This window comes from Mariprofundus sp. NF, assembly GCF_013387455.1.
Taxonomy (GTDB): Bacteria; Pseudomonadota; Zetaproteobacteria; order Mariprofundales; family Mariprofundaceae; genus Mariprofundus.
In genome coordinates this window covers 115,344-173,014 of record NZ_VWNC01000005.1, presented here as the reverse complement: position 1 = coordinate 173,014, position 57,671 = coordinate 115,344, and the positions used below count along the sequence as shown (strand labels likewise).

Sequence of the window (57,671 nt, the reverse complement as noted above, 5' to 3'; positions counted from 1 at the left end):
TTGGGGCAGCCGCTCCGCCTCAGGCACCACAAATGAGAGCCCCAGCGCTTCAAGGCCTGCCTTCAGTGCATTGTGATGCAGGCGATGTCTGGTCCATGAGTTCTCCAGCCCCTCCTCCTGCAGAATCACCAGCGACTCATGCAGTGCATAGAGGGTATTAACCGGGGCGGTATGGTGGTAAGCGCGCTTGGCACCCTGCCCCCAGTAACCCATCACCAGATTCAGATCGAGGAACCAGCTCTGCACCGGCGATTTACGCCCTTTGATCACCTCAATAGCGCGCTCATTAAACGAAACAGGCGACAGGCCCGGAACACAGGACAGACACTTCTGGGTGCCGGAGTAGATCGCATCCACGCCCCACGCATCGACACGCAGCTCGGTACCGCCGAGCGAGGTGACCGTATCAACGATGGTCAGGCAGTCATATTGATGTGCCAGCTCCACGAGTGTTTTCACATCCGAGGATGCGCCGGTTGAAGTTTCAGCATGTACGAAGGCAACCACCTTCGCCTCCGGATGTCCTTTAAGTGCATCTTCAAGTTTGTTGGCATCGACCGCCCTGCCCCACTCATCCTGTACCATCACAGCAGTAGCACCACAGCGTTCGACATTCTCTTTCATGCGACCACCAAAAACACCGTTCTGGCAGACAATCACTGTATCACCGGGTTCGACTAGATTGACGAAGCAGGTCTCCATGCCGGCAGAACCGGGTGCGGAGACTGGAATGGTCAACTGATTCTCAGTCTGGAAGGCGTACTGCAGCAACTCCTTCATCTCATCCATCATAGCAACAAACATCGGATCGAGATGGCCGATGGTTGGCCTCGCCATCGCCTGGGATATTCGCGGATTTACATCCGAAGGGCCGGGCCCCATCAGCGTGCGTTGTGGTGGATAAAATGATGTTGTCATGTTCTACCTCTCTATTTGGCTGGCTACAGACTAGAAAAAATATTCGCCTGCATCACCCTCTATCTGTTTGTGGTTTTTCGTACAACTCAGCCAGCAACTCAATCCAGTGTACCACCGGAATCTCGCTGCCAGCCTCTATCTGTTTCATGCAGCCGATATTGGCCGTGGCAATGCGAGCTGGTTGCCCTGCCTCAAGTGACTCTATTTTATTCATACTCAGCGCCTCGCCAATCTCAGGTTGCAGTAGCGTATAGGTTCCAGCTGCACCGCAGCAGAGGTGGCTGTTATTGACAGCTACAAGCTCATAGCCTGCTTTGCTAAGGATCGCCTCGACAACACCGCTCAGCTTCTGGCCATGCTGTAGCGTACATGACGCGTGGAAAGCGATTTTCTCACCATCACCATTTGTTGCAGGCAGTTCCTGCCTGGCTATCAATTCAGAAATATCAGCAGTTAGTGCTGAAATCTGCTTTGCCTTCTCTGCATATGCCGGATCGTTACGCAGCAGGTAGCCATACTCTTTAAGCTGCAGGGCACAGGCACTTGCAGTAGAAATGATCGCCTCTACACCTGCTTCAAGATAAGGCCACCAGTGGTCGATATTGCTACGCATACGTTTATGTGCGGCATCGGTTGCATTCAGATGATGCTCCAGCGCCCCGCAACACTGGGCCATGCCTGTGCGCTGCACCGAAATCCCTGCCCGATCCAGGACAATAGCCGCAGCACGGTCGATGCCCGCATCAAGCACCGGCTGCACACACCCCTCGATCAACAACACCTTGCGCTCATGCCTGAGCTGCGGCCAATTCAGCGGGGTCTGAGAAACAGATGGAAGCGAAGCTTTCAACCGCTTTGGCAGCAGTGGTTTAATAAGAGATGCCCCCTTAAGCAACAATGAAAAACGAGCCCGATTGGGAAGCAGGGCCACCATAGCTTTACGGTGAAGCCGCTCACCCATTGGTCGCTCAGTTCCCGCCTCACACAGTTCACGACCAATATCGAGAAGATGGGCATATTCAACACCGGATGGACAGGTCGATTCACAGCTGCGACAGGTGAGACAACGATCAAGATGGTCACGTGTCTTGTCGGTAACGCTACCGCTCTCCAGCATCTCCTTGATCAGGTAGATGCGCCCGCGTGGCCCGTCCAACTCATCGCCAAGCAGCTGGTAGGTCGGGCATGTTGCGGTGCAGAATCCACAGTGCACGCAGGAGCGCAGAATACGATCTGCCTCTCTACCTGCTTCACTGGCCAGTTTCTCAGCTGGAATCTTCGTCTGCATCCTAGGACCTGCTCACTATATTTCCCTGTACATACGGCCGGGATTGAGGATCGCCTTAGGATCAAACGCCGCTTTCAGTCGCTTTTGCAGAAGCATCTGACCGCCACTCAGTGGTGCAAACACTTGCCCGCTTCGATCACCGCCACGAAATAGCGTGGCATGGCCACCGGCTGCAGAGGCAGCTGCAAAGATCTGCTCAGCAGGAAGATCTGAGATCAACCAGCGCTGTGCTCCACCCCAACCGATAAACCAGTCTGCATCTTTTGCGTCAGCAAGCAGCGGATGTTCAGCATCTGACGGCACGGAGAGACGCCATAGTGGTCGCGGACCGTCGAAAAAAGGTAGTTGATGCTCGCGAATATCTTTCCAGAGCTGCAGGCCATCCTCGTAAATCTCTCCACCGATCAGACCAGCTGATTTTCTAACTGCCGATTCAGTGCCACAGATTCGGAAATAGATCCGCTCACCATCTGCAGCCATGGCCGTGACCGGCAGTGGCGTGCCTGCCCAGCGGTTCATCAGACCGATTGCACGCTGATAGTCAGCTTCGATCGCCAGGGTCTGTTCAGCCTGCCTGTGCGGCAACACCTTCAGCGAAACCTCAAGCAACACGCCGAGTGTACCAAGGCTACCGGCCATCACCCTTGAGAGATCAAATCCGGCGACATTCTTCATCACCTCGCCACCAAAGCGCATCTCCTCACCCTTACCATTGACCATGCGGCAACCGAGTACAAAATCGCGGCATGCCCCTGCATAAGGCCTGCGCGGCCCTGAGAAACCGCAGGCAATCGTGCCGCCGAGGGTTGCATCATCACCAAAGTATGGTGGATCGAATGGCAGCCGTTGGCGATGCCCATCCAGAGCATCAGCAATCTCGGCAAGCTTTGTGCCTGCGCCTGCGGTAATCACCAACTCTGTCGGCTGGTAGGAGACAATGCCGCTATTACCGGAAACATTCAGCGCTTCACCTACAGCTTCGCGGCCGTACCAGGACTTTGTTCCGCCACCAATAATATTGAGTGGAGAACAATCGTTATAGGCTTGTTCGATCTGCTGCCGGACCTCAATAGCATTCATCAGAAACGCTCCAGCTCCGGATGCGGTAGCTCTCCGTTGTGGACATGCATGCGGCCAAGTTCGGCGCAGCGATGCAGTGTTGGTACCGCCTTACCGGGATTAAGCAGACGATCGGGATCGAAGGCATCTTTGACAGCAAAGAACTGGGCAAGCTCCAGCGCACCAAACTGCACGCACATCGAATCAAGCTTCTCCATGCCTACACCGTGTTCACCGGTGATGCTGCCGCCCGAGACCACGCAGAGTTCCAGAATCTTTGCACCAAACTCTTCAGTGCGCTCAAGCTCTCCCGGCTTGTTGGCATCATAGAGGATTAACGGATGCATATTGCCGTCACCTGCATGGAATACGTTGGCAACCGGCAAATTGTACTCCTCAGACCACTCGGCGATGCGGCGCAACACATTCGCCAGTGCCGATTTAGGAATGGTGCCGTCCATACAGTAGTAGTCAGGAGCAAGTCTTCCCACCGCCGGGAACGCCGCCTTGCGCCCTGCCCATAACTGCAGCCGTTCCGCCTCATTGGCGCTGGTTTTCATCGCTGTGGCTCCAGCTTCACGCAAAACCTGCTGCACAGCAGCAATATGATCGCCCACCCCCTCAAGTGTGCCATCAAGTTCACAGAGCAGGATCGCTTCAGCATCGGTGGGATAACCTGCATGGGCAAAGGCCTCAGCCGCCGAAATCGCAAGGCGATCCATCATCTCCAGTCCTGCCGGCACGATGCCAGCCGCAATGATATCGGCAACGCCCTGCCCAGCCTTTTCGATATCGTCAAAGGCGGCCATCACCACCTGTGCAACTTCAGGCTTGGGTAACAATTTTACAGTCACCTCAACAATCACCCCGAGCAGCCCTTCCGAGCCGTGCATCAGGGCGAGAAAATCATAACCCGGTGTATCGAGTGCTGCGCCGCCAAGTTCGATCAGTTCACCTTCCATGCTAAGCATCTTCAGCCCCTGCACATTATGTACAGTCAGCCCATATTTAAGGCAGTGCACCCCGCCAGAGTTCTCGGCTACATTACCACCAATGGTACATGCAATCTGGGAACTTGGATCAGGAGCGTAGTAGAAACCGAGATGATCAACCGCCTGCGAGATTGCCAGGTTACGCACACCGGGCTGTACGACAGCGGTCCGGTTATCCGAATTAATCGAGAGAATCTGATTGAATTTGGCCAGCGAAAGCACCACTGCATCGGCAAGTGGCATGGCACCACCTGATAAACCTGTGCCTGCACCCCGGGCCACCACTTCGACCTTTTCTGCATGGCAGAGCTTGAGTGTTGCAGCGACCTGTTCAACCGTCTCTGGCAGTACAACCAGTGCAGGCAGTTGGCGATAGACAGAGAGCCCGTCACACTCATAAGGGCCGAGCTCTTCACGGCTGGCAAGAATAGAAGTTGCAGGCAAAAAACCAGCCAGCCGCTCTATTAAGTTATCTTTTTTCTCCCCGTCCATAACCCAATATCATGAAACAGAGTCGATCATTCGTCCACCCCACATTATGAACGGTTAATTATAAGTCAGATGCTGTTAACGCTAATTTCTGAAATAGACAACCACCAGATGATAGCCGAACTTTGTTTTGATCGGTCCGTGCACTTTCAGCAGAGCCTGTTTGAAGATGACACTCTCTATCGTTTTAACCAGCTGCCCCGGATAGATCTCACCGAGATCACCATCCCTCTTCTTTGACGGGCAGGTGGAATACTTTCGTGCCAGCTTGCCGAAATCTTCACCCCTGGCCAGCCGCTGTTTCAGCTTTTCAGCTTCATCCTTTGTTTTGACCAGAATATGTTTCGCCATTGCACTTTTCATGCACGTCCCCTAGCCATCTACCCGATGATATTTGAAAATCATCACCAGTATCAGCAGGCAACACGTTGTACCGAAAACCGATACAGCCACCATCAGCCATTGATCCAGATGCGAGTAGTATGCGGTGAAAGTGGCCGATGCGGCAGCAAACACCATCCACTGCAGTCGGGAGAGTCCATCCACATCACGCGTTTTATAGGTGATGCGAAGCTGATCCACAAAACCGAGGGTAAAAGCCAGTGCTGCCAGTGAGCCCATCATTTGCCACAGATCAATATCCACTTACTACCTCTTCTATCTTTAACACGTCAGCTTCATCACTATTGATGAGAAGCGCGCACCCTTCTGTGAATCTCAAATTAACGCAACAATCCGACGATACAGATCAGAACCAAAGCTCCGCCAATGGCCTGCTTGAAGGTGGCGGCATCTCCAGCCATCAGGTGGTCGTGCATTTTCAGGCCGATGACATGGCCAATAGCTGCGCACGGCAGCAGCCAGAGATGGTGTAACCACCAGAAGTCGACATCTGCCCAGAGCAGCACGGAGAGTTTAATCACCACCAGCATAAACCAGAGCACAAACAGCGTATTACGCAGCTGATCCTTAGCCACATGCTGGGTGAATACCGCCACAATCAATGGGGCACCGATCAGTGAGACACCTGCAGCATAAGCGCCACTGATCAGCAGTGAGAAATCCACCCAGGGTTTATGACTGCTGATCTCAAATTTAAAGAGATAACATAAGGCATAAAAAAGTGTAGTGAGATAGACAAACACCACCACCCACTTCGAAGGCAGTGTCAGCAGCCCGAACACCCCGATCAGCATCGGTATAATCATGATGGCAAAGGCTTTTTTCAGATAGTGCCAGTTCACATGATTGAAACGGGAGCTAAGGGTAATGGATGAGAAGAAGAGCAGGTGCACACCGATCAACGGCAGCCAGATAAGCGCATCATCAACCACCAGAAGAAGCAGTGGCAGACCAAGGGCTGCACCGCCAAAGCCGAGGCCGGAGCGCACAAATCCGGTCCAGACAAATATCAGTGCCGTAGCAACATATTGCCAGCTTTGCAGCTCATCCATGTTAAAACTCAGTTAATCCGAAAAGCTATTGGAGTGGTTCAGTTTGATGCGATGCAAGACGTTTTGAGCGCAGTGTGCTACAAGCACATAAGCGAAAAACAACACCGCAGCGCGCAAACTGAGACACTCCGGCACCTAACTGATCTGTTTAGGAACAGGCAGCGACAGCCCTGTCGAGTTGCGCATCAAAAGCTGTTTAATTGCTCCGGAATTACCCATCAGGCGCATACCCAGTCCCCGCACCTCTTTCAGCCCGGGAATGGTGCCGGTAAAAATCTGATGTAAGCCTTCCATCGACCCCATCACCGAGAGCACATCAGGCATGCGCTGCTTCATGTAACGCTCCAACACATCCATCTCTCCCCAATCCTCATCAAAGCGTTTGGCATCGGAGATCTCCTGCGCCAACACCATCGCATCACGCAGACCCAGATTCACACCAAGACCAGCCAGTGGATGAATACAGTGTGCCGCATCGCCAACCAGTGCCACACGCTCACGCACAAAGTGTTTGGCCAGTCGGCCAATCAGCGGAAATGCTGCCCGCTCACCCACTTCAGTGATGCGACCCAAAACCGGACCGAATGTGAGATTGAGTGCATCAAGGAATGCGGTCTCATCCATAGCCATCAGCCGATCCGCTTCAGAGAGCTCAGCGCTCCAGACAATCGAGCAGAGACCGTCGGTCATCGGCAGCATCGCCAGTGGCCCAGTGGGCAGAAAACGCTGATAGGCAATGCCGTTGTGACCGCGTTCAGGACGCACTGTAGCGACAATACCCTTCTGTTTGTAATCACGTTCCCAGACACCGATCCCAGCCTGCTGACGCACCCATGAACGCCCGCCATCAGCACCGACAACCAACGGCGTGGTCAACAGCCGGCCATCGGCCAGTTTAACTTCGACATGTTCTTCCAGCCATTCAATATTGGCTATCTCAGCCGGAGAACAGAACTCAACATGATCGCTCTCCAGCAGCGCTTTATGCATCGCCCGTTGCGTGGCCGAGTTCTCAATCAGATAACCGAGCACCTCTTCACCAATTTCGCTGCCTTCAAAGCGGATACCGCCCTGCTCCTGGTTATCCCAGATACGCATACTGCGCATCGGCCCTGCATCTTTTTTGAGATAATCCCAAACACCCAAACCCTGCAGAATTTTCACATTGCCCATGACAATGGCAGAGACACGGCAGTCGCGATCCAGTGATTTGAAAACCGGCGGCTCACCGCGTTCAACAATGATAATATGCAGCCCGGAATGACGCAGTGCACAGGCAAGGCCAAGCCCCACCATACCACCACCAACAATAATCAGATCAGCGTGATCGGCATGAATTGATGATGACATTATCTATCTCCCGGTAACTGCATCTGCCCTATGCCTGATGCCTGTCTGAGCAGCAGCGAGGAGAGGCTAGGCGCTGCCGGAAGTTTCTCCAGCCCCAAACCACGCAACCATTTTGCACCTGGAACTTCACTACCAAAAATGTGTGACATCGATTCTGTAAACCCTGCAACAGCCAGCACATCCGCACGCCGTTTCTCGGCATACCCCTGCAGAATAATTGGCTGGCCCGGATCACTATGGGCCAGTTCACCATCCAGCATAGTCACCAGATCCTCAACATCCCTGAAACCGAGATTCATACCCTGCCCTGCTACCGGATGAATGGTGTGGGCCGCATTGCCTACCAGTGCCAAACGCGGATTGACAAACTGTTTGGCGATGGAGAGCTCCAGAGGATAAGTAGCACGTGGTGAGGTAGCTGTTATCGCGCCGATACGATCCATGGTCGTTTGGCCTGCTGCACGCTGAAGTGCCGAGATAAATGCTTCATCACTCATGGCAAGAAGTTGCGATGCCTCTGCCGGAGCCGCAGCCCAGACAATGGAATAACGTCCGTCTGCCAACGGTAAAAACGCCAGCGGGCCGGATTTTCTAAAACATTCATGGGCCGTGTCGTTATGCCCATGCTCACACGTTACCGATGCAACCAGGCCAAAGCGATTATAATCCCAGCCGTTCAGGCCAATGCCTGCCATCTGACGAATCTGGCTATGGGTGCCATCAGCAGCCACCAGCAGCGATGCCTTTAACACGGTTTGTTGGTCTTCAGTTTGTTGGTCACCCATACGCAGCGTAATATCAACATCATTCTGATTGATGGTATAGGCGTTGAGTGTGGCTCCACAAAACAGCTCGACTGATGAATTTTCCAGAAGTTCATAGATCGGCTTGAGTAACAGCCCCATCTCCACGACATAACCGAGTTCCTGCATAGCCGGTGCAAAAGAAGAACCGTCAGCAGCATCAAGATCAACCCGACCACGGTTACCCGGTTCAGTGACAACAATATGCCTGATATTGCCAACGCCCAGTTCAGCTACACCCGGCCAGATGCCCAGAGCGTCCAGATGAGATCTGGAACCATAGTTCAGGGCGATCACCCGTTCCGGGTTTGAAGAGCTAAAGGCTGGTTTGAAGCGTTCGATGATAGCAACACGGTAATTCAACTGATCAAGCTGTAGTGCCAAGGTAGCACCGACAGCACCACCACCGACAATGACAATGTCAAACTGTTGGACTCCACCCATGCCTACTCCCCCGATCCAGATGTATCCGCATTATCCTTGCGGGTTTAAAAAGGATTGCAAGCTGCGAGCAAACCCCTGCTCTGCAGCTTGACACTTTCATAAGAGATGACAATGCTTCGCGCCGTCTCCGACAAGTTCACAATTGCAATGCCTGAGTGGTGGAATTGGTAGACACCCGGGATTCAAAATCCCGTGCCTTCACAGGCGTGCCGGTTCGACTCCGGCCTCAGGTACCAGCAAGCAACTTTAGAATTAATAATTCAAAAGTTGCGCGCTAGTGAAAATAAAAAATGAAGATTAATAATGTTTGAATTCCGCGATAGGAAGCAATGATTCATCATTGCTATCTCGCATTAACAGACATCCCTTATACTTTTATGAGCACGATAGGAAGAAGCGCTGTGCGCTTCTATCTAGCCTTAACTCCAACCTTTTTCTAAAAACACAACATCGTTTTCTCACACCAAATCGAGCCTATGTACCAAACCCACCCACCTTGTCTCCTTTGTGACCTGCCCCACAGATAGAGCGCTCATCTACGCAGAAAGTTGGCCTTGTTAAGTTAGCGAAACAAGGAGACCGATATGCCTACAGCGATGCACATGCACTACCACAACACCCACAAACACGAAGCCCTGGCTTTCATTCCTGAAAAATATCGCGACACAGTGAAAATTGCCCTGCTGGTGCCAACCGGCCTGGCCGCCCTGACTATCTTCCTACTACTTGGTCAGAGCATGTAACCCTCCTCACGCTTTCGAAACAGTGAAAAACTACGTCCATGTAGTCTTTCACTACGCAAAGGCAAAAGCGTGGTTTTTCCTTTGCTCACAAAATCAAGCATTTACCATGCATGATTTTGGCAGGCCATCCGTAGCCTGCACGGATACTCTGAGTTTTCAGAGCATCCTTATTAAACTGGCAAGGCCTGATCTCTCAGCGCCAGCCACAATCCAGCTCCCCGGATGAACCTGACAGGCAGACCAGCTTATCAGGTTCATCCACCCCCCCCTTCTCTGATCCAATTTTTGATCCAATTACTGACACAACGCTTACATCCCCCTCTTCTCCCTTCACCACAACAATCATCAAACCCTCAAAGTGGCAACAATCTTGCGTCTGTTTTTCATCTGAAAAACAGCCTTATCTTGCCTTTCAGAACTTGCTAGCAGAGGAGAAGACTCTTATGCTCTGCTAAACGGTTCTGCCGGCTTAAGCACCTTTGGAGGGATCATGGAAGTATCGGAACTACTTGCCTTTACTGTAAAAAATAACGCTTCGGACCTGCACCTCTCATCCGGCGAACCACCGATGATCCGTATTCATGGCGACATGACACGCATCAAAATGCCACCGGTTGATAAACGTGATGTTCAGGCCATGGTCTATGACATCATGAGTGATGCCCAACGCAAGGCCTTTGAAGAGCATCTTGAGCTCGACTTCTCATTTGCGCTCGGTGATATCGCCCGTTTCCGTGTTAATGTATTTGAGCAGCGGCGTGGCATGGGTGCGGTGTTCCGTGTGATTCCCAGTGAAGTTCTGACCCTTGAGAATCTGAAGTGCCCTGAAGTTTTCAAAGAGATCGCCATGACCCCACGCGGCATCTGCCTGGTCACCGGCCCCACAGGTTCAGGTAAATCCACCACCCTTGCGGCGATGATTGATCACCGCAATGAGAGTGAACGCGGCCATATTCTCACCATCGAAGACCCGATTGAGTTTGTACACAAATCCAAAAACTCACTGATCTCACAACGTGAGCTTGGCCCACATACCCGCTCCTTTGAGAATGCACTACGCAGCGCCCTGCGTGAAGATCCCGATGTGGTGCTGGTTGGTGAGCTTCGTGATCTGGAGACCATTCGCCTTGCCCTCACCGCTGCTGAAACCGGACACATGGTGTTCGGCACCCTGCACACCTCATCAGCACCTAAAACCATCGACCGTATCATTGATGTCTTCCCTGCTGCAGAGAAGGAGATGGTGCGCTCCATGCTTTCTGAATCCATTCGCGCTGTGATCTCACAGACACTGCTTAAAACAGCAGATGGTAATGGTCGTGTCGCAGCCCATGAGATCATGATCGGCACGCCGGCCATCCGCAATCTCATCCGCGAAAACAAAATTCCCCAGATGGTTTCAGTGATGCAGACAGGCCAGCGAGATGGCATGCAGACGCTCGATTCCAATCTGCAGATGCTGGTGAAAAGCAGAAAAATAACCCAGCAGGCAGCGCTTGAAAAAGCCGCCAACAAGAAACTCTTTGGTGGTGGAGCCGTTTAGTTTTGACCTCCCTGCCAGCAAGTTTAAACACTATTGAATATACAGATAATGGAGCCGATTCATGAACGCACCTGAAGCACAACTATCGATCAAGCAGTTACTGATGGTGATGGAAAAGCGTGACGCCTCCGATCTCTACCTGACCGCAGGCATGCCCCCCTCCTACCGCATCAATGGCGTGGTTTATCCGATGAAACAGCCACCGCTGACTGCTCTGCAGTGTGAACGGTTGGCCACCTCCTCGATGAGTGAACGTCAGCGTGCCGCATTTGCCGCCGAGTATGAGATGAATCTGGCCCTCGCTTTCCCTGATATCGGTCGCTTTCGCGTCAACATCTTCCGCCAGCGTGGCCATGTCGGCATGGTGATCCGCAAGATTAAAACAGTAGTGCCCACCATCGATCAATTGGGACTGCCAGAAGTATTTAAAGATATCTCCATGTCGCCACGTGGACTTGTACTGATGGTCGGTGCCACTGGCTCGGGTAAATCGACCTCACTCGCCGCCATGATCGACTGGCGCAACAGCAATCAGGCCGGTCACATTATCTCCATTGAAGATCCGATCGAGTTTGTGCATGAGCATAAAAAGTGTGTCATCACCCAGCGCGAGGTCGGCACCGACACGCTGGAGTATCAAAAAGCGCTGAAAAACACACTCAGACAGGCTCCTGATGTGATCCTGATCGGTGAGATTCGTGATCGTGAAACCATGGAGCATGCACTCGAATTCTCTGAGACCGGCCACCTCTGCATGGCCACGCTGCACGCCAATAATGCCAACCAGGCGCTGGAGCGCATCATCAACTTCTTCCCTGAAGAGCTGCATCCTCAGGTCTGCCTGAATCTTGCCCTGAACCTGAAATCGATTCTCTCCCAGCGACTGGTCAAAACACCGGATGATAAACGTCTGCCTGCCATTGAGATCCTCATCAATACGCCTCGCATCTCTGATCTGATTGGTAAATGGGAGATTTCAGAGATCAAAGAGTCGATGGCTGGCGGTAAAAACTACGGCATGCAGACCTTTGATCAGCATCTACTGCAGCTCTGGATGGAGGGTTTCATCACCGAAGATGAAGCGCTGCGTCAGGCTGATTCGGTGAATAACCTGCGTCTGCAGATCAAGATGGTGGATCTGGAGGATCAGGGTGGTGGTGCAGCAGACTTGATCGAGAATTCAGGAAGCTCAGGCGAACTAAGTATCTAATGGAGAGCAGACAACTGATTGATGATCTGCTGCTCATCGCCAACAAGAATGGTGCATCAGATCTGATCGTTCGCACCAATGACCGTGTGCGCATGCGCATTGCAGGTGAGCTTGTCACCATCCCGGAAGAGAAGGTTCCAGAGGCCCCTCGCGAACAGGTCATTGCCATGATCGAACATCTCACCCGCTTTCTGCCCAAGCGCCCTGACATTGAAACCCTGAACAGTCTCGACTTCCACTACAGCCTTAAAGATGCCTCGCATTTCCGCATGCATGTGCTGCGCACCAATAATAATTTCGGCATCGTTGCACGCCTTATTCCACAGCAGATTCCAGGCTTTGATGAGCTGCGCCTACCGCCGGTGATCGAAGAGATCACCCACTACCGTAACGGGCTTATCCTGATGGCTGGTGCCACGGGATCGGGTAAAAGCACATCCCTTGCCGCCATGCTCAATCATATGATCCAGCAGCGCCCGGTACATGCAGTCACCCTTGAGGACCCCATCGAATTCCGCTACAGCACCCGCTTTAAGGGTACCGTCAGCCAGCGCGAGATCGGCATGGATGTAGATAGCTATAAACAGGGACTGGTTGATGCCATGCGCGAAACGCCAAATATTATCGTGGCCGGTGAAGTGCGTGGCCGTGATGAGGTTCAGTTGGCACTGCAGGCAAGTGAAACCGGGCATCTGGTGATGGCCACCGTTCACGCCACCACTGCCATCGGCACCATGCAGCGGGTGATGGCATCATTTGGCAGTGAAGAGCAGGTCGGCATTCGCGAACGTCTGGCTGAAAATCTGCGCGCTATCATCGTGCAGAAGCTGCTACCCACCCGAGATGGCAAAGGACGTGTCGTCGCACTGGAGATCATGGTCAAGAATTCAGTGATCAAACATTTCATGCTCGACCCGGATCACTGGAGTGAGATTCCTCGTGCTATGGAAGAGGGGCACTCACTTTATGGCAGCCAGAGCTTTGATCAACACCTGCAACAGCTGGTTGAGGATGATCTCGTCAACTATGATGAGGCAGTGTTAAATGCTGTATTTCATGAGGATTTTGCAATTCGACTTGGGCGCAATTAGAGCGAATAAACCACGCTCCGCTTCATTCACTTCAGATGCTTAATGGCTGCTCTGATCAGGGCTGTGTCACTGTGAAGCCCCTCTCTTCCCGGCTGATCATCGCTTAGGTAGAGCGGCTCTCCCATCACAACCTTTGCCCGACTACGACGATAAAATGATGGCCCCAGATGGATATGATCAAAGGGCCAGACACCCGATACTCTGAAAGGAACAATGGGAGCACCACTGGCACGGGCGATCAAAGCTGCACCCGGCAGAATTTTGTGCAATGGAATGGGTGGATTAGCCGCCCCTTCCGGAAACAGGCAGAGCACGTTGCCCGTTTTGAGCACTGCAACAGCCTCTTTAATGGCGTGGCGATTGGCACCACCGGGAGAGACAGGGATGGCACCGACCATATCAAAACCCCAGCGCAACCATGACATCTTGATGTAATATTCACGCGCCATCAGAAAGGCAATGGGACGATTAACCGATGCCTGAATCAACAGCGGATCCAGACCGCAGATATGGTTACTGACCAGAATCACCGGGCCATCGGGAAGTTTGTACTCAACGCTGGTTAGCCTGTGCCAGCCACGGCAAAAGAGGCGATTCAGCAGTCGCAGAAAACGATTCGGACCACGCTGATTGTCTACCTTTAGAGCCATTGCCAATATTCCATCAGCTCAATCTACACAATCCTAGACTCTCGGGTAGAGCTCCCCATCATCAGGTAACTGCTGTCTGAAAACTTTAACCCACGTCAATGCCTGCAGCCTCAAGCTCCGGCTTAATCAGTTCAAGGGTAAAAGAAACATGCTTTTTCACCGCCTCCTGAAACAGAAACCACTGCGTCTGCTCTTTTGGCACTTTCCAGAAATAGGAGCTGGATTCGTGGCGAACCGCCTGATGCCACCACTTGTCGGGATCAAATTCTTCAAGGAATCTGATCTTCTGTTTATAACGGCCATAACGATTAAATCGATTCAGCTCCATCGAACTTGCCTTGGATGAGTAGCCCAGCAGGTCAGCCAGTTCACCCTCCATCTGCGCAACCGTGCAGCGGGCGGCGATTTTCCGATGCTCATTAAACTGTAGATACTTGCCAAACAGGGCCATACCCGCCTCTATAAATCGCTCTCGGTTATCAATCAGCGGATTAATCAGTCGCTCATCCTCCCATATCAGACAGGGTATATCGGGCGAATAACCGGCATCGGCATGACCGATATTGGGTTTGGGATCACGGCCGATCTGATTGAAATCGTCTTCGATCCCGATGAAATTTTGATGCGCCCAGGTGTCAACATAGGCATGTGTTGCGATGCCAATGGTGTGAAGCAATTGTTTATCATCACTGCCAGTGATCTCGCCGCTCAACGCTGCATCGATCATGATATTGGCCTTGGCACTGTTGGGTGTGGTATTCAGTGGGTGAGTCTTGCCATCACAACGTTTGGCAGAATCAGCATGCGGATCACCCGGCACAAAGTGGAAAAGCGGATAGATATGAATGCGTTCCGACCTTGGTTTTTTAATATCCATCGTCTGGCTGATTTCATTACAGTAACCATCACTATCACCCCACTTCTTTTTGATCTCATAGGCTTGGCAGTTGTAATCGACATAGTCCGATGCATAAGCGATGGTAGCTGCTTCGCTCTCCGTGAAACCGGCTCTCTCAGCCAGAAAACCGGTGATATAGTAGTGAAACTCACTGTCCATCTCTTCTCCCCCTAAACATGATCTACTACTTGTATAGACCATGTTTATAGATACGTCTAATGCATCGGGAGACGTTAAAATAAAATGGCCAGCCCCAAGGGGGCTGGCCATGCAATGTTTTTTCTTCTTTTTAACTCTGCTCTTATTCGCTGTCAGGCCTGAGAATGACACATGAGAGAGGCGGCAGTGTCACCGTGATGGAGTGCGGTTGATTCATCCAGCTATGGTCATCAGCGACTACACCACCGGCATTACCGATGTTACCACCACCATAGAGGCTCGAATCGGTATTGAGAATTTCGCTGTAATGGCCCGGTTTAGGGACACCCAGACGATAACCATGGCGTGGAACCGGGGTAAGATTGAGAATAACCACGACGATACCGCCATTCTTATCGCGGCGAAGATAACTGAGCGTGGAGTTTTCAGCATCGTTGCAGTCAACCCACTGGAAGCCTCCATCGGCAAAATCAACCTCATGCAGTGCCGGCACATCTTTATAAAGATGGTTCATGTCTCGCTGCATCAGTTGCAGGCCACGGTGTGGCATGAAATTAGCCTGATCCCACGATAGCGAGCTATCGAAATCCCACTCTGGCCACTGCCCGAACTCCAGCCCCATAAACTGCAGCTTCTTGCCCGGATGGGTATACATATAACCCGATAGCAGGCGCAGGTTGGCAAATTTCTGCCAGTCATCACCCGGCATTTTCTGCGGCATTGAACCCTTGCCGTGCACCACTTCATCGTGTGAGAAGGGTAGAATAAAGTTCTCGGTAAATGCGTAAACCATTGAGAAGGTCAGCGCATGATGGTCGTAGGAGCGATAGACCGGATCGGTCTCATAGTAGGAGAGCGTGTCATTCATCCAGCCCATATTCCATTTCATGGTAAAGCCCAAACCACCCAGATAGGTAGGACGGCTCACCATCGGCCATGAAGTTGACTCCTCAGCCATGGTCACTGCACCGGGGAAACGCTCGTGTACAAGGTGGTTAAACTGTTTGAGGAACTCAACCGCCTCAAGATTCTCGCGGCCGCCATATTTATTAGGTACCCACTCCCCCTCTTCACGGGAGTAATCGAGATAGAGCATCGATGCCACAGCATCCACGCGCAGACCATCGATATGAAACTCATCAAGCCAGAACAGGGCCGAAGCGATAAGGAAGTTACGCACCTCATTACGGCCGAAGTTGAAGATATAGGTACCCCAATCCTTGTGTTCACCGAGCCTTGGGTCTTCATGTTCATAGAGTGGTGTACCATCAAAACGGGCCAGACCGAATGCATCTTTAGGGAAATGGGCAGGAACCCAATCGAGGAACACGCCAAGGCCATGCTGATGACAGTAGTCAACCATATAGCGGAAATCATCAGGCGAGCCGAAACGGCTGGTCGGTGCAAAATAACCGACGGTCTGATAACCCCAGGAACCATCAAACGGGTGCTCGGTAATCGGCATCAGTTCAATATGGGTGTAACCCATCCACTGACAGTACTCCACCAGCTGATGTGCCATATCACGATAGTTGAGGTATTCACCACTCGCCCTGCGCCATGAACCCGGATGCACCTCATAGATATTCATCGGTTTGTCAGCAGCCTGAGTTACAGCCCTGTTCTTCACCCACTCGTCATCACCCCAATGGTAGGCCTTGGGATAGTGAACCACGCTGGCGGTATTGGGACGCAACTCCATCTGCTGCGCATAGGGATCGGCTTTCTCGAAGACATCACCATTTTTGGCTCTGATCTCGAATTTATAGACCTCGCCTTCGCGCAGGCCGGGAATAAATATCTCCCAGATGCCGGAAGAGCCAAGCATACGCATCTGGTGCTCGCGCCCGTTCCAGTGATTGAAGTTACCGACCACGCTGACGCGATCCGCTGATGGCGCCCAGACGGCAAAACCGACACCCCAGACACCCTCATGCTCACGTACATGTGCACCCATCAGTTTATACTTTTCGAAATGGTTGCCCTCACCGATCAGATGCAGATCCATCTCACCCAGAATCGGCGAAAAGCGATAGACATCCTGCTCATCCCAGGTGTGCCCCTCTCCATTCTCAATGCGCAGTTTGTAGGCGGAGTCAAAATCACCATCCGGCCAGTGGTATTCGAAAACATCAGTTCCTTCGATACGCGACATAGCAACCGCACCATCACCCTCAGGAAGAAGCCACATCTTCTCTGCCTGCGGTTTATTGGCGCGAATGACTATTCCACCTTCGGAATGGTAGTGACGCCCCAACCATGCAAACGGATCGTGACTGCGCGCCTCTACAACAGCCCAGGCTTCAGGTGACAGAATCGGCTTCTTCATAAGTTTCCTCTACTCCGGTTTAATCCGTTCAAAAAATCCGTTCGAATGAACGATCGGATCAGGTAATAACAGTGGGTTTCTCGCGTCCGGTCAACGCTTTCAGACCGGAGATTTCATCGGCGGCAACAATCATATCTGCCAGTGCATCCTGAGCATCCAACCCCTGCTTCTCTGCATCCGCCTCATAAGACTCAAGATAGAGACGAACCGTTGCACCGCTGGTGCCCGTGCCTGAGAGGCGGAAAATCAGACGCGAACCATCTTTAAAGAGCACCCGCACGCCCTGATTTTCGCTGATGCTGCCATCAACAGGATCAGTGTAGGCGAAATCATCACAGTTGCCTACCACACGGCCTGCCAGGGTTTGACCCGGCAGGGTTGAAAATTTGTCGCGCACATTCTGCAGCACCTGTTCAGCGGCAGCAGAATCCACACCCTCATAATCGTGACGTGAATAGTAGTTGCGGCCAAATTTCTGCCAGTGATCCACGACAATCGCCTCAACCGACTCCTGACGGGCTGCCAGCACATTCAGCCAGAAGAGTACCGCCCAGAGACCATCCTTTTCACGCACATGATCAGAACCTGTACCAAATGACTCTTCACCGCACAGGGTTACCCTGCCCGCATCCATCAGGTTACCGAAAAACTTCCAGCCCGTTGGCGTTTCATAACAGGCCAGTCCCAGCGCCTGAGCGACACGATCCGCCGCACCCGATGTAGGCATGGAACGGGCCACACCGGCAATGCCGCCTTTGTAACCCGGCACCAGATGCGCATTGGCAGCAAGGATAGCCAGCGAGTCACTTGGTGTGACAAAGAAATGGTTACCCAGCACCATATTGCGGTCGCCATCTCCATCGGAGGCTGCCCCGAAATCAGGAGCATCTTCGCCATAAAGAATATCAACCAGTTCATGGGCATAGGTGAGATTAGGATCGGGATGACCGCCACCAAAATCCTCTTTCGGTACGCCATTAATCACTGTGCCTGCCGGTGCTTCAAGCATGCCTTCAATAATGGTCATGGCATAAGGGCCTGTAACTGCATGCATGGCATCAAAAGAGATCGAGAAATCATCAGCCAGCAGCGCTTTGATGGCATCAAAATCAAACAGTGACTGCATCAGTTCGGCATAATCGGCAACCGCATCGATCACCTCGATCTGCATGCCTGCCAGCTCATAGTTGCCCAGTTGTGAAAGATCAAAATCGTCGTGTTCGACAATCTGATACCACTCGATCTTCTCAGTCTGCTCAAACATTGCTTCAGTCACACCTTCAGGTGCAGGGCCGCCGTTACCCATATTATATTTAATACCGAAATCCTCATCAGGACCGGCCGGATTATGGCTGGCGGAGAGGATCAGACCGCCATAGGCGTTGTATTTACGGATGATATTTGAGGCCGCAGGGGTGGAGAGGATACCATTCTGGCCAACCAGCACCCGGCTGAAACCGTTGGCTGCGGCCATCTTCAGGATAATCTGGATCGCCTGCAGGTTGTAAAAGCGGCCATCGCCACCCACCACCAGTGTCTCCCCCTGAAAGTCACCGATGCTGTCGAATACCGACTGCACAAAGTTCTCCAGATAGTGCGGCTGCTGGAAAACCTTTACCTTCTTGCGAAGTCCTGATGTGCCCGGACGCTGCCCCTCAAAAGGCTCAGTCGCAATCGTGTGGATTTTCATAAATGACCCCCTGCCAGATTTCGCTAAGACTAGCCGAGATGGAGCGATAATGACATCACTCTATGCATGCAAGAAGCGCAAACTCATGCTATACTTTAGCCCATTAACCGAATGGGGGGATGTATTCATGAGTTCGACTCAGGTGGAGCGTAACATCAGTAAACTTACATCCAATACAGTTGCACTGGTATTGGCTGGCGGTAAGGGATCACGATTAAAAGATTTGACACAGTGGCGAACCAAGCCCGCTGTGCCGTTTGGAGGCAAGTTCCGCATTATCGATTTCCCGATGTCGAACTGCATCAACTCCGGCATACGCCGTATCTCAGTCTTAACCCAATATAAATCTCACTCACTACAGCGCCACCTGCAACGGGGCTGGTCATTCCTCTCCGGTCAGTTCGGTGAGTTTATGGAAGTGCTCTCTGCTCAGCAGCGTACCGGTGAAGGCTGGTATGAAGGCACTGCCGATGCGATCTATCAGAATCTGGACATTATTCGCCACTACGATCCGGAATATGTACTGATTCTTGCCGGCGATCATATCTACAAGATGGATTACGGTAAAATGATTGCAGCCCATGCGGCAACCGGCGCAGATATTACTGTTGGCTGTATTCCTGTGCCGCTGAAAGAGGCGTCCGAATTCGGCGTCATGGACGTCGACGGCGAGCATCGCGTCACTGAGTTTGCCGAAAAACCGGCCAACCCGAAACCGATGGCCGACAAACCTGATAAGGCACTGGCATCAATGGGCATCTACGTATTCTCAGCCGACTTCCTGCGTCAGCGTCTGCTGGATGATGCACAACTTGACTCTTCCAGCCACGATTTCGGCAAGGATATCATCCCGCAAGCCATTAAGGACGCCAATGTGTTCGCCTTCCGATTCATGAATGCCAACACCGGCGCACCACAGTACTGGCGTGACGTGGGTACACTCGATGCATACTGGGAAGCCAACATGGATCTGGTTACCGTACAGCCTGAACTGGATATGTATGATAAGAACTGGCCGATCTGGACACAGCAGGAGCAGCTGCCACCCGCCAAGTTCTTCTTCGATGAGGATTCTCGCCGTGGCTATGCAGTGGATTCACTCGTTTCCGGAGGCTGCCTGATTACAGGTTCTGCCGTACGCCGTTCAGTGCTCTTCTCCAATGTACGTGTTCACTCCTACTCAGAGGTTGAGGATTCAGTTATTTTGCCGGATGTTGAGATCCGTCGTAACTGTAAAATCAGAAAGTGCATTATCGATAAAGGAACCGTGATCCCAGAAGGCATGGAGATCGGTTTTGACAGCAAAAAAGATGCGGAACTATTTGAAGTATCTGATGGTGGCGTAGTCCTTGTTACACCGGACATGCTAGGCCAAGGGCTTCATCAACTGTAGTATCCCCCGCTTAACACTATAGAAACCACTCAGGGCTGACTGATGTCAGCCTTGAGTCAGCTATACATGGACGTATGGCATCGGATCGATTTTCCCGAATGATAGATGGGAAGCAATCTGAATCTGGCAGCCTGCAATGAAGCAGGGGCAGCCACCACTATCCAGGAGGTATCCCATGAGTAAACCGTTATCGGTCATCTTTTACTGGCACATGCACCAGCCATTTTATTGCGAGGCTGATACAGGCAATTATCATCTGCCATGGGTCTACCTGCATGCCATGAAAGACTACACAGACATGGCTGAGATTCTCTCGCAGCTGCCCAGAGCCAAGGCGGTTATCAACTATGTACCATCACTAACTGCCCAGATTGAAGATTACGCTGCACATCTGCGCGAATTCCTCAATGGCGACGCCAAAAGCCTGAATGATCCACTGCTTGCCGCGCTGGCCCACAAATCGGGAGAATACAGTGAGGCTGAACGCAGTTTCCTGCTTGAAGCCTGCTTCCGTCTGAACCATGAACGTAACATGCATCGCTACCCTGACTACTCTCGTCTCTGGAATATGGCAGAGCATGCGAAAAACAGTGAAGGGTTGAACTATCTTGGTGACAGCTTCTTCTCTGATCTGGTGACCTGGTATCATCTGGCATGGCTGGGTGAAACCGTTCGCAGTCGCAATTTTGTGGCCCGTCGTCTAATCGAAAAAGCACGTGATTTCTCCTATCAGGATCGCCGTGACCTGCTCTCTCTGATCACCACACTGCTCTCTGATATTCCAGCCACCCACCGTCGACTGGTTGAAGCGGGTAAAATTGAGCTGACCACAACCCCTTACGCCCATCCCATCATGCCATTGATGTTGGATTTCAACACAGCACGGGAAACGGTTGAAGATGCATTGATTCCCAATGAACCCTATCCGGGTGGCCGTGAGCGGGCACTTGATCATATTGCTCTGGCCCGCAGCAGCCATGAGAAACTGTTTGGTCATATACCAGCCGGCTGTTGGCCAGCTGAGGGCGCCGTCTCTGAAGCGTCATTGAAACTACTCGGCGCATCAGGTTTCCAGTGGTGCGCAACCGGTGAATCGGTATTGCACCACTCTCTGAAATATAATCTGCGTGAGCAGCAGGGTAATCGCGACCTCTACCATCCATGGCTGATTGGTGAGAAGGATGAGCAGATCACCTGCTTCTTCCGTGATGACCGCCTCTCCGACCTGCTCGGCTTCGAATATTCACGCTGGAACATGCAGGATGCGATCAACAACTTCATGCATGAACTGGCCAATATCCGCCATCGCACCAAGGGTATGGAGGCACCTGTTGTCTCTATCATTATGGATGGTGAAAATGCATGGGAGCACTACCATGAAAATGCGCTTCCATTCCTGACCAATCTCTACCAGACGATTATTGAGCATGATGAGTATGAACTAACCACCTTCAGCGACTATCTGGAGAACAACAAAGCCACAGAAAAACTGGAGCACCTGGTCTCCGGCTCATGGGTCTACGGCAATCTCTCCACATGGATTGGCGACAATGCCAAAACACGCGGTTGGGAACTTCTGATTGAAGCTAAAAAGGCTTATGACATCCATATCGATCAGCTTAGCCCTGAACAACAGGAGGCTGCCAATGAGCAGCTGCGCATCTGTGAAGGATCAGACTGGTGCTGGTGGTTCGGCGACTATAATCCGGGTTCGGTGGTACGTGATTTCGATCAGCTCTATCGCCGTCATCTCAAAAAACTACATCAACTGCTCGGCTCACCTGTTCCACCATCACTTAGCGAGAATATCTCCCGGGGTGGCGGTGAAGCTGAAGGCGGTGGCACTATGCGCAGAGGCGGAGCTGATTCGTAAGCCTGCACTCTGCTAAACCGGGTCGTTAATAGCTGAAACCGTTAATAGCTAAAACCTAATAAGGAATAACTTTCATGAACTCATGGATTGATCGTCGAAGGTCGGCGGTTCTACTACATATCACCTCCCTGCCCGGCCCCTTTCATAAAGGTGTGCTCGGCCCTGAGGCTAAAACGTTTATTGATCGTATCGATGAGGCGGGATTCACTGTCTGGCAGTTTCTGCCACTTGGCCCCACGCATGGTCACGGCTCCCCTTATGAGTCCCTCTCCTCTTTTGCCGGCAATCCGGACTTCATCGACCTGCGCGAATGCATTCAACGCGGCTGGCTTGACGAGTGCTCCATACAGCGCTGTGACACGGCTGAACTGCATGCTGCAATCCGCGAGATGGCAGCACCTGTGTTCTGGCAGCAGGTTGCAAAGGATGCGAAGCTGGCAAATGATCTGGAGAAGTTCCGCAAGGCGCACAGCTACTGGCTGGAGGATTTCGCACTCTTCTCAGCACTGAAATCACTCTATACGGATCGTGCATGGTGGCAGTGGCCTAACGATTTGCGTGATCGCAATCCCGATGCGATTGAGCGAGCAAGAGATGAGCATCGTGATCTGATTGAACAGGTGATCTTCGAGCAGTACCTGTTTGACTGTCAATGGCATGAGCTTAAAGCCTATGCTGAATCAAAAGAGATTCAGCTTTTCGGCGACCTGCCGATCTATGTTGCCCATGACTCTGCCGATGTCTGGGCGAGTCGAGAAAACTTCACCGTCAACAGTAAAGGGCTCTGCACTGAAGTCGCAGGTGTGCCACCGGATTACTTCTCTGCTACCGGTCAGCGTTGGGGAAACCCGCTCTACTGTTGGGAACCAAGAGAGAAAGAGGGTTTCAGCTGGTGGACAGAACGGGTTCGTCAGCAGCTTGAGCGCATGCATATGATGCGCATCGACCACTTTCGTGCCCTTGAATCCTTCTGGGTGATTCCGGCCGAGAGTGAAGATGGCATTATCGGTGAGTGGCGCCAGGCACCGGGTGATGCGCTGCTGCAAACGCTGCAGAATAAGCTGGGTAAACTGCCACTGATTGCAGAGGATCTCGGTATTATCACCGATGAGGTCACAGCACTGCGCCAGAAATTTGGCCTGCCGGGCATGAAAATTCTGCAGTTCGCATTTGGCGGCGATGATGACAACCCCTATCTGCCAAAAAACCATGAAATCAACAGCGTGGTCTATACCGGCACCCATGATAACGACACCACCATGGGCTGGTTTACAGGCACCGATAAAGAGACACGCAAACGGGTCCTTGCAGAGCTGGGCGATGCCAAAGCAGAAGATATGCCTTGGGCACTGATTGAGTGTGCACTTGCTTCGGTGGCAAAACTAGCGGTGATTCCGATGCAGGATCTGCTGGAGCTTGGCACTGAAGCCAAGTTCAATACGCCGGGCACACTGGATAACAACTGGTCATGGCGCTTGCAGGAGATACCTGAAGCTGGCTGCTGCACCTGGAAGATGAGCCGTCAGCTTAACAGGCTCTATAAACGCATCTAAAGCAATGAACAGCAGCGTCAGACACTTTTTCCCGCACGCAGTTGCTGCTGTTTTCTGCATATTCTTTCTAGCCCTGGCTATAGAGCCGGTCTCCCGCGATGTCTGGATTGCTGAAGTGATTCCTGTTGTGCTTATCTTCGTCTCTCTGGTAGCTACATTCCGCTGGTTCCGCTTCAGTAATATCGCCTACGCCCTGATGGCCTTCTGGCTCTTCTGGCACACCATTGGTGGCCATTACACCTTTGCCCATGTGCCATTTGAGTGGTTGTCACAAATATCCAGTGATGGTCGCAACCATTTTGACCGCATCGGCCACTTCTCCATCGGCTTTTACGCTTTTGCCATGGCTGAATGGCTGCTGCGTAACAGATGTTGCAGCCTGAAGCTGGCCATGGTTTTCAGTATCTTTTTTGTTATGAGCATTGCTGCCGGTTATGAGATTATCGAATGGTGGTATGCTGTGGCTAAGGGTGGTGATGCCGGTCTTGAGTTTCTCGGCTCTCAGGGGGATATCTGGGATGCACAGAAGGATATGCTGGCTGATACACTGGGTGCGATATTCTCACTGCTTATCTACCATATCACACGCCCTGATCTACACCAGAACAGGTAATCCGGAAGCGATCTTCCCCCTATCTTTTTTTCGTGACACAGATCAACTCTTTCAAGGTATAACGCCCATAATGTTCGCTCATGCGAACTCTACCGATAACCCTATCCCGCCTTTTTATAGTGCTCACCTCACTAACACTGATCTCCTGTGCTCAGGGTCAGCAGCTCAGCCTGAACTCGGAGTGGCCATCCTTCTCCAGCCTCTGGAGCAGTGACAAAGAGGTTGATCAACTGCAGCAGGATGAACTTAAAAGCCTTATCGATGCGGATATCAAACGCCGACAGAGTAACCCTTTTCTGGCGGGCCTGAGCGAACAGGATATCGAAAAGATCAAAAAAGAAGCATGGCGTGAATATGGCCGTTTCTGGCGCGGTGTTGCCACCCGCTCCCGTTATGTGCGTCAGCCGATGTTAGAAACGCTGGATAAGGTTGGAGCGCCACGTGCCCTGCAGATGGTGCCGGTGGTAGAATCGAGCTACAACCCCTATGTCATCTCCTCAGTTGGTGCCACGGGCCTCTGGCAACTAATGCCGGAAACTGCAAATGATATGCGCGTTAAAAGTGACCGTTATTTTGATGGCCGTCGTGATATCCGCAGCAGCACCAAGGGCGCAGCCCGCTACCTGACCAAGCAGTATCGCCGCTTTGGTAACTGGCCGATGGCCTTTGCCGCCTATCACCTCGGCCCCACTGCCGTACAGCGTCGTCTGGATCGTCGTCACTGGCAGCCTGAAGATGGACTCAAGAGAATGCCTCTGCCACCTATCACCAAAACCTATATCCGCCATATCATTGGTCTGATTGCGCTGCATGAGGAGGGAACCATCCACTTTCCTGAACCATTCAGGACCAAAACCATCACCCTGCAGACCCCTGTTGATCTTGCTCACCTGCATGAACTGGCAGAGCTGCCCAAAGATCAGATTTTCCGTTTCAATCCCAAACTTAAACTCAAACAGTATTATGATGGTAAGCCACAGACCCTGCAGTTGCGTATCTCCGAGGTACGTCTGAAGCTACTCAAGCAGCAGATCCCGTCTGAGCCGAACAACTACATGACGATTAAAGTGGCTAAGGGTGAAAGCCTGGCGAGCATCAGCCGGCGTTTTAACACCTCCACCTATGCACTGCGCAAAGATAATCCGGGTATCTCCAATCGCCTGACAGCCGGTTCACGTCTGCGTATTCCAGTCAAACTGATGAAGCGGATCAATGCCGGACACAATCCACTGGTGAAGCGTGAATCTAAATCAGCACTTGAAGTGGCTCTGAATTAACGTTTAAGACATGTAAGGCATGACCGCGGCATCCCAGACGTTGTCGCCGACCAGGTTTCTATCTTCGCTTACTCACCCGGGGCGCCTGATTTCAGATATGCGGTCGTAATGTGAATTTTGCCGTGCAGCGTTTTGTGCACCGGACAGTGATCGGCTATCTCCAGCAATCGTTTTCGCTGTGATTCATCCAGATCCCCGACCACCTCGATCAACCGCTGAATATGATCAATCTTATGCGTTGAATCAGGACAATCTTCACAATCCTTGGCATGCACCTTCTCATGATTGAGATAGACGTTGATCTCCTGCACATCCCAACCCTTGCGATTGGCATACATGCGCAGGGTGATGCTTGTACAGGCCCCCAGACCCGATACAAGCAGGCCGTAAGGGGTGGGGCCCCGATCCGTGCCTCCAAGGCGCACAGGTTCATCGGCCAGCAAGCCATGGCCCCCGGATTTAATTTCGGTGTAGTAACTCGAGCCTGTTCGCACCCGCACCTCATGTGCACCCGAATCCCAATCTACCTCACGCACTGGCACATATTTATCTGCCCAGGTGGCAATCATGGTTCCCACATAACGGGCATCAGACTCCTGACTTAAAAGGTGATCAGCCCGATCCAGGGTAACAAAACTTTTGGGATGGCGGGCCGATTCATAGATGCGCTGGGCATGTTTGATATCAACGATCTCATCAACAGGTGAATGAAAGATCAGCAGTGCCCGCTTCAGATCACCAATGGCAGCACAGGTCTGCGCCTCCCGCACATCATCCAGAAACTGTTTCTTCAGCGTGAAGTTACGCCCGCCAATCGATAACTCCATCTCACCTTTGGACTCCAGTTCCGCTTCATGTCCGGCAAAGATATGGGCGATATGGGAAGGGTCACATGGAGCCCCGATGGTGGAGACCGCTTTGGCAGATGGAATATCTCGGGCTGCCACAAACATCGCTGCACCACCAAGCGAATGGCCAATAAGAATTTTCGGAGCCTGATATTCAGTTTCAAGAAAACGTGCCGCAGCGACAATATCGCTGACATTGGATGAGAAGTTGGTATCGGCAAAATCGCCTTCACTCTCGGCAAGTCCCGTAAAATCAAAACGTAATACCGCAATGCCTTTGGCTGCCAGTGCCCGATTGATATGGGTGGTCGCTTTCAGATGCTTGGTAAGTGTGAAGCCATGCGCAAACAGCGCATAGGCGCGCGGTTTGCCATCAATAGGCAGATCCAGATAAGCCGCAAGTTTCAATCCATCCGCATTATCAAAAAAGACCTTCTTAGATCGCATCCACAGCCTCCACGCTTTAGTTTGATGACCTTACTGTAGTCCATACAGATCGAATTTTCTTAGCGAACTTAGAAATCACCCGCTAATCCATTGCATATGCGTTAGCTTTCGAGCTGCTCTCTGATCAACTGACTGAGCTTCACGACAGAGAATGGTTTGGCAATTACGATTTCATTCTCCATCTCAACCTGACTGCTCTTATCATAACCTGTAGCAAAGATGATTTTCACCTGAGGCTCAATCTGACGAATCTTTCCAGCAGCTTCATAGCCGCCCATCTCCGGCATCACCAGATCAAAAATGCACAGATCAATCGCATTGCGATGCTGCTCAAACATCTCACATGCCTGCTCTCCATTGAGCCCCGTTAGCACATTATAACCCAGTGACTCCAGCACCTCTCTGCCTGTCTCAATGATATTCATTTCATCATCTACCAACAGAATCGTTTCACCGGAGCCGTTACATACCCCATCTTCTACGCTGATTGAATCATGCTCCGGAAGTATCTCAGTCAGAGGTAGATAAACATGGAAGGTCGAACCTTTGCCAACATGGCTCTCTACCTCCACAAATCCCTTATGGGTCTTAATTGCGCCAAACACCATCGCCAGGCCAAGCCCGGTTCCCTTACCCTGAGGTTTGGTGGTAAAGAAGGGTTCAAACAGGTGTGCAAGCTGGTCATCAGGTATACCAGAGCCGTTATCTTTAACAGTGATATGCGCATAAGCGCAGCGGTTAAAATAGTCGTGTTTCTCCAGAAAGAGATCATCGGGCTCAAAGCGTTCGAGTTTTACAGTGATTGATGGATCACCAATCCCCTCAACAGCATCGCGGGCATTGTTCACCAGATTCATCAGCACCTGATGCAGCTGCGTCGCATCACCATTGATCATCAAAACATCCGAACCGATCTGCTGATCCATTCTGATATTCTCAGGCAGTGACGTACGTAAAAACTTCAGTGTCTCCTTGATAAAGGGTGTAAATGGCAAAGGTTTAATATCTACCAGATCTTTACGGGCGAAAGTGAGCAGTTGCCTGATCAGATCTGCTGCCCGGAAAGAGAGTAACTCAACAGAATCGAGATTATGCAGCACCTCTGGCTGGGTCTGCACACGCTGTTTGGCAAGATAGAGATTGCCGGTGATGCCTGCCAGAATATTGTTGAAGTCGTGCGCGATGCCCCCCACCAGTGTACCGATTGCCTCCATCTTCTGGGCCTGGTGAAACTGCTCTTCAAGACGCTTATGTTCAGTAACATCCTGGGATATTGCCGCCATATGGACGGGATCCCCTTCGCTATCACGGATCAGTTTGCCCTCGCAGCGCAGATACCGGGTATCGCCATCGGGCCTGATAATGCGAAATTCGCACGGCTCAACCTCATTGCCTGCAATGCAGTTCTCGATCCATGCCTGCCTGCTTGCAAGGTCATCCTGATGAACCAGGCTGTTAATCGCGCCTATAGTCGGCGTGAATGTGGCCGGCGAAACTCCGTAAATGAGGTACAGTTCTTCCGACCAGCTAATCCGTCCCTCCATATCATAAATCCAGCTACCGATATGGGCTGTGGCCTGAGCTTGTTTCAAGCTCTGTTCACTTTGGCGCAACGCCTCCTCAGCTTTTTTTCGCTCCGTGATATCAACAAAAACACCCTGAACCAACTTTTTTCCTTCCAGTTCGAACATATTAGCTTTTATTTCAACCTTCCTGATCTCTCCAGATGCCTTCAGTACCTCAGCCTCCAGAACGTTACCTGCCATTGCACTCCTGTGTTTTTTGAATGTTGTGCTGAACTCCTCTTCCCTCTCATGAGGTGGATGCAACTCTCTTTGATGCATGCCGATAAGCTCAGATTTGGATCTTCCGAAAAGGGCCTCAGCGGCCGGATTACAGTCGATAATGGTGCCCTCTTCAGCAGCAACAATAATCGCATTTTCTGATCCTTCGAACAGCAGACGATGTTTTTTCTCACTCGACTCCAGCAGTTCTGCCGCCTGTTTTCGCCCCGTGATATCCCTGTGGATACCGATCATGCGTAGCGGCTTCTGATTCTCATCCCGTTCGATGACCTCACCGACAGACTGAATCCACGCCCACCCTTCAGACTTTTTCTCTCGTCTGTACTCAAGCGTCATCGGCCCTGAAGAAGCAAGGCAGGCCTGAAATGCTGTTAATACCCGATCATGATCATCCGGGTGCACATGATCCATCCAGTTCTGTAGCGAGGTCTCGAACTCATCCGGATCATAGCCAAGCAGAAGAGCATATTCAGGGCTCACTTTCACTTCACCGCTCTGAACATTGACATCAAACCAGGCCTGATTGGCAGCGGCGAGAGCAAGGCGAAGCTGCTCTTCACTCTCCTGCAGACTGGCTGTTCTGGCCGCAACCACCCTGCGCAAGGTTATAACTAATAAAAAGAGCAGCAGAGAAAGAGCGAGAAGGAATGTAATTCCAAACTGCCATCGGTGCTCTAGGAGAACATCAACAAATCCTGACTCGGGTTGATAGATGGCTTCTGATGCAACAAAACCTACAGGCAACAGTCCCTGCTTCTTATAGATGCTAGCAATATCATCCCAGCGCTGAGTTCGCATATAACCGATCTGCACCACATCACTCTCGATCATCTCTCTGGTTTTGAGTGCTTCAAATTTCAGCTGCCTGCGCGACAGATTCTGCGAATTATATTTTTTTTGAATCAGATCGATGGTTTCATCGATATGTTTAAGCGCATACTCCCAGCCACGAATCGATGCATCGGTAAGTGCTTTCACTCTCTCCGGGTGATCAGCAATGTTCTGCTCCGTTGTAACCAGCACATCACCATAAAAATCGATATCCTGATCTCTGGGGTGAAGGATGCGATAGGCTATACCCATCTCTTCGAGCTGATAGGGTTGATCCGTCTCATATCCTGCAAAGGCATCCGTTTTACCATGAACCAGATCGCGAACATCAAAGCTTGTATCCTGTCGGATAAAGTCACCGCCGGAGATGCCTGCCGCCCCCAGTGCTGCATCGATATCGGCATTAAGTCCCGGCACCAGCATGATCCGTTTACCACGCAAATCAGAAAAACTGTGGATGCCGGAATCTTTTCTGACGATCAGGGTCAGTGGGGAGTGCTGGAAGATGGCCGCTAGCACTTTGACCGGTGCACCGCTCGCCCGTGCGAGAAGCACTCCGGGGTCTACTACAGCATAATCAGCCTGACCATTCAGCAGCTGACTCACCGCAGTTTTACCCATCTCAACGTCCCTGATTTCAACATCAAAACCGGCATCGCTGTAATAACCCTTCTCCAGCGCCATGTAAAAACCGGCAAACTGGAACTGGTGTTTCCATTTCAGCTGCAGCGTCACCGGTTCAGCTTGTGCAACAGGAAAAGAGAAGAGAAGCGTAATAAGAGCATAGAGGATTCTGTGTATCGTTCTACGACTCTTCACAAGAACCCTCCTGGTAACATTTTGGACGCTGTTACTATTCTAGCAAAAACAGAGCCAATCACACAGAATAAAGTGGCCTGGCACTGCACCATTGCTAACCAGTTAACTCTCACCATAAAAGAGCGTGGGATTAATCTGCCAGAGAACACTCCAGCCCTGTTCTCGTTTTTCGAGGCAGAGGACACCGCCGTTGCGAAAATGGATGGCTTCGCGATTCACATCGCCAGTAACAAGCAGGCCAGCCAGGCGCTGGATGTGCGGCAGATGACCCACCAACATCACATCACTGTTCATGGAGGCGAGATGGGCTGACCAGGTGGATGGATCATCCATGGGCGCAAGATCGAGCGCCTGTTCAACTGATAATCCACCCCACGCCTCAGCAAACATCTCGGCGGTCTGCTGGGCACGCAATTTGCCGCTGTGCAGGATTTTGGCAGGTCTCGGTTTCTCAAACAGGCTCAAGAATCCGGCTGTGCGGGTCACATCCTCCCTGCCCTGATCGGAGAGCGGACGTGCTGCGTCCTCACTTTCATCCTTCGCCAAACCATGCTGAACAAGATAGAGCCGCATTGATACCTCCAAATGACCAAAGAGAGATGACCTTGCCACCAGATTACGCCATAGTAGCGGGCCTAATCAAGGGATGCTCTGAATCACCTGTTCAGCGCCTCCTGACTAACAGAGTTTGGAGAAAGCATGGTTCAGATTAAAACGGCAGCAGATATCGAGGCGATGAGGCCTGCATGTCGTCATGCAGCGGATACGCTGGTGATGATCGAGCCCTATATTAAACCCGGCATCACCACCGATGAGATCAATGAGCTTGTTCATGATTTCACCATCAAAGCCGGCGCTATCCCTGCCCCGTTGAACTATCACGGTTTTCCAAAATCGGTCTGTACCTCGGTAAACCATGTCGTCTGTCACGGTATCCCTGGCAACAAAACACTTAACGATGGCGACATCATCAATGTCGATGTCACCAGCATCATCAACGGCTGGCACGGTGATAACAGTAAAACATTCTTTGTCGGCACACCGAAGATCAGGGCAAAAAAGGTAGTTGAGGTAGCGCGTCAGGCACTGGAGGTCGGTATCGAAGTGGTCAAACCCGGTGCCACACTTGGCGATATCGGCCATGCTATCCAGAGTTACGTTGAGGGTGAGAAGTGTACGGTGGTACGCGAATACTGCGGCCACGGCATCGGTCGCGGTTTCCATGAAGATCCGCAGGTGCTGCACTACGGCAGGAAAGGCGATGGTCTGATACTTAAACCCGGCATGGTTTTCACCATTGAACCGATGGTAAATATGGGGCGTGCAGCGGTGAAACTACTGGGTGATAACTGGACTGTGGTGACCCGCGACAAATCACTCTCCGCACAGTTTGAACATACCATGGTTGTCACCGAAACCGGTGTCGAAATCCTCACCGTTCCATCCGAATAACAGATGGCGATTGAGCGCATCTATTTTGAGGCTGAGAATTTTGTCCTCACATTGATCTACGGCAAACTGACCAATAGCGAACTGACAACACATGTTGTGGAGATGAATCGCGATTACAACCACATCAAAGGCGTGCGTGAACTGGCCGATTGTCGCTTTCTCACCGATGTCAGTGAGCTCACCGGTAGTGCTGTGCTTCATTCAGCAGAGTTGGAAGAGGGTAATTCAAGAGTTATAGGCGGCAGAGGTGCTATTGTTGCAACGAGCGATCTCATCTACGGACTTGCTAATATGTATGCGGCGGTTGCATCAAACATTCGTGATGAATCACGTGTCTTCCGCTCTATGGATGAAGCACTTCAATGGTTAGAGATCGATCCAATCAGAGCAGAGGTTGAATCACTGATCTCCGAAGAGGCCTATCAACAGAGAAACAGGGCAAGCATTAAATAAGCCTAAGACAATTATTAACTTCCATATATGGTGTTAAACGCTACTATGCGCGCCACTTTAGATTAGAGGTACACCACATGTCTCGCAAACTTCGCAATATCGCCATCATCGCCCACGTTGACCATGGCAAAACTACTCTGGTTGATGAACTGCTGAAACAATCCGGTACCATGGACTCTCTCCGTGCTGACATGGAGACCTGTGTGATGGACTCCAATGACCTTGAGAAAGAGCGTGGCATTACCATCACCGCCAAGAACACCGCTATCCGCTACGGTGACACCCTCATCAACATTATCGACACCCCTGGCCATGCGGATTTCGGCGGCGAAGTTGAACGTGTCCTGAACATGGTTGATGGTGTGGTATTGCTGGTTGATGCCCGCGAAGGCCCTATGCCACAGACCAAATTTGTAACCTCTAAAGCACTCGCTCTTGGCCTGAAGCCGATTGTTGTGATCAACAAGATTGACCGTGAAGGTTCTGATCCGGATGCCGTTGTTGACCTCACCTTTGACCTGTTTGCCTCACTTGGCGCTACCGATGAGCAGTTGGATTTCCCTGTTGTTTATGCTTCTGCCAAAAACGGTTACGGCATGATGAATCTCAATGAAGAGTCCGACAACCTGATCTGCCTGTTTGACACCATCATCGAGCATGTTCAGGAGCCTGAGGGTGACCCGGATGCACCACTGCAGATGCTGGTCACCACGCTGGACTGGGATGAGTATATCGGTCGTATCGTGATTGGCCGTATCGCCAACGGTCGCGTCAAAACCGGAGAAACGATCACAGTTGTTCACGCCGACTCCTCGAAAGAAGATTTCAAGGTCACCAAGCTACTTGGCTTCCTTGGCCTCAACCGTATCGAGATTAAGGAAGCGCAGGCTGGTGATATCATCGCTGTTGCCGGTATCGAACATACCAACATCGGTGAAACCATTGCCAGCAAAGAGAATCCAATTGCACTACCGGTAATGCACGTGGATGAGCCAACACTCTCCATGGAGCTGCATGTTAATAATTCACCGCTGGCAGGTACCGAAGGCAAGTTGATCACTACACGCCAGATTCGTGACCGTCTGATGCGCGAGATTCGTACCAACGTAGCGATGCGTGTTGAAGAGACCGACTCTGCTGATGTTTACAAGATTTCAGGCCGTGGTGAGCTGCATATCGGCATCCTTCTGGAGACCATGCGTCGTGAAGGTTTTGAAATGGCAGTGTCACGTCCAACCGTGATTATTCGCACCGTTGATGGCAACAAACAGGAGCCATACGAGCATGTAACTGTTGATGTTGAATCCGAGTATCAGGGTTCAGTAATTGAAAAGTTGGGTAAACGTGGCGCAGAGATGACCTCGATGGAGACCAATGCAGATGGCTGTACCCGCATCGAATTCATGTCCCCTACCCGCAGCCTGATCGGTTACACCTCAGAGTTCCTTACTGACACCCGCGGTACAGGCATTATGCACCATGTATTCCATGACTATGGCCCATATGTCGGACCTCTGCCAGGTCGCACCAACGGTGTTCTGATCTCTATGGAGAATGGAGAGTCTGTTGCCTTTGCTCTATGGAAACTGCAGGAGCGCGGCAAGATGTTTATCGGTTCCGGTCAGAAGCTGTATGAAGGCATGATCATCGGCATCAACAGCCGCGATTCAGACATGACAGTGAATCCGATTAAAGAGAAAAAGCTAACCAACGTACGTGCATCGGGTAAAGATGAGTCCATTGATCTGGTTCCACCTTTGAACCTGAGCCTGGAACGCGCTATCGAGTTTATTGCTGATGATGAGCTTGTAGAGATCACGCCGAAATCGATTCGACTGCGTAAGCGTCACCTGAAAGAGAATGAGCGCAAACGTGCAACACCACGTGCTTCATAAATAGTTCCACAAACAACAAAAAAGGCGTCTCATTGAGACGCCTTTTTTTTATTCTTCCGGATCACGTAGCTCGATCGGGTCTTTCATCCATGACGGCCTCTCCAGTTTTCTCAGACGACCGATAATCGCCTGCTCCTGAACAAAGATAAACCTGTAGATGGTCTCCCGTTTAATGCTCATCGGTTTAAATTGAATGCCTACCCGAAACTCTGAATTGATCTCCATGGACCAGCAGATCGTCGCATCACTACCTTTCAACACCTCTTTGCCCAGTGCAAAGTGACACTCCACCTTCTGATTATGCAGTAGTGAAACACCATCATCAGGAAATTTCACCCCGATTCCTGTGCAGGATATATCTTCAATAGTCCCTTCAATCGCCCGACCCTGATGGATCAGAGTAATCGGAAGTTGCTGATGCAGTTTAACACGCACGTCTCTTCTGCGCTCTCTCAGGCTCACCTCTACACCGGTAATCTCCAGCATAATTTTATCATCGCCTTTATTTACCCCGCGAACAATCAGGCTGTGAACACGATCCGGACTGGTGATATAGGCGGTTCTCAGATCGGGGGCGGCTGCAAACATGGTAACAAGGTCCCGGGTCATCGAGACCCAGAGAAAACCTTTCTTATACTCTTTGAAATCAACTCTGGCGGATACCGGGATCTCATCAAAGTAGTTGTGCAGAAGCACCTCTCCACTCACTCTCCAGAGCCTTCTGAGCTCAGCGATCACCCTGAGTTTTACCTCTTTATCAAGCGCGCCCTGCCAGCGCTGGTCAGCGGCATCAATAATAGCTGTCTGTAGAATATTGAAATGATCCACACAATCAGAAAATTGTTTGACCTGCTGTTTAATGTTTTCCGGATCGCTTGTTTCAATCAGATGCTGCACGCTCAGCCATTCACAGCGTAGCAGCGCGGAGAGAATATGACCCACAGAGACATTGGATTGCAGCAGCGAGACAGCCAGACTGCCCATTGAACTCTCAACATCTTCACCGAGAATGACTCTGGCTACCTGTTCAATCGATGAACGGTGCACAGCAGGCAGCTCATGCTCCAGATTCTGGATGACTATTTTCAACATTTTATCGTGTTCATTCATAACATGACTCAGCCTTCTCCAGTTGCCCGTTGGCTACAGCTTAGAGCATAGGCCATGCCATTAAAACAGCAAAGCTCAGCAGTGGATCTTATTCACTGCCATCACCCCTGCGAATGCCCATCAGCTCAGCTTGTATAAAGGCATCGATATCACCATCGAGAAAGGCCTGTGTGTTGCCGGTTTCCATACCGGTACGCAGATCCTTGATGCGCGACTGATCCAGCACATAAGAGCGAATCTGATGCCCCCAACCGATATCGGTCTTGGTATCTTCCAGTGCCTGCTTCTCGGAGTTACGCAGCTCAATCTCACGCTCATAGAGGCGTGCCTGCAGCATCTTCCATGCAGCTGCCTTATTTTTATGCTGAGAGCGGTCATTCTGACACTGCACAACAATACCTGTCGGAGTATGGGTCAGGCGAACAGCCGAGTCGGTTTTATTAACATGCTGACCACCGGCGCCACTGGCACGGTAGGTATCGATACGCACATCGGAGGGATCGATATCAATATCGATCTCACGATCAATATCCGGGAATGCAAATACAGATGAGAAAGAGGTGTGGCGGCGATTGCCGGAATCATAAGGTGACTTACGTACCAGACGATGCACACCGATCTCAGCCTTGAGATAACCGTAGGCGTACTCCCCTTTAATGGATACGGTGGCCGATTTGATGCCCGCCTCTTCACCGGCAGTACACTCCATCAGCTCTGTTTTGAAACCTTTACGCTCTGCCCAGCGCAGATACATGCGCAGCAGCATCTCAGCCCAGTCCTGAGCCTCGGTACCACCTGAACCGGAGTTGATATCGAGAAAGGCTGATTCAGCATCGGTCTCACCACCAAGCATCTGAGCCAGCTCAAGCGTCTCAATCTGCGGCCGCACCTCATCGAGCATCTCAACGGCTTCAATCTGAGAGTCACGATCTCCCTCATCGTTACCCATCTCAAACAGGGTGGAGGCATCATCGAGTTCATCAACGGCTTTTTTATACTCGTTAATCACCTTTTCAACACGCGCACGCTCCTGCATCAGTCGCTGCGCCTCCTCGGCATTATCCCAGAGGGTCGGGTCTTCAATGCGTGCGTTTAACTCGCGCAGGTCCTCTTCTTTGGTTTCAACGTCAAAGTGACCTCCGCATGGCATCCAGACGGTTGCTGTAATCTTCCGCCCGCGTTCTGAATCCTGCAATCTGATCTTCAATGCCCATCATTTAACTCCAAAAAAACTCACTTATCAAAGGAGGTGGAAGGTACATAATCACCGTCTCAAATCAACTCCCATGCAACAAACAACCCATCTTTTAGCCACTCTATTTGAAAAACCGGGCAAAGCACGACTTCAGCGCTTGCTCAAAGCCGATATCTGGCCTAGAAGCCGCCATGGCCATTAAATCGACTATATTCAAAGCTGAACTGCAGATTACCGACATGGATCGCAACTATTACAACGATCATGCCCTGACCATCGCCCGTCACCCCTCCGAGAATGATGAGCGCATGATGTTGCGCATCCTCACCTTTGCCCTCAATGCCAGTGACTCTCTCAGCTTCACCAAAGGTCTGAGCACAGAAGATGAACCGGACCTGTGGCAGAAAAGTCTCAGTGATGAGATTGAGCTCTGGATCGATCTTGGTCAGCCTGATGAAAAACGTATTCGCCGCGCCTGTGGCCGTGCTGATCGGGTGATTATCTACACCTACAACCGCAACAGTGCCCAGGCCTGGTGGGATAAGTTCAAGGGCAAGCTGCAACGCTTTGATAACCTGAGCATTATCAGTGTTGATGATGCCACCATGACAGCTCTGGCAGCCTTCAGCCAGAGAACCATGCAGCTGCAGTTCACCATACAGGATGGCATCACCCTGATCTCTGATGGAGAGCGCTCACTGGAAGTGACGCTCACCACCACCAAGTAGAGTTAAACAACAAATGGCTGTGCGTATCGACAAATGGCTCTGGGCCGCCCGCTTCTTTAAAACCAGAACGCTGGCAACCGAGATGGTCAGTGGTGGCCATGTACATATGGATGGAGAACGTCTAAAACCCTCTAGACAGGTTTCATGCGGCGATCAACTGACCATCGTGCGCGGTCAGGAGAGTTTTACTATCACCATTACCGGATTGGCAGAAAAACGCGGCTCTGCTGCTATCGCGCAGGGGCTCTATGAAGAGAGCGAAGAGAGTATGAAAGCCAGAGAGAGGCTGCGGGAATTGCATCGATTCGATGCCGCCAGTGCCCCTGCCCCGAAGAAACGCCCTGATAAAAAAGCCCGTCGTCAAATCATCCGCTTCGTAAGACGCGAGGATTAAACCGCCACTGCAAGGTGTAAAATAGTTCACACCTTTTATTGATCACCATTAACTATGTTTCCCCGCACAAAGTAACCTGTGTTATGTTAAGGGGAAGCGTGCTTGGTTCTTATCATTGAAAACAACTTTTATCTGGGCAATGCACTGAAAGATCTCCTGCTGGAGATCTCAGCTAACAGCATGCTCTACAGAACTGCTGAAGATGCTATTAACGATCTGGATTTCCTCTGTAACCATCATGTCACAGCCATTGTCTGCAACCACTCTCTGCCCGGCATGAGTGGCTCTGAATTTATCAAACAGATCAAATCACACCTGAAACCGTGCGTTTGCATCCTGATCTCCAGCACCCGACCTGCAGATATTCCGCATGAGACCATCTTTCTGGAGAAACCATTTGTCCCCGGAATGCTGTTGAAAACGATTAAAGAAAAAACAACCGCGGTTCAATCAGATTGAGACCATGTGAAGACAAAAGACGGTGCAGAAGCTTTAAGCCTGCAGAGATTAACCTGTAGTCATCTCCAACAGCCGTGAATGGGAGAGTAGAACCTCACCATCAGAACCGACCTTTTCAATAACCCCGGATTTATAAAAGTGACGCATCACCGCCGACATGCGCTCGCGCGTACAGTTCACCATCGTCGCCAACTTGGCATTGGATGGCAGTGTTACACGGATAACATCAGCATCACTCTGACGCCATTCAGGCAGTGATACCAGGTAGATGCAGAGCCGGTGCAGCACTGTCGACTGACCAAGGCGATTGACCACTTCGGTGGTCTCAATAAAACGATGCAGAAGAATATCATACACCTTTTTAAGAAACGCCGGGTTCTGCATGCACTTCTGCCAGCTGTTTTCATTGATCTTGATCAGCGTTGCATTTTCAACCGCATAGACACTGGCGGTGCGCTCAGTGACACCCATAAATACCAGCTCACCAAACAGCTCACCTGCGCCAAGTTTATAGAGCAGAAGCTGGGTTCCATCCACACACTCGGTTTTCACCTCCACACTGCCGGAGACAATAAAGTATGCGATCTTCTGGCTCGCCTCACCCCTGTAGATCAGGCAGCTGCCTTTCTTTACACTGATTTCAGGAGCGCCCTGAAAATCTTCGCTATTAAATTTCGGATTACTCACAATTGTGCTCTACCCACCATATTAAGGGCTTAAATAAGCACCCTTATCCCCTATGTAGAATATTCCTTCCCAGGAAGTGAAATTGTTGGCCCAAAGTAAGCCGAAGTAAAGCTGTCATATCTACAGTCATCACTTCTGCAGAACCAGCCACCCGGTTAATGATGAAGTTGATGGTGAATAACTGCACTCATCTTCTCAATCTCAAATGGCTTGAAGATGATCGTTTCACCACTCATCTTCTCACCCTGCAGCAGTGATTCATTGCGATCATAACCGGTTGCAAAAATTATCTTCACATCCGGTTGAATAGAGCGGAACACTGCAGCTGCTTCAACACCCCCCATCAACGGCATCACCAGATCGGTAATCACCAGATCAATCTCATGCTGCTTCTCTCTGAACAACTCACACGCTTTCACGCCGTTGTCAGCAGTGAGTACACGGTAATTCATCGATGCAATAATATCCCTGTTGGTCTCCAGAAAAGACAGGTTATCATCAACCAGCAGAATCGTCTCACCAGCCCCCTGCACGATCTCGGTGCTTTGCTGCTGTTCAGCTTCTGAGCCTTCCTCATCGTGCAGAGGAATATAGATATGCACCTGAGTTCCAGCGCCCAACTCACTATTGATCTCAATGATGCCGCCATGCCCCTTCACTGCACCATAAACCATGGAGAGGCCAAGGCCGGTACCTTTTCCCACCTCTTTGGTGGTAAAGAACGGGTCAAACACTTTATCCATATCTTCTATTGCAATACCCACACCGTTATCTGAAACAGCCAGATGCGCAAAACCATGCGCTGCAACATCTTCATTTCTCACCAGAAATGTTTCATCCGCTTCAAAAGAGTCGAGCAGCACAGAAACCTCACCATGCTCATTGCCTGCAACAGCATCACAGGCGTTACGAATCAGGTTAATCACGACCTGTTGCAGCTGCACCTGATCACCGCTGACAATCAGTTCGTCACTGCTGATATCCTGTCTGAATATCGCCCTGGGAGGTGTGACAACACTGTTCAGCTTCAACGCCTCTTTCACACAGGATGAGAGCGAGACAGAGCGCATCTGAACCAGGTCTTTGTGAGCAAAGGCGAGCAGCTGCTTAATCATGCCTGCCACTTTAAACGAGAGCCCTTCAATCGCTTCAAGTCGCTTGGTCACAGCAGGAACATGCACCTCTTTTTTTGCCAGATAGAGCTGACCGGTCATACCCGCCAGTGTGTTGTTAAATTCATGGGCAATGCCGCCCACCAGGGTTCCCAGAGATGCCATCTTGCGCGCCTCGATCAGTTCATCCTCCAGCTCTTTTTCTCTGGTGTGATCCATGATTGTACCGTTAAGCCATTTCACCTCACCGGTATCATTAAAAACCGCCTGCCCCTTCTCATAGACCCACGGATCTCGCCTCTGCTATTGAGAATTCGATACTCCATCGTATATGGTTGACACTTTTCTATCCCTTCAGCCACACGCTGTTTAACCATTGCCTGATCATCAGGATGAATGATGCTGGCGTAACTCCTGACGCTGTTATTAAGGAAATCCGCAGTTGCATAACCGGTGATTGATTCAATCTCCGAGCTGATAAAGCTCATCGACCAATCCCTGTCATTGTTACAGCGGTAGGTTGCACCCGGGATATTCTGCACCAGTGTGCGGTAGCGGGTTTCACTCTCTTGCAGCCCTCTATTGGCCAGACGCAGCAGCACCAGAAGCAGCAGGATCACAACGATTACAACTGCTCCGGTTACAATATACCAACGATAATCCTCCCAGAGATAACTCCAGTAATATCCGGGTATCTCGGTATAGGGTGGCAGTCGCAGGTCCCTGAGAATATCGCGCACAGGTTCATAATCAGCAGCAACGTTAAAGCCGTGCAGGCGCATCTGCTGCACAACAGGCCCGTCATGCGGCAGGGTCAACAGTGCACCGGTCACTTCTCGGATGACTCCCTCTTGCATATGAGATAGCGCTGTAAACGGCCACTCGGGATAGAGATGCGTAGAAGCATGAAGCGGAAAGCCAGTCAGATTCTGACGATTGATGATTTTGATCTGCCGGGCATCGACAGTGCCATTGCGAATCAGCCGTTCCAGCACCCCTGTCCGTACAAATCCTGCATCGGCTTCCCGCTGCAGCACCTTCTCTACCACCCTGTCATGCGGCATCTCCGTCCATAACATCTTCAGCTCATCTGTTTCAATGCCTGCCTCATACAACGCATAGGCCTGCATCTGGAAGCCTCCCAGAGACCCCTGATCAACCGAAGCTATGGATCTGCCGGCAAGGCTCTGTAGATTGGAGATATCACTTCGTTCAGCCAGCGTGAATATCACCCCACCAAACACAGCCACCTCTTCTCCTGCAATACGGTTCACCTGCGTGGCCAGCGCCCGATTCACCAGATGGTAGTGCAGCAGGCGCACATAGTGGCCGGGATTGGTGAGAAGAAAATCGATCTTGCGCTCTTTAATGGCTTGATCCAGCGCACTGTAATTAAGCGGAAGTACCTCAAAGCTATGCTCAGGAATCTGTTGATGTAGATAGTCGGCTAATGGCTGCCAACGTTGCATCGCTTCTGCTCGCGGCTGGAAGGCAAGAATACCGACCTTATAGTGCTCAGCCCATGCTGTTGAAGAGAGCAACAGCGAAAATAACAACAGTAAAAGACGCCGAATCACTACTCTCTCCTCATCAGGCGGGTAAGGTATTCACTCTTCACCAGTCCAGAGGTGTCATGGGAGACTAAAAAACCCTCCCGCTTCAGCAGCTGACCCAGCCTCTCGGAGTAATCCTGCAGTCGACCCGGAGAGCCTGCTGCCAGCTCAACATTGTAATCCAAATTGGGAAGAATCATGCCGTTATAAAATTCACTCACTTCTGTTTTGCTCATCCCTGTGAGTGCAGCAAGCCGATAATAGGCATCGTTTCGATTGCCATGAATATGCTGCAGCGCTTTGAAATGCCCCTGTAGCAGATGAAGCAGTGCGCTATCCATACTCTTCATTACATCATTACGTACAACCAGCACATCAAAAACAGCATCTGCCATGCTGCGGGTGTCAGTAACTCGAATCGCTCCTTTTTTGATCAGTGCCGATGCCATCGGTTCATAGGTGATCAGCATATCTGCACCCTTCTGCTTCCAGAAGGATTCATGCTGATCAGCTGTCACATTGATAATCCTGAATTTTGAGCGATCCAGACCGGAAATTTCGATGAATTTGGCAAACATGAGAGTGCCCAGAGCATTACTTTCGATGCCAATCGTAATCTCTGATTGAGCTATCAGCTTTTCCATCTCAAAGCGGGCCAGCACCACATCAGCACCGGAAGAGATATCAAAGATCAGAATAACAGAAACATCTGCACCTTGAGAACGCAACTGTATGGCTTCATCAAGTGTCAAAGCAGCAGCATCGACCTCGCCACTGCTCATCTTCTGCATCGAAAAGGTTGAGGATTTGGTATGAATCAAGGTTACCCGATCACGACTGATCCACCCCTCCTGCTGTGCCAGTGGCATACTCTGATAACCCAGCCATGGATGCATCGCCACCGTGAGCGGACGCTCCTGAGAACAGGCCGTCATCAAAAACATCACTGTTAATGCCAAAAACCATCCTGGTTTATGCTGCATCTACACCTCTCTATTCAGATAGAAATGATACAAAGGGTTAAGCATAATTGATACCAATGTGGTTTTGATGGTGAAATAAATTAGTCCAATTTCTGAGTAGGCTCCTCAGCTCGGAATTACATCCTCAATGACAAATTGAACAGCCCTATTGCCTCGTCCTAGAGGTGTTTATCAAGCAGCGCGAGAAAATAGTGATTTACACTGCTCAGGCCACTGCTCCACCCAGGCTGGGATATCAGACCCGGGAAGCGGACGCGAAACAAAATAGCCCTGGACAACTTCGCACCCCAGAATCTCAACGCGTTGCCACTCCTCTAACGTCTCAACCCCTTCCACGATAATCTCCATATCCAGTTTTTTGGCGATCTCAACACTTGATTCCAGAAGAGCCCTCGTCCTTTCATCAGTCGCTGCGCCCTGCACAAAGCTGCGATCCAGCTTAAGCTCATCGAACGGCAGATCACGCAGCTGGGCAAGGTTGGAGTGACCAGTACCAAAATCATCAATGGAGAGTGAAATTTTCTTCAGACGCAAGCGCAGGAGGTTATCAAGAGGCGTGACCAGATCTTCCATCAAGCGGCTTTCGGTCACCTCAAGCTGAAATGACGATGGATCAACATGGTGTTCCTTCAAATAGCTGGCAACCCGTTCAGGAAAGCTCAAATCGTAGAGACTATCCATCGAGACGTTGACGGCAATTTTCAGGTTTAAACCAAGCTTTTGCCACTCTGCCTGCATGGCAGCAGATTTTTTCAGCATCAGGAAGGTGAGTGCATCAATCAGACCATGCTCCTCGGCAACAGGAATAAATGCATCGGGGAAAATCATCCCCTCCTCACTGTTGGGCCAGCGAACCAGTGCTTCAACACCTACGACCCGCTTGCTGCCGATTTCAACCTTTGGTTGGAACCAGGGCTCTAACTCTTCGTTTTCAATGGCGCGAACAAGCCGCTCTTTTGAAACCAGCTGGGGAGCTGCACGTCTCTTCTGGAGAACCACCTTTCCCTGTTTGGTAAGCAGTTGGCTAAGTTCGGCCACTTGTAACGGTTTCGACACAGCACCAAGAACGGAAAGGTTTCTGGCTTTGGCGAGACTCTCCGCCATTTTAAGTGTGCGCTTATCCTCGCCACTGAAAAGTACAATATCCCCTTCAAATCGGCGTTCGGCAAACATCCGCAGCAACTCCACACCGTCCACGTCGGGCATATTCAGATCACATAACACCAGCGAAATAGATGAGTCATCCGAATCGATATATTCTATTGCCTGCTGCGCACGCTCGGCAGTATATACCGCTTTAAAACCAAGTCGCCTGAGCATGAATGCGGTTGTTTCAAGCACAAAAGGCTCATCATCGACCACCAAAACGGATTGATCTGATACCATTGATTTCATCTAAGCGCCCCCATGCTCACGCATGTACGTTTTAATCCAATCTGCGGCCGACCGGTACAGTAACTGAAACTCATCCATTTGATCTGCTATGCCATCCATATCACCGGCCTTTCCTGCCTGCTCTAGGGCCAGACAACAGTCTGCCAGTGCCAAAGCCCCAACTGTTTTTGCTGAAGATTTCAGTTTATGTGCCAGTTGGCCTGTCTCCATAGCATTCTTCTTCGCAAAAGCTGTGCCAATTTCCACAACCGTCTCTTCACTGCTGGATAAAAAACTGGCGTAAAATCCGGCAACTGTTTTGGGATCGCCTGTACCCAACAGTTTCGGCAATACTGTGGCATCAACAGCTTCTCCACGCTCAGGTTCCTCAGCCACATCCACTCTGGCTGTTTCAACGCTGTTTGAATTCGGCATCCAGTTACTAATGGCCTGAGCGAAATCTTCTAACTGTATCGGTTTGGTCAAATAACCGTCCATACCTGCAGCAAGGCACTTCTCCTCCGTACCTTTTAGCGCATCAGCGGTAATAGCAATAACAGGAATATGTGATTCTCCTTCCTCCTCGAGGCGGATTGCTCGAGTCAGATCATAGCCATCCATTTCAGGCATATGACAATCGGTAAGCAACATGGCATAGCTTCCATTACGCCACATCTCCAACGCCTCCCTGCCATTGTCTGCCATCTCAGCCACATAACCAAGTTGAGATAACTGCATCCGAAGCACATTGCGGTTGGTCTCATTATCTTCAGCCACCAGGATCAAGCGACCACTTGCCCGTGCCTCATCAATGCTTGGTAGCGCTGCAATATGCTCGTAATCGTTCTCCTGACTGCCGATTTCCAGCGATTCTCGTCCAGCCAGAGATGCCACTGCATTAATCAGCGTGTTACGCCGCATAGCGTTGATATCGATGCTCACCGTATCCTCATTTAAAGCGCGCACATAACGTCTTCTACCAGCACCAAGGCTAAGGAAGCGAACCTCTCTGAGGCCGGATGCCAGTGCACGCAGAATCTCGTGCAATGGGTTCTCCCGCTCCTGCTGCTCACTATCGATGACAAGCAGCACCTCTTCTCCATCCTCAACAAGCAGCTTGAATCGATCAACGACTTCGGCAGACGTTGCCAGCGTAATGTCTGCACCGGCATAACGCAGATAGGTCTCTATAATGCGGACAGTTTCAGGATTGTGCTCGAGAATCAGTACCTGTATCCCGTTCAGCTCTCCTGCTGGAACCACCGTTTGACCTGATGCTTTCTGCATGTTCAGTCGGACAGAAAAGAGTGAACCTTTATCTGGCTGGCTATGGAGCTCGATCTCTCCTCCCATCATCCCAGCCAGTCGCCGTGAAATCACCAGCCCAAGTCCAGTGCCTCCAAAACGGCGTGTTGTCGAAACATCAGCCTGTACGAAGGGTTTAAACAGTTTCTCCTGCTGCTGCGGACTCATACCGATACCGTTATCTTTCACTTCCAGAGAGATATGCAATCCATCACCGTCAAGGGGCTCCAGTAGAGCATTTACCTCAACCCGTCCCTGCCTGTCATCAAGGTTGGCAGAAAACTTGATGGCGTTGCCGATCAAATTGAAAAGAATCTGCCGCAGTCGCACCGAATCACCCATCACTTCAGGGATAGCCGGATCACAAAAAACCAACAGTTCAACATGCTTTTTCGCCGCCAACGGCTGCAGCGACTCCACACAACCTTCTACCAGTGACTGTAAATCCAGCGGCGCTTGATCAAGCTCAAGGCGTCCGGCTTCGATCTTTGAAAAATCGAGAATATCGTCAATGATTCCCATCAATGTCAAAGATGAGTCGCGCGCAGTCCTGACCATCTCTTTCTGGTTGGATTCAAGCCGAGTATGGTTGAGAAGATCAATGGTCCCCACCACACCATTCAGAGGTGTGCGAATTTCATGGCTCATGGCGGCTAAGAATGATGATTTGGCCCGATTGGCAGTTTCCGCCTGCTCTTTCGCCTGCCTGATCTGCTTCTCTGCCTGTCGCTTCTCGGTGACATCACTCTCAAGCGCAATGAATTCGACCACCTCGCCCGACTCATCGCGTATCGGCATGATTTCAATATGCAGAATATAGGGGTTACCATCCTTGCCGTAGTTGGTGATATCCGTTTGGACCCGTTCTCTGTTTTTTATGGCAGCACCGAGGAGAGCAATAGCCTCTTTCTCCGTTTCCGGCCCCTGCAGGAACTCTCCCGGTTTCCGGCCCACCACCTCATCGAATGTGTAACCTGTAATCACAGTAAAACCGGGATTCACCCATTTGATCTTCTGATCCAGCCCGGTAACCACTACGCCGTTATCGGTCTCCGCCGCCACCAGTGATTTCATGCGCAGTTCTTCTTCGATGCGCTTGCGTTCAGTGATATCGATACTGAAACAGATCAGTTTGTCACCCTCATGCTTATCCCGGGCAGGTGCATATTCAATAATGACCTCCACAGGAATGGTTGTTCCATCCTTCGCCTGATGTAATAACTCCAGTCGGCCCCCGCCGCTTTCTCGCAAAGCATCAACTGCCTCAACATACGCTTCTTTAGGATATTCAGGGGCCCAGGCTTCAACTGGCAACGCGTACAGCTCTTCAGATGTGTATCCAAGATATTCACAGAATCGTTCATTCACCTTTAATAGTTTGCCAGTTCCTGCATCCACCCAGAATTCTCCGATGCCACTGCGTACCAGGGCCAACTGGGTGGCCGACAAGGCTCTGTTTAACTCCTCTGTAGCATCTTTCTCAGCGCGAAGCTGCTCTTCTGCTAAACGTCGCTCGGTGATATCGGTATGGGCAGTGACAACCATCTGCTTACCACGGGATTCAAAACGGCTGGCCAGCATCTGAAACCACCTTTTCTGATCCGGTGCATGACAAGGGTATTCGATCGTGAAGGTGGAATGATTTCCTTCCAGCATAGCTGTAAGGTGCAGTGCTACTTCGTCTGCATTTTCAGCATGCTTACCGATCGCCTGTTTTGTCGCAGAGAGGTAGTTCATGCCTTCCGGCTCTAGACCTTCCGGCATGCCGTTCTCATGCGCAAATCGACGCCATGAATCATTCACAAAGACGATTTCACCACGATCATCCAGAACCGCGACATGGGATGCTAATGAGTTCAACACCCGCTCGCTGAACCTTCGCTCCTCCTCTAGCTCTGCCTCGGCCTCTTTACGTAGAGTCAGATCACGCAGCGTGCCGGCAAAGTGGGTTCCGGAGTCCAGTTCAAACCGACTGATCGTCAACTCCGCAGAAAACAGTGAGCCATCGGCGCGCTGTGCCTCAACCTCGCGGCCAATGCCGATCACATGCGCCTCTCCGGTCTCCATAAACCGGGAGATATAGCCATCGTGTGCACCCTGATAGGGCTCTGGCATCAGCATGCTCACATTGCTGCCAACCAGCTCGGCAGGAGCATAACCGAATACCTTCTCTACGGCCGGATTGGCGCTCTCGATGATTCCTTTGTCATTAATGACGATAATACTGTCCACAGTATGTTGAACTACCGCAGCAAGTCGGCTCTGGGTCTCCCGAATCTCCCTGCGCCCCCTTCCGAAGGAGATGGCCAGCATCAGTATGGCAAAGAAGGCTACAGCTGCTGCAAAAATCAGCAGGCTGCGAATGGTGAAATAGATAGTATATGCCTCATCGAAATCCTGTTCGACAGCAAGCCCCAGCTCCAGCTCCTTCTCCCATTTCCATGCACCGACAACCGGAATGCCGCGGTAATCCGGATAACCGGAGAGATCGACACGCTCTTCGCCCTGCACAGCACTGGATGCCATACGATTCAGCCGCTTAGAACTAGCCGAGCTGTTATCACGAATATAGACCTTTGAAACACTCGATTCGGCCGGATTGATCAGCCCCAGACTGATCAGATCTTTCCTGAAACGGCTCGGGCTAAGCATCAACCCCTGTTGGTCGAAAATATAGGCTTCACCAGTTTTTCCCAACCTCGCCTGATGCAGTAGCGCAAACAGTGTTTCGTTCGGATCGATACGCAGGGTTAACAGAGCAATAACCTTACCGTCTGCATCACGAATCGGAGCGCCGACAAACATGTTCAGGTCGCGTGTGCCGGTCTCAATCGCCTGCTGCTCTAGCATTGGCACATCCGATCGCTGCACCCGACTCATGACCACTTCACCACGCCACATTTTTTTCAATGTATCCGGCTGTCTGGTTAGCAGGTTTTCGACACCCACGTTAATATCTCTGGAAGATGCAAGGCTAATATTGTTGGAATCGAGGATAAAAAAACCACGCAAATTACCGCCCTTCAGAAAGCCTCGAAAGAGTCGTCGTACAGTCTCTTGAGCAGGTGATTCAATCAGCGACTGTTGATCTGTTGGCAACTGCAATAGCGTCTTCGTGGCGGCAAGGATATCGTCATCCAGGGCAAGGTTTTCAGCCACCGCTTTCCTGTCGCGACTCCAGAGGTGAATCGATTCATCCGTACTGTTCAGAAGTGTTGTCAGCTCACTACTAACCCTCTGATCATAGCCGATTTTAATAATGTGGATGGCACCAAAAGTCGCAGCCAGAATGAGTGAAAGTGCCAGAACAAGCAGCAGCAGCTCAGAGCTCTGCAGACCCAACAAGCGTTTGAGTGCATTCACCAAACCACCATTCAGTTTGGTCGCGCTTTCACTGGAGGCTGACTTTTCCATTCACTCTCCTCTGCTTCTCACAAACCGGATCACTCCCACCAAATACCCGACTATTTAACTAAAGAATAAGCCATAGCAACCATATGTTCAACCCGATCGATTTAAGCTGTCATTACTGCTGCCATAACTGCCATTATTAGGATGGCTTCCGAACAAACGTGTAAGAGAGGGTAAATTTAGAAAGTAACACAGTATCACGGCAACTTACCGTTGATTTCCAGATATCTGGCATAAGCCCTGTCCTCCTCATTGATATGGTGCAGCCACCAGTTCTTGAGGAACTTCAAAAACGGTTCTGGATCACTATTTTTTATTGATTCATCATATATTGTACTCATTTTAGTGAGCAATTTCTGATGCAGCAGCGCATGGGAGTGAAGGTGAGGATAGCCCATCTGTTCGAGAAACCGCTCCTCGGTCTCAAAATGCATAATCGTCATCTCATCGAGCATGCCTTTGGTGAGTGTCAGTGACTGTTTAGAGAGCCCCTGACTAACACCGTAGTAGAATGAGTTGATGGTAGACACCACCCCTCTGTGCTGTTCATCGATAATATCTATGCCCAGCTCATTCTCCTCGTTCCAACGGATATATAGCATAAACACCTCACTTAAACGAGATAGTTACCTGTTCATCAGCTGACCAAAAACATACCGATACATTAGGCTTTTCTAGCTAGAGCAATAAACAGGCCAATTTCTCCACTTAAATCCCTATTATTGGTCCTGGTTTGTCTGTATGGAATCTACTGATCGCAATGTTGTTAAAATCAGAATCAGGAAAATCTGAGCAGATATGTCAGACTGCTATCAGATCCTCAATCACAAACTGCACAGCGCCATTGCCGCGCCACTCATCCTTCTGCAACTGCCCGATCACCGATACAGTAAGCCCCGGCTCAATGGCATCACTCATGCCGTTGGCACCGAATACAATGCCATCAATCCAGCTCGATCCATCGGTAAGCTTCAGGCGAACCACACCACCCTTAAGATTACGGCGATCAGCAATGTGCAGATCTCTGATCAGCCATGAGCAGGCGGGATTACCTCTGCCGATCGGCTCAAAGCGGGCAAGACGATCAGCCAGTGCAATATGCAGCGCCCTCAGACTCAACTCACCATCAATGCTATGCTGAAGAAAATCAGAGGCGTGTTCAGCCTGATCAGCAACCACCAGCGCAAATGTTTCACAGAACTGATCCCACTGCCCAGCTTTGATGGTGCCACCACCGGCACCGGCATGGCCGCCAAAGCCCTCCAGGTGCTCGCCACAGCGATTTAACAGCTTGCCGATGTGGAATCCCGGCTGGCCACGCAATGAGACGCGCACAGCGCCATCTGGCGATACAAAGCCTACTGCAGCAGGTCTGCCATGTTTGCGCGCCAATCGTCCGGCTACCAGCCCGACAACACCGGCATGCCAGCGCTGATCATAAACAGCCAGTATCTCAGCATCACCAAGCATCAGTTCAGCCTGCTTGAACGCTTCAGCTTCCACCAGTCGCCGCTGTTTGTTGGTCTCATCCAGTTCAGAGGCAAGTTTGGCGGCTTCATCCGCATCGTGGGTAGAGAGCAGACGCATCGCTGCCTCGCCGTGCTGCAGACGCCCGGCAGCATTAATACGCGGTGCCAGATAGAAACCGATGGTCTCTACCGAGACTGCCTTTTTTACCTTGGCGATGGTGATCAGTGCCCGCATGCCTACAGAGGGTTCGTTGTTCAGTCGTTGCAGGCCGTGATAGACCAGAACGCGATTGGCCCCAACCAGATCCATCACATCGGCCACGGTGGCAACGGCCACACGATCCAATAACTGTCTCAGATCAAATTCCGGACGACTGCCTCGCTCTCCCATCACTTTCCATACTGCCATCAGCAGAAAAAAGGCAACGCCGGTTCCACAGAGCTGACGACCGGCAAAACCACAATCCTCACGGGCCGGATTAAGCAGCGCAAAAGCTGCAGGAAGTTCAGCGTCTGGCAGGTGGTGGTCGGAAACAATCAGATCAAAACCAAGCTCAAGGGCTGCACTGCAGGCATCAAAACAGGTGGTGCCGGTATCAACACTCAAGCCCAATTTACAACCTGCTTCAACAGCCGCTCGTACAGGTTCCACACCAATGCCGTGCCCCTCATCAGCCCGATGTGGAATAGAAAAGGTCACCTTCGCACCGGTGGCTTGAAGTGCTTCCACCAGAATAGCGGTGCCATTGACACCGTCAGCATCAAAATCACCAAAGATATGGATCGCTTCACCGCTGGCGATGGCATCAGCAACCCGCTCAGCCGCTTTTCCCATATCGGTCATCTGAAACGGATCAGGAAGATCACTCAGACGTGGAGAGAAGAAGGAGTCGGTTTCACTCAGACCCCGGTTTTTCAACACGCCATGCCAGGCCGCTACAGGATCATCCGCATGTAACGGTTCATCGCGCCAGCTCAGCCTGCACCCTTTTGCCGTCCTCTGTTCAGGCAGATTCATGCTATCCATCCGGAGAGCTTGGAGATCAGCTCCACTTCACTTTTCACCCGCTTGGGGGACCAGGAGGGCTTGCCGAATGTTGGCAGCAGTGATCTGTTCAGCAGCACAGCATAACCCTCTCCGGTCAGAACAATCCTCTTGGGCAGTTCGACATTGCCCTTCACAAGCTGATCAAGACGCTCGGCTTCACTGATCACAACCGTAGCATTCTGCCCATCCACGATCGCACTCAGATGCGGATTACGTGTAGCAACAGCGATCTTTTTCTCAATAATAACTTGCGGCCAGGCAACAGGATTGGAGAGCCAGATACCACTCACATCCACCTCACCACGCTGCCGGCGAGATTCAGGCTGCTGCTGGTGCAGCATCATCTGTATCTCCGCCATCAGGCGATTAAGTCTGCCGCCATCTGCACCTTCATGGTGCCGGTTGGGCAGCATCTTGCCGGAGATCGCTGCAAAGGAGAGGGGTTTTGCATCAAGTGCGTCGCGACAGCTTAACAGCAGTGCAGCTCCGCTATGCAACAGGGTCATACCCTCTTCTGCCAGCAGTGGATTAAGCGTGCTGCACAACCATGCCGCATCTTCACTGCACCATGGAAACAGCCCTTCGGGATAGACCCTGATCGAATCGCGCATCAGTTGGCCATGATATGGCGTAACGCTCCAGCACTGACTGGTCGCGGCAGGCATTACTTCGATCTGCCTAGCCAGCAACGCTGTTACATCTGATCCCTGCAGTGACGCATACCACTCGGCAGGGGTTCGATCAGCCGCATGAAACCAGGACTGCTTACGGTCAGCTAACTGCTTGTCCCATAAAAAAAGATCAGGATGGAGGGTGACTCCATCCTGATGAGGAATTAATGCCTGACTTACAATCAGCATCGAAGCTGCGATTACGACTCCAGAGCCTTTCGCACAGCACTCTCATTGGCATCGATGGTTACCGGTGTAGCCACACCCTTCATGGCTGTATCGGGATCTTTCAGGCCATTACCGGTCAGGGTACAGACAATGGTCTGCCCCGGCTGGAAATAACCGGCTTTGTTCAGTTTAATGATGCCGGCAACAGAGGCTGCTGATGCGGGTTCGCAGAAGACACCTTCAAGGCATGCCAGCATATTATAGGCTTCCAGAATCTCTTCATCGGTTACCGCATCAATGACGCCACCGGACTCATCACGCGCAGCTTCGGCCTGCTTCCATGAAGCAGGTTTACCAATACGGATAGCCGTAGCAATGGTCTCAGGATTCTCAACCGGATGACCCAGCACAATTGGGGCAGCACCGGCGGCCTGGAAACCGAGCATCTTGGGCAGGGATTTGGAGATACGCTTCTCGGCATACTCTTTATAACCCATCCAATAAGCGGTGATGTTACCTGCATTGCCAACCGGCAGTGCGTGGAAGTCCGGTGCAAAACCGAGCTCATCAACAATCTCGAACGAGGCAGTTTTCTGACCCTGAATACGGTAGGGATTCACTGAATTCACCAGCGAGATGGAACCATCGGCAGAGATCTCACGCACCAGCTCCAGTGCATCATCGAAGTTACCGCGAATCTGGATCACCTTGGCACCATAACGCATACCCTGACTCATCTTACCGAGTGCAATCTTGCCATCGGGAATCAGCACATAAGCTTCCATACCGGAGTTGGCGGCATAAGCAGCAGCAGAGGCGGAGGTGTTACCGGTAGAGGCACAGATAATCTTGCGTGAGCCGGCATTATAGGCCTGTGTTACAGCCATGGTCATACCACGATCCTTGAATGAACCGGTCGGATTCAGCCCTTCAAACTTGAGGAAGATATTCAGCTCAGGATTGATAGCGTTGCGCAGATTGAGCGATTCATGCAGCGGTGTATTACCCTCATAGAGGGTGATGACCGCGTCATCCTTGGCTATAGGCAGAAAAGCGCGGTAACGGTTAATGATTCCTTCATATCGAGGCATGGTAATATCCCTTATGCAACGGCTGATTCTTTTCTCAGAATCAGCACATCTTCTTCTACGGCTTCAAGGCCGGTAATGCGACTGATCGCCGCCTGCAGATTTCCTTCGGTTGTATCATGGGTCAGCATCACAATCGGCACATTATGGCTGGCATGACGCTCTTTCTGGGCCAGTGCTTCCAGGCTGATGCGATGATCGGCCAGAATCGAGGTGACCGAGGCAATCACGCCCGGCTGATCTTTCACCATCAGGCGAATGAAATATTCACACTCGGTATCAGCCATCGGCATGGTCGGTTTATCACAACGCGAACTCTCCACAAAACCCATTGGCGGTGCCAGATGTGCAATACCATCGGGGAAACCACTGGCAATATCCATGATATCGGCAACCACTGCCGAAGCCGTTGGGCGTTCACCCGCACCACGACCGAAATACATAGTGTGCTCTACAAAGTCGCCGGAGATCTGCACAGCATTATAGGAGTCTGAAACCTGTGCCATCTGTGAAGTCAGTGGCACCAGTGTCGGATGCACACGCATCTCAACAGCCTCAACTCCGGCTCCATGCGGCTTGGCGATACCGAGCAGCTTGATACGGTAACCCATCTCATGGGCGGACTCGATGTCGGCAGCTGTAATTTTACTGATGCCTTCGGTAAACACCTCTTCAAACTTGATCTTGGAGCCAAATGCCATGGCTGCCAGAATCGAGAGTTTCTGGGCTGTATCGATGCCTTCAACGTCAAAGGTTGGATCAGCTTCTGCGTATCCCAACGCCTGTGCCTCTTTGAGAACATCAGCGTAATCGGCACCCTCATTCTCCATCTTGGTGAGAATAAAGTTGCATGTACCGTTAAGAATACCGTAGACCGACTCGATAGCGTTGGCAGCAAGGCCCTCACGCAGTGCTTTCATGCAGGGAATACCACCACCGACTGCCGCTTCAAAACCGATCTGCAGGCCATTGGCAGCAGCTACAGGAAACAGCTCCTCGCCATGCTTGGCAATCAGCGCCTTATTGGCGGTCACCACATGTTTGCCATGCTCCAGCGCAGTTGCCACAAAAGTGCGGGCCGGTTCATATCCACCGATCAGCTCAACCACCAGATCAACATCATCAGCTGTCACAACATCGTTAGCATCACTGCTTAAGCGGACGCCGGAGAGATCAAGACCACGGTCACGATCCAGATCGCGGTCAGCAGCAGCAACCAGCCTCACCTGCTTACCAAGGCGCCGGCTGATCAACTCTTTCTGCTCGATCAGGATACGGGCTACTCCGGTACCTATCGTACCAAGTCCCAGCAGCCCTACTCTCAATTCAGTCATTTAAAACTCCATTTTTTTCACCACAGAGATCACGAAGTGCACGAAGAATAACATGTATTGATACTTCGTGATCTTCGTGCACTTCGTGGTTAATCCGCCTCTATTTTCCTGCGTTGAGAAACTGGCGCATGCCGCGCAGTGCCTGACGTGTTCTGTGTTCGTTCTCGATCAGTGCAATGCGCACATGGCTATCGCCGTAGTCACCAAAACCGATACCAGGAGAGACCGATACACCACCCTCTTTCATCATGCGCTTGGCAAACTCAAGCGAACCCATCGCTTTGAACTCATCGGGAATCTCAGCCCAGACAAACATCGATGCCTTCGGCTTCTCAGCCATCCAGCCCATCTGATGCATACCATTAATCAGCACATCGCGACGTGACTGGTACATGGCACGAATCTCTTCCACGCAATCCTGTGGCCCGTTCAATGCTGCACATGCGGCAATCTGTAGCGGCTGGAAAGTGCCGTAATCGAGATACGACTTAATCTTGGCTAGGGCTGCCACAATATCTTTGTTGCCGACCATGAAGCCCATACGCCAACCCGGCATATTGTAGGTCTTGGAGAGGGAGTAAAACTCCACCGCCACATCCTTGGCTCCGGGCACCTGCATGATCGAAGGGCACTGATACCCGTCAAAGGTGATCTCGGCATAAGCGATATCGGAGATGACAATCAGATCATTCTCACGCGCAAAATCGACAAGTTTCACATAAAAGTCGAGATCAACCACCTGAGCTGTCGGGTTGGAGGGGAAATTAACCACAATGATTTTCGGACGCGGCCAGGAATCTTTTACCGCCTTTTCAATATCGGCAAAGTAGTCACGTTCAGGCCCCATCGGCACATGGCGGATATCGGCACCGGCAATAATAAAACCATAAGGGTGAATCGGATAAGCAGGATTCGGGGTGAGGATAAGATCACCGGGTGAAGTGATCGCCACTGCCAGGTGAGCCAGTCCCTCTTTGGAGCCGATGGTAGCAATCGCTTCGGTTTCAGGGTCGAGGTCAACATCAAACTTGGTTTTATACCAGCCACAGATCGCCTTACGAAGTCCGGGAATACCCTTGGACATCGAGTAGCGATGGTTGCGACCATCCTGTGCAGCCTCACACAATTTATCGACAATATGCTGCGGCGTCGGCTGGTCGGGGTTACCCATGCCGAGATCGATAATATCTTCGCCGGCGTGGCGAAGCTCCATCTTCAGTTGATTAACAACTGCAAACACGTAAGGAGGAAGACGTTTGATCTTTTCAAATTCGCGCATGAATAAGGTTTTTCTCCGCTGAAAGGTAACCTGTAAAAGGATTGCCGAGACTACGAAGCAGGCCTATTACGGTCAAGGAAGGGTAAATCATTCTCATTCAGAAACAACAGTCTCTCATGCAACGCGTGTTTCACTTTGTAAGAAAAGCTGCCTTAGCAAGACATACCTTCTATCCGGCGCACTAGCCTGTAGGGGAAGATATGCTCAGTGACTATATTGATACATTTTATACAGGACTCTCCGCACTACTGCTGATTGCATTCAGCCTGTTGATCATCACGGTGATCATACTGTTTATCATCGATATCACCCAGACCCGCTATGCCGTTCGCCGTAATTATCCGGTGATTGGTCGGTTTCGCGGCCTGTTTGAACATCTCGGTACCTTCTTCCGCCAATACTTCTTTGCCATGGATCGCGAGGAGATGCCGTTTAACCGGGCCCTGCGCGAGTGGGTCTACCGGGCGGCCAAGAATGAGGACAATACCATCCCGTTCGGCTCTACCCGAGATCTCAGCCCGGCTGGCAGTATCTCCTTTGTAAACTGCCCCTACCCCACACTGGATGTCGATGCGGCAGAGACAGAGCCTATGGTTATCGGTACCGGTTGCCGAACCCCGTATACGGCAACAAGTTTCTTCAACATCTCAGGCATGAGTTACGGAGCGATCTCCAAAGTAGCCGTGCAGGCACTTTCAAACGGCGCTGCCAAAGCTGGCTGCTGGATGAATACAGGAGAGGGTGGGCTCTCCCCTTACCATCTTGAAGGCGGTTGCGATATTGTCATGCAGATCGGCACTGCCAAATATGGCGTACGCGACGAGAAGGGTGAACTCTCTGATGATCGCTTGCGCGAACTGGCAGCCATCGAACAGGTGCGCATGTTTGAGATCAAGCTCAGTCAGGGTGCCAAGCCGGGTAAAGGCGGCATTCTACCAGCGGCCAAGGTGACGGCTGAAATCGCCACCATTCGCGGCATCCCGCAAGGTGAAGATTCGATCAGCCCCAACCGCCATGTAGATATCGACAATCCCGGCCAGTTGCTGGATATGATTGCACGTGTTCGCGAAGTCACCGGCAAACCGGTCGGTATCAAACTGGTGATTGGCGGCTGTAATGTGCTCGATAATCTCTTTGATGCGATCAAAGAACGTGGTGTTGAGAGCGCCCCCGACTTTATCACCCTCGATAGCTCCGATGGTGGTACAGGTGCCGCCCCTCAACCCTTGATGGATTTCATGGGACTGCCCCTGAAAGAGAGCCTGCCAATGCTGATTGATCATCTGGTCGGTTATGGCTTGCGCGATCGGGTACGCGTCATCTGCTCAGGTAAACTGATCACCCCCTCAGGTATCGCATGGGCACTCTGCATGGGGGCAGATTTTATCGTCTCAGCACGCGGTTTCATGTTTGCACTCGGCTGCATTCAGGCCATGCAGTGTAACAAAAACAGCTGCCCGACCGGCATCACTACCCACCAGAAACGGTTGCAGCGCGGACTTGATCCGACAGATAAAGCGGTGCGTGTGCATCACTATGCAAATCATATCCAGCATGATGTCGGTGTGATTGCCCACTCCTGCGGCGTTAAGCATCCCCGCCAGCTACAGCGCAGACATGCCCGCGTGGTTACAGGCGAAGGCAGCAGCACTGGCCTGCACATACGCCATCCTGAAACCATTGAGGGTTATCCGCATGGAAAACCACAGGAGCAAACATGAATAATATCGAACATTTCCCCTTGATGATTCCAGGCTCCCTCCAAACAGATGGTAAAGCTCTGGAGGTTTTCTCCCCCTATGATGGCTCTCTGATTGCAACGGTTACGATGGCCAACGCCAAATCGGTTGAGCAGGCGCTCCTCAATGCCAGAGCACTGTTTGAAAAGCGTAATGGCTGGTTAACGCAACCACAACGCATCGCCATCCTCGAAA

At 51.2% G+C, this 57,671-nt stretch carries 47 protein-coding genes and 1 tRNA gene (2 of these 48 cut by a window edge); 18 read left to right on the top strand and 30 right to left on the bottom strand.

Features of this window, described 5'->3' with window-relative positions:
- The 9 genes from F3F96_RS08925 to F3F96_RS08885 form a co-directional block, all read right to left on the bottom strand.
- Positions 1 to 918, bottom strand: partial view of an alanine--glyoxylate aminotransferase family protein gene (locus F3F96_RS08925; protein WP_176962913.1) — the 5' portion only. 258 nt of this gene lie to the left of the window's left edge; the window shows 918 of its 1,176 coding nt (coding positions 1-918); it begins with the start codon at positions 916 to 918; its stop codon lies beyond the left edge, outside the window.
- A gap of 52 nt (positions 919 to 970) precedes the next feature.
- Positions 971 to 2,206 carry a glycolate oxidase subunit GlcF gene (gene glcF / locus F3F96_RS08920; RefSeq protein ID WP_176962912.1) on the bottom strand — a complete coding sequence of 412 codons (1,236 nt, stop codon included), beginning with the start codon at positions 2,204 to 2,206 and terminating at the stop codon, positions 971 to 973.
- 15 nt (positions 2,207 to 2,221) lie between these two features.
- Complete coding sequence (gene glcE, locus F3F96_RS08915; RefSeq protein WP_176962911.1) at positions 2,222 to 3,286, bottom strand: glycolate oxidase subunit GlcE; 1,065 nt, start codon at positions 3,284 to 3,286, stop codon at positions 2,222 to 2,224.
- On the bottom strand, positions 3,286 to 4,749 hold the full coding sequence (locus tag F3F96_RS08910) for an FAD-linked oxidase C-terminal domain-containing protein (RefSeq protein ID WP_176962910.1): 1,464 nt from the start codon (positions 4,747 to 4,749) through the stop codon (positions 3,286 to 3,288). Before F3F96_RS08910 ends, glcE begins: the two co-directional genes overlap by 1 nt.
- An 81-nt stretch (positions 4,750 to 4,830) precedes the next feature.
- Positions 4,831 to 5,109, bottom strand: a complete 279-nt coding sequence (locus F3F96_RS08905) for a peptidylprolyl isomerase (protein WP_176962909.1) — start codon at positions 5,107 to 5,109, stop codon at positions 4,831 to 4,833.
- A gap of 9 nt (positions 5,110 to 5,118) precedes the next feature.
- Complete coding sequence (locus F3F96_RS08900; protein ID WP_176962908.1) at positions 5,119 to 5,391, bottom strand: hypothetical protein; 273 nt, start codon at positions 5,389 to 5,391, stop codon at positions 5,119 to 5,121.
- Positions 5,392 to 5,468: 77 nt separating this feature from the next.
- Complete coding sequence (locus tag F3F96_RS08895) at positions 5,469 to 6,200, bottom strand: TSUP family transporter (RefSeq protein ID WP_176962907.1); 732 nt, start codon at positions 6,198 to 6,200, stop codon at positions 5,469 to 5,471.
- A gap of 135 nt (positions 6,201 to 6,335) precedes the next feature.
- Positions 6,336 to 7,550: a UbiH/UbiF/VisC/COQ6 family ubiquinone biosynthesis hydroxylase gene (locus tag F3F96_RS08890; RefSeq protein WP_176962906.1), complete on the bottom strand. Its 1,215-nt coding sequence runs from the start codon at positions 7,548 to 7,550 to the stop codon at positions 6,336 to 6,338.
- Positions 7,550 to 8,797 (bottom strand): FAD-dependent oxidoreductase, encoded by a 1,248-nt coding sequence (locus F3F96_RS08885; protein ID WP_176962905.1) that lies wholly within the window; start codon positions 8,795 to 8,797, stop codon positions 7,550 to 7,552. The genes F3F96_RS08890 and F3F96_RS08885 overlap by 1 nt, the downstream gene beginning before the upstream one ends.
- 149 nt (positions 8,798 to 8,946) lie before the next feature.
- Between F3F96_RS08885 and F3F96_RS08880 the strand changes: the two genes are divergently transcribed.
- The 5 genes from F3F96_RS08880 (at position 8,947) to F3F96_RS08860 (ending at position 13,384) form a co-directional block, all read left to right on the top strand.
- Positions 8,947 to 9,033, top strand: a tRNA-Leu gene (locus F3F96_RS08880).
- A gap of 348 nt (positions 9,034 to 9,381) precedes the next feature.
- Positions 9,382 to 9,540 (top strand): hypothetical protein, encoded by a 159-nt coding sequence (locus F3F96_RS08875; protein WP_176962904.1) that lies wholly within the window; start codon positions 9,382 to 9,384, stop codon positions 9,538 to 9,540.
- Between the two features lie 490 nt (positions 9,541 to 10,030).
- Complete coding sequence (locus tag F3F96_RS08870; protein WP_176962903.1) at positions 10,031 to 11,083, top strand: type IV pilus twitching motility protein PilT; 1,053 nt, start codon at positions 10,031 to 10,033, stop codon at positions 11,081 to 11,083.
- Positions 11,084 to 11,144: 61 nt separating this feature from the next.
- Entirely contained in the window at positions 11,145 to 12,293 is a 1,149-nt protein-coding gene (locus F3F96_RS08865) for a PilT/PilU family type 4a pilus ATPase (protein ID WP_176962902.1), read from the top strand.
- On the top strand, positions 12,293 to 13,384 hold the full coding sequence (locus F3F96_RS08860) for a type IV pilus twitching motility protein PilT (protein WP_176962901.1): 1,092 nt from the start codon (positions 12,293 to 12,295) through the stop codon (positions 13,382 to 13,384). The genes F3F96_RS08865 and F3F96_RS08860 overlap by 1 nt, the downstream gene beginning before the upstream one ends.
- Before the next feature lie 26 nt (positions 13,385 to 13,410).
- On the opposite strand, the gene F3F96_RS08855 is transcribed toward F3F96_RS08860, so the two are convergent.
- The 4 genes from F3F96_RS08855 to F3F96_RS08840 all read right to left on the bottom strand — a co-directional run bounded on the left by F3F96_RS08855 (position 13,411) and on the right by F3F96_RS08840 (position 19,110).
- A complete protein-coding gene (locus tag F3F96_RS08855; protein WP_176962900.1) occupies positions 13,411 to 14,034 on the bottom strand; it encodes a 1-acyl-sn-glycerol-3-phosphate acyltransferase in 624 nt (207 codons plus the stop codon).
- Between the two features lie 85 nt (positions 14,035 to 14,119).
- Positions 14,120 to 15,091, bottom strand: coding sequence for a DUF6765 family protein (locus F3F96_RS08850; protein ID WP_176962899.1), 972 nt, complete (start codon positions 15,089 to 15,091; stop codon positions 14,120 to 14,122).
- A gap of 142 nt (positions 15,092 to 15,233) precedes the next feature.
- Positions 15,234 to 17,420 carry a 1,4-alpha-glucan branching protein GlgB gene (gene glgB / locus F3F96_RS08845; RefSeq protein ID WP_176962898.1) on the bottom strand — a complete coding sequence of 729 codons (2,187 nt, stop codon included), beginning with the start codon at positions 17,418 to 17,420 and terminating at the stop codon, positions 15,234 to 15,236.
- A gap of 58 nt (positions 17,421 to 17,478) precedes the next feature.
- Positions 17,479 to 19,110 (bottom strand): alpha-D-glucose phosphate-specific phosphoglucomutase, encoded by a 1,632-nt coding sequence (locus F3F96_RS08840; protein WP_176962897.1) that lies wholly within the window; start codon positions 19,108 to 19,110, stop codon positions 17,479 to 17,481.
- 127 nt (positions 19,111 to 19,237) lie between these two features.
- Here F3F96_RS08840 and glgC point away from each other — a divergent pair, with 127 nt between their 5' ends.
- The 5 genes from glgC to F3F96_RS08815 all read left to right on the top strand — a co-directional run bounded on the left by glgC (position 19,238) and on the right by F3F96_RS08815 (position 25,819).
- Positions 19,238 to 20,503: a glucose-1-phosphate adenylyltransferase gene (gene glgC / locus F3F96_RS08835; RefSeq protein ID WP_176962896.1), complete on the top strand. Its 1,266-nt coding sequence runs from the start codon at positions 19,238 to 19,240 to the stop codon at positions 20,501 to 20,503.
- Between the two features lie 175 nt (positions 20,504 to 20,678).
- Entirely contained in the window at positions 20,679 to 22,376 is a 1,698-nt protein-coding gene (locus F3F96_RS08830; protein ID WP_176962895.1) for a glycoside hydrolase family 57 protein, read from the top strand.
- Positions 22,377 to 22,450: 74 nt separating this feature from the next.
- Positions 22,451 to 23,929, top strand: coding sequence for a 4-alpha-glucanotransferase (gene malQ, locus F3F96_RS08825; RefSeq protein WP_176962894.1), 1,479 nt, complete (start codon positions 22,451 to 22,453; stop codon positions 23,927 to 23,929).
- Between the two features lie 4 nt (positions 23,930 to 23,933).
- Positions 23,934 to 24,542 carry a DUF2238 domain-containing protein gene (locus F3F96_RS08820; protein WP_176962893.1) on the top strand — a complete coding sequence of 203 codons (609 nt, stop codon included), beginning with the start codon at positions 23,934 to 23,936 and terminating at the stop codon, positions 24,540 to 24,542.
- Positions 24,543 to 24,661: 119 nt separating this feature from the next.
- Positions 24,662 to 25,819 carry a transglycosylase SLT domain-containing protein gene (locus tag F3F96_RS08815; protein ID WP_370465526.1) on the top strand — a complete coding sequence of 386 codons (1,158 nt, stop codon included), beginning with the start codon at positions 24,662 to 24,664 and terminating at the stop codon, positions 25,817 to 25,819.
- 68 nt (positions 25,820 to 25,887) lie between these two features.
- Here F3F96_RS08815 and F3F96_RS08810 read toward each other — a convergent pair whose 3' ends face one another.
- From F3F96_RS08810 to sixA, 3 genes are all read right to left on the bottom strand, one after another.
- A complete protein-coding gene (locus tag F3F96_RS08810; protein ID WP_176962892.1) occupies positions 25,888 to 27,114 on the bottom strand; it encodes a bifunctional alpha/beta hydrolase/OsmC family protein in 1,227 nt (408 codons plus the stop codon).
- Positions 27,115 to 27,215: 101 nt separating this feature from the next.
- Complete coding sequence (locus tag F3F96_RS08805) at positions 27,216 to 30,569, bottom strand: PAS domain S-box protein (RefSeq protein ID WP_176962891.1); 3,354 nt, start codon at positions 30,567 to 30,569, stop codon at positions 27,216 to 27,218.
- A gap of 102 nt (positions 30,570 to 30,671) precedes the next feature.
- A complete protein-coding gene (sixA, locus tag F3F96_RS08800; RefSeq protein ID WP_176962890.1) occupies positions 30,672 to 31,142 on the bottom strand; it encodes a phosphohistidine phosphatase SixA in 471 nt (156 codons plus the stop codon).
- Positions 31,143 to 31,268: 126 nt separating this feature from the next.
- Between sixA and map the strand changes: the two genes are divergently transcribed.
- The 3 genes from map to typA all read left to right on the top strand — a co-directional run bounded on the left by map (position 31,269) and on the right by typA (position 34,369).
- Positions 31,269 to 32,021 carry a type I methionyl aminopeptidase gene (map, locus tag F3F96_RS08795; protein ID WP_176962889.1) on the top strand — a complete coding sequence of 251 codons (753 nt, stop codon included), beginning with the start codon at positions 31,269 to 31,271 and terminating at the stop codon, positions 32,019 to 32,021.
- 3 nt (positions 32,022 to 32,024) lie between these two features.
- Positions 32,025 to 32,474: a hypothetical protein gene (locus tag F3F96_RS08790; RefSeq protein WP_176962888.1), complete on the top strand. Its 450-nt coding sequence runs from the start codon at positions 32,025 to 32,027 to the stop codon at positions 32,472 to 32,474.
- A gap of 77 nt (positions 32,475 to 32,551) precedes the next feature.
- Positions 32,552 to 34,369: a translational GTPase TypA gene (gene typA / locus F3F96_RS08785; protein ID WP_176962887.1), complete on the top strand. Its 1,818-nt coding sequence runs from the start codon at positions 32,552 to 32,554 to the stop codon at positions 34,367 to 34,369.
- Between the two features lie 48 nt (positions 34,370 to 34,417).
- Here the strand turns inward: typA and F3F96_RS08780 are convergent, their stop codons facing one another.
- Together F3F96_RS08780 and prfB are read right to left on the bottom strand one after the other, a co-directional pair.
- A complete protein-coding gene (locus tag F3F96_RS08780; protein ID WP_176962886.1) occupies positions 34,418 to 35,479 on the bottom strand; it encodes a PilZ domain-containing protein in 1,062 nt (353 codons plus the stop codon).
- Positions 35,480 to 35,567: 88 nt separating this feature from the next.
- Positions 35,568 to 36,693, bottom strand: a protein-coding gene (prfB, locus tag F3F96_RS08775; RefSeq protein ID WP_206675306.1) for a peptide chain release factor 2 whose coding sequence is annotated in 2 segments (ribosomal slippage) — positions 35,568 to 36,617 and positions 36,619 to 36,693 — 1,125 coding nt in all. Because the reading frame shifts where the segments join, the coding sequence is not laid out codon by codon here.
- 172 nt (positions 36,694 to 36,865) lie between these two features.
- Between prfB and F3F96_RS08770 the strand changes: the two genes are divergently transcribed.
- The 3 genes from F3F96_RS08770 (at position 36,866) to F3F96_RS08760 (ending at position 38,255) form a co-directional block, all read left to right on the top strand.
- The gene (locus tag F3F96_RS08770; protein ID WP_176962885.1) at positions 36,866 to 37,402 is read left to right on the top strand and encodes a YaeQ family protein; all 537 of its coding nucleotides are present in this window, start codon (positions 36,866 to 36,868) and stop codon (positions 37,400 to 37,402) included.
- A 13-nt stretch (positions 37,403 to 37,415) separates the two neighbouring features.
- Complete coding sequence (locus F3F96_RS08765; RefSeq protein ID WP_176962884.1) at positions 37,416 to 37,796, top strand: RNA-binding S4 domain-containing protein; 381 nt, start codon at positions 37,416 to 37,418, stop codon at positions 37,794 to 37,796.
- A 102-nt stretch (positions 37,797 to 37,898) separates the two neighbouring features.
- Complete coding sequence (locus F3F96_RS08760) at positions 37,899 to 38,255, top strand: response regulator (protein WP_176962883.1); 357 nt, start codon at positions 37,899 to 37,901, stop codon at positions 38,253 to 38,255.
- Between the two features lie 48 nt (positions 38,256 to 38,303).
- On the opposite strand, the gene F3F96_RS12715 is transcribed toward F3F96_RS08760, so the two are convergent.
- The 12 genes from F3F96_RS12715 to alaC form a co-directional block, all read right to left on the bottom strand.
- Positions 38,304 to 38,942: a Crp/Fnr family transcriptional regulator gene (locus F3F96_RS12715; RefSeq protein WP_176962882.1), complete on the bottom strand. Its 639-nt coding sequence runs from the start codon at positions 38,940 to 38,942 to the stop codon at positions 38,304 to 38,306.
- A gap of 155 nt (positions 38,943 to 39,097) precedes the next feature.
- Entirely contained in the window at positions 39,098 to 40,273 is a 1,176-nt protein-coding gene (locus F3F96_RS08750; RefSeq protein ID WP_176962881.1) for an ATP-binding protein, read from the bottom strand.
- Between the two features lie 20 nt (positions 40,274 to 40,293).
- The gene (locus F3F96_RS08745) at positions 40,294 to 41,631 is read right to left on the bottom strand and encodes a PhnD/SsuA/transferrin family substrate-binding protein (RefSeq protein WP_176962880.1); all 1,338 of its coding nucleotides are present in this window, start codon (positions 41,629 to 41,631) and stop codon (positions 40,294 to 40,296) included.
- The gene (locus tag F3F96_RS08740) at positions 41,631 to 42,590 is read right to left on the bottom strand and encodes an ABC transporter substrate-binding protein (RefSeq protein WP_176962879.1); all 960 of its coding nucleotides are present in this window, start codon (positions 42,588 to 42,590) and stop codon (positions 41,631 to 41,633) included. The genes F3F96_RS08745 and F3F96_RS08740 overlap by 1 nt, the downstream gene beginning before the upstream one ends.
- A gap of 171 nt (positions 42,591 to 42,761) precedes the next feature.
- Positions 42,762 to 43,985 carry an EAL domain-containing protein gene (locus tag F3F96_RS08735; protein ID WP_176962878.1) on the bottom strand — a complete coding sequence of 408 codons (1,224 nt, stop codon included), beginning with the start codon at positions 43,983 to 43,985 and terminating at the stop codon, positions 42,762 to 42,764.
- Entirely contained in the window at positions 43,986 to 48,683 is a 4,698-nt protein-coding gene (locus F3F96_RS12455) for a PAS domain S-box protein (RefSeq protein WP_241697744.1), read from the bottom strand.
- Between the two features lie 194 nt (positions 48,684 to 48,877).
- Entirely contained in the window at positions 48,878 to 49,282 is a 405-nt protein-coding gene (locus F3F96_RS08720; RefSeq protein ID WP_176962877.1) for a bacteriohemerythrin, read from the bottom strand.
- A gap of 199 nt (positions 49,283 to 49,481) precedes the next feature.
- Positions 49,482 to 51,167: a single-stranded-DNA-specific exonuclease RecJ gene (recJ, locus tag F3F96_RS08715; protein ID WP_241697743.1), complete on the bottom strand. Its 1,686-nt coding sequence runs from the start codon at positions 51,165 to 51,167 to the stop codon at positions 49,482 to 49,484.
- Entirely contained in the window at positions 51,164 to 52,057 is an 894-nt protein-coding gene (locus tag F3F96_RS08710; RefSeq protein ID WP_176962875.1) for a threonine synthase, read from the bottom strand. The genes recJ and F3F96_RS08710 overlap by 4 nt, the downstream gene beginning before the upstream one ends.
- 11 nt (positions 52,058 to 52,068) lie before the next feature.
- Entirely contained in the window at positions 52,069 to 53,127 is a 1,059-nt protein-coding gene (gene thrC, locus F3F96_RS08705; RefSeq protein WP_176962874.1) for a threonine synthase, read from the bottom strand.
- Between the two features lie 11 nt (positions 53,128 to 53,138).
- Positions 53,139 to 54,458, bottom strand: a complete 1,320-nt coding sequence (locus F3F96_RS08700) for a homoserine dehydrogenase (RefSeq protein ID WP_176962873.1) — start codon at positions 54,456 to 54,458, stop codon at positions 53,139 to 53,141.
- A 100-nt stretch (positions 54,459 to 54,558) separates the two neighbouring features.
- Positions 54,559 to 55,737, bottom strand: coding sequence for an alanine transaminase (gene alaC / locus F3F96_RS08695; protein WP_176962872.1), 1,179 nt, complete (start codon positions 55,735 to 55,737; stop codon positions 54,559 to 54,561).
- A gap of 200 nt (positions 55,738 to 55,937) precedes the next feature.
- Between alaC and F3F96_RS08690 the strand changes: the two genes are divergently transcribed.
- Both F3F96_RS08690 and F3F96_RS08685 read left to right on the top strand, forming a co-directional pair.
- Positions 55,938 to 57,458 (top strand): FMN-binding glutamate synthase family protein, encoded by a 1,521-nt coding sequence (locus tag F3F96_RS08690; protein WP_176962871.1) that lies wholly within the window; start codon positions 55,938 to 55,940, stop codon positions 57,456 to 57,458.
- Positions 57,455 to 57,671: the 5' portion of an aldehyde dehydrogenase family protein gene (locus F3F96_RS08685; RefSeq protein WP_176962870.1), read on the top strand. It continues 1,235 nt past the right edge of the window; the window shows 217 of its 1,452 coding nt (coding positions 1-217); it begins with the start codon at positions 57,455 to 57,457; the stop codon falls past the right edge of the window. The genes F3F96_RS08690 and F3F96_RS08685 overlap by 4 nt, the downstream gene beginning before the upstream one ends.

Excerpts from the sequence above, each read along its gene's own strand:
- F3F96_RS08830 (WP_176962895.1), top strand. The coding sequence starts at position 20,679 with ATGAGTAAACCGTTATCGGTCATCTTTTACTGGCACATGCACCAGCCA.
- recJ (WP_241697743.1), bottom strand. The coding sequence starts at position 51,167 with ATGAATCTGCCTGAACAGAGGACGGCAAAAGGGTGCAGGCTGAGCTGG.
- F3F96_RS08690 (WP_176962871.1), top strand. The coding sequence starts at position 55,938 with ATGCTCAGTGACTATATTGATACATTTTATACAGGACTCTCCGCACTA.
- F3F96_RS08885 (WP_176962905.1), bottom strand. The coding sequence starts at position 8,797 with ATGGGTGGAGTCCAACAGTTTGACATTGTCATTGTCGGTGGTGGTGCT.
- malQ (WP_176962894.1), top strand. The coding sequence starts at position 22,451 with ATGAACTCATGGATTGATCGTCGAAGGTCGGCGGTTCTACTACATATC.
- F3F96_RS08735 (WP_176962878.1), bottom strand. The coding sequence starts at position 43,985 with ATGAAATCAATGGTATCAGATCAATCCGTTTTGGTGGTCGATGATGAG.
- F3F96_RS08770 (WP_176962885.1), top strand. The coding sequence starts at position 36,866 with ATGGCCATTAAATCGACTATATTCAAAGCTGAACTGCAGATTACCGAC.
- F3F96_RS08780 (WP_176962886.1), bottom strand. The coding sequence starts at position 35,479 with ATGAATGAACACGATAAAATGTTGAAAATAGTCATCCAGAATCTGGAG.
- F3F96_RS08720 (WP_176962877.1), bottom strand. The coding sequence starts at position 49,282 with ATGCTATATATCCGTTGGAACGAGGAGAATGAGCTGGGCATAGATATT.
- glgC (WP_176962896.1), top strand. The coding sequence starts at position 19,238 with ATGAGTTCGACTCAGGTGGAGCGTAACATCAGTAAACTTACATCCAAT.
- F3F96_RS08870 (WP_176962903.1), top strand. The coding sequence starts at position 10,031 with ATGGAAGTATCGGAACTACTTGCCTTTACTGTAAAAAATAACGCTTCG.
- F3F96_RS08910 (WP_176962910.1), bottom strand. The coding sequence starts at position 4,749 with ATGGACGGGGAGAAAAAAGATAACTTAATAGAGCGGCTGGCTGGTTTT.
- F3F96_RS08810 (WP_176962892.1), bottom strand. The coding sequence starts at position 27,114 with ATGCGATCTAAGAAGGTCTTTTTTGATAATGCGGATGGATTGAAACTT.
- F3F96_RS08850 (WP_176962899.1), bottom strand. The coding sequence starts at position 15,091 with ATGGACAGTGAGTTTCACTACTATATCACCGGTTTTCTGGCTGAGAGA.
- F3F96_RS08865 (WP_176962902.1), top strand. The coding sequence starts at position 11,145 with ATGAACGCACCTGAAGCACAACTATCGATCAAGCAGTTACTGATGGTG.
- F3F96_RS08895 (WP_176962907.1), bottom strand. The coding sequence starts at position 6,200 with ATGGATGAGCTGCAAAGCTGGCAATATGTTGCTACGGCACTGATATTT.
- F3F96_RS08840 (WP_176962897.1), bottom strand. The coding sequence starts at position 19,110 with ATGAAAATCCACACGATTGCGACTGAGCCTTTTGAGGGGCAGCGTCCG.
- thrC (WP_176962874.1), bottom strand. The coding sequence starts at position 53,127 with ATGCCTCGATATGAAGGAATCATTAACCGTTACCGCGCTTTTCTGCCT.
- F3F96_RS08710 (WP_176962875.1), bottom strand. The coding sequence starts at position 52,057 with ATGCTGATTGTAAGTCAGGCATTAATTCCTCATCAGGATGGAGTCACC.
- sixA (WP_176962890.1), bottom strand. The coding sequence starts at position 31,142 with ATGCGGCTCTATCTTGTTCAGCATGGTTTGGCGAAGGATGAAAGTGAG.
- F3F96_RS08700 (WP_176962873.1), bottom strand. The coding sequence starts at position 54,458 with ATGACTGAATTGAGAGTAGGGCTGCTGGGACTTGGTACGATAGGTACC.
- F3F96_RS08905 (WP_176962909.1), bottom strand. The coding sequence starts at position 5,109 with ATGAAAAGTGCAATGGCGAAACATATTCTGGTCAAAACAAAGGATGAA.
- F3F96_RS08890 (WP_176962906.1), bottom strand. The coding sequence starts at position 7,550 with ATGTCATCATCAATTCATGCCGATCACGCTGATCTGATTATTGTTGGT.
- glcF (WP_176962912.1), bottom strand. The coding sequence starts at position 2,206 with ATGCAGACGAAGATTCCAGCTGAGAAACTGGCCAGTGAAGCAGGTAGA.
- F3F96_RS08790 (WP_176962888.1), top strand. The coding sequence starts at position 32,025 with ATGGCGATTGAGCGCATCTATTTTGAGGCTGAGAATTTTGTCCTCACA.
- F3F96_RS08855 (WP_176962900.1), bottom strand. The coding sequence starts at position 14,034 with ATGGCTCTAAAGGTAGACAATCAGCGTGGTCCGAATCGTTTTCTGCGA.
- F3F96_RS12455 (WP_241697744.1), bottom strand. The coding sequence starts at position 48,683 with ATGGAAAAGTCAGCCTCCAGTGAAAGCGCGACCAAACTGAATGGTGGT.
- typA (WP_176962887.1), top strand. The coding sequence starts at position 32,552 with ATGTCTCGCAAACTTCGCAATATCGCCATCATCGCCCACGTTGACCAT.
- F3F96_RS08740 (WP_176962879.1), bottom strand. The coding sequence starts at position 42,590 with ATGCAGCATAAACCAGGATGGTTTTTGGCATTAACAGTGATGTTTTTG.
- F3F96_RS08820 (WP_176962893.1), top strand. The coding sequence starts at position 23,934 with ATGAACAGCAGCGTCAGACACTTTTTCCCGCACGCAGTTGCTGCTGTT.
- F3F96_RS08875 (WP_176962904.1), top strand. The coding sequence starts at position 9,382 with ATGCCTACAGCGATGCACATGCACTACCACAACACCCACAAACACGAA.
- alaC (WP_176962872.1), bottom strand. The coding sequence starts at position 55,737 with ATGCGCGAATTTGAAAAGATCAAACGTCTTCCTCCTTACGTGTTTGCA.
- glcE (WP_176962911.1), bottom strand. The coding sequence starts at position 3,286 with ATGAATGCTATTGAGGTCCGGCAGCAGATCGAACAAGCCTATAACGAT.
- F3F96_RS08750 (WP_176962881.1), bottom strand. The coding sequence starts at position 40,273 with ATGGATCACACCAGAGAAAAAGAGCTGGAGGATGAACTGATCGAGGCG.
- glgB (WP_176962898.1), bottom strand. The coding sequence starts at position 17,420 with ATGAAGAAGCCGATTCTGTCACCTGAAGCCTGGGCTGTTGTAGAGGCG.
- F3F96_RS08765 (WP_176962884.1), top strand. The coding sequence starts at position 37,416 with ATGGCTGTGCGTATCGACAAATGGCTCTGGGCCGCCCGCTTCTTTAAA.
- map (WP_176962889.1), top strand. The coding sequence starts at position 31,269 with ATGGTTCAGATTAAAACGGCAGCAGATATCGAGGCGATGAGGCCTGCA.
- F3F96_RS08860 (WP_176962901.1), top strand. The coding sequence starts at position 12,293 with ATGGAGAGCAGACAACTGATTGATGATCTGCTGCTCATCGCCAACAAG.